This window comes from Blautia glucerasea, assembly GCF_013304385.1.
In the GTDB taxonomy this organism is placed as follows: domain Bacteria; phylum Bacillota; class Clostridia; order Lachnospirales; family Lachnospiraceae; genus Blautia_A; species Blautia_A ammoniilytica.
Genome location: NZ_JAAITU010000034.1, coordinates 1 through 49159, shown reverse-complemented (window position 1 = coordinate 49159; position 49159 = coordinate 1). Strand labels below are relative to the sequence as shown.

The window sequence follows — 49159 nt, the reverse complement described above, 5'->3', positions numbered from 1 at the left end:
GTATCCGCCGATATTCAGTCTGACGCCTAAAGCGTCTGGAAGCACGTGACTTTAGCCATGTGAGGTTCACAGATTTTGACAATGTGATCAGCATTTACATCGAAGCTCCACGTAAAAACTGTGTGGAATCCATCATGAAAAAGCTGCAGGTTTCGGAGCCGGAAGCTCATGAGCTGATCAGCAAAACAGATAAATACAGAGCAGATTATTATGAGTATTATACAAGAGGCGGCTACTGGACAAACCTGGTGAATTACGACCTTACATTAAACAGCGCAAGAGTAGGCCGTGAAAAATGTGTGGATGTGATAGAGGATTACTTAAAAATCCGATTTGATTTGTAATACCAAATACAAAGAAAAATGTCAGGCAGTTTAAAAACAGAGGAGATACTTGAGGAGAGTATTTTCTCTGTTTTTTTATCGAATATGAGGAATACTGTGTAGAAAAAACTTTTGTGGTACTGTGAAAAAGAGTATAATGGTGTAGATTGGATGGTTAGAGAATCAAGATACCATATATTCTCACAGAATCTTTATGTACGAGGGGAAAAGTGAATGAGGAAAAAAATCAATACATATGTTATGCTTGGTGCGTTCGTCGTCCTTATTGCAATGCTTTATGCAGGGATTCATTCTGCATTGAAAGCGGAAAATGAATGGCAGCAGCAGATGGAGGACTACGAAGAAGATTATAAGAAGGCGGTAGAAGCCGTTCATGCAGAAAATTATGCTACGGCAGTTGATTTATTGGAAAAAATACCTGAGGATCTTATGGAAACTGCATCTGTGGAGCCTTTGGACAGTGTTCCTAGATGTCTTGCAAATGTAAAATATGTTCGGGCATATGCAAAGTATTGTGAGAACATAGCATCTGGTGAAGATATAGATAGTCAATACTGGGTTATACACAAGCTTCCCAGTGAGACGGCTGAGTATAATGGAGACTTTGCTGAAGAAATGCAAGAGATAAAAAAGATTGTTCAGGAACGCTATGAGGCTGAAAAGCGGCGCAAAGAAAAAGAAGAGGAAGAACGGTACAAAGAAGAAATCCGAAAGGATCAGCCATTCCGGGGGATGGAACAGAGGTATATATCTATCACTAAGTGGGGACCTTATGATCGGAGGACGGAGGAAAATTACAGAGAGAATGGAGAAGTGAAGAAGCAGGTTACCTATACCTGGAGGAATATTGGCGGAAGTGTATACTCGGCAGTGTGCAGGGATGGTGAGGTGGTGGATCTGATACGGTATGTAAGCAGTTCCTCAAACAGCTATAGAGGAAAATCAAGAGGATATTCATCCTCCGGAAGATCTTCGTCTGGCAAGAGTGGGAATTCCTCACGAAAAGATGAGTATGACGTATATGATTATGATGATCCTGAGGACTTTTACTACGATCATGAAGATGAATTCGACAGCTTTGAGGATGCGGAAGATTACTGGGATGAAGCTCAATAAATAGAAGAATGGGTATGGTTATTTTGAAATTTGCAGAATAGCCGTATCCATTTTTTTTATTATACAAAATATTCCGGTCTATTTTTTTATATATAAAATATCTTAATCTATTTTTTCCTTGACAATATAAAAAAATATGATATACTTTGATAATCAAAATATTTTGAAATAAAAACAAATTAGGCTAAGAGATAAAACAGCAGGTTGATGCTTAGTAAGGCAGAAAAAGCAACACAACCAAGCAGTAAAACAATTCAATTGCAAAATAATGAAACAGTAAAACAGGAATAATCATTATGACAGGAAGAATAACAGGAACAGGCTCCTGGGTTCCGGAACACATATTGGATAATAATGCATTGTCCAATATGGTGGATACAAGCGATCAGTGGATCCGTGAGCGGACAGGAGTGGAAAGACGACATATTGTATGGCAGGAGACAACTGCCAGGATGGCTGCAAAGGCAGCACAAAGAGCACTGGAGCAGGCCCAAGTGGATCCGGAAGAAGTTGATCTGATCCTTGTGGCAACCATTTCAGGTAATGAGATCCTTCCCTGTACAGCTTGCAGAGTGCAGGAGATGCTGGGGGCAGTTCGAGCCACCTGCTTTGACCTGAACAGTGCATGTACAGGATTTCTTTTTGCACTGAACACAGCACAGGCATATCTGAATAGCGGCATCTACCGGAATGCGCTTGTGATCGGGGCAGAAAGCCTTTCCAATCTTACCAATTGGAAGGATCGGGGAACCTGTATTTTATTTGGAGATGGTGCAGGGGCAGTTTTCCTGGAGGCAGATGAGAAGAGCAGATATGCACAGGTCACTCATTCAGAAGGGGAGAAGGGCAGAGCCCTCACCTGCAGCAGCAGAAACCAAAAGCAGTATGTGGAACATCCGGATGCACAGGAAACCTACATGGAGATGGATGGCAGAGAGGTATTTAAGTTTGCTGTGTCTTGTGTGCCACAGGTGATCCGGGAGCTTTTGGAAAAGGAAAAGCTTTCTGGGGAAGAGATAAGATTTTATATTTTGCATCAGGCTAATATAAGAATTATTCAGTCTGTGGCAAAAAGACTTGGAGAAGCTGAAGAAAAATTTCCTGTAAATATTCAGGAATATGGCAATACTTCCGGGGCAAGCGTCCCTATTCTTTTGGATGAACTGAATCGGAAAGGATGTTTCAAGGCAGGAGATAAGCTGGTCTTGGCGGCTTTTGGAGCCGGACTGTCTTATGGAGCAAGCCTGCTGGAGTGGAAATAAAAATTAACGAGGAGAAAAGAACATGTTAGAAAGAATTAAAGAAATCGTAGCAGAATCACTGGGAACAGAGGCAGGAACATTAACAGAGAGCACGTCCTTTAAAGAGGATCTGGGAGCTGATTCACTGGATCTTTTTGAAATGGTTATGGCTCTGGAAGAGGAATTTAATGTGGAGATTCCTACAGAAGACCTGGAAGGAATCCAGACAATCGGAGATGTGGAAGCTTATATCCAGAACCGGGAAAAGTAAGAGGCAATATTGAAAAAAGTAAACAGTATTGTGAAAGCAAAGGACAGTGTTATGAAAACAAAAGTTACAGATTTACTTGATATACAATACCCCATTATACAGGGGGGAATGGCCTGGGTGGCCGAGCATCATCTGGCAGCCGCTGTATCAGAGGCAGGAGGCTTCGGTATTATTGGAGCAGCCAATGCACCGGCACAGTGGGTGCGGGAGCAGATCCGGCTGGCAAAAGAGAAAACAGATAAACCATTCGGGGTAAATGTAATGCTGATGAGCCCTTATGCAGATGAGGTTGCGCAGGTGATCGCAGAAGAGGGTGTAAAAGCAGTTACCACAGGTGCCGGAAATCCGGAAAAATATATGGAGATGTGGAAAAAAGCAGGGATCCGCGTGATCCCGGTAGTTGCCTCTGTGGCACTGGCAAAACGTATGGAGCGGTGTGGGGCAGATGCAGTGGTAGCCGAAGGATGTGAGTCCGGAGGCCATGTGGGAGAGACAACCACCATGGCACTGGTGCCCCAGGTAGCAGATGGAGTACAGATTCCGGTGATCGCAGCAGGCGGTATCGGCGACGGCCGTGGGATCGCAGCAGCATTTATGCTGGGAGCACAGGCAGTACAGATGGGAACCTGTTTTGTAGCAACAACCGAATGCCAGGTGCATCAGAATTATAAAGATATGATCCTGAAAGCAAAAGATATAGATACAAGAGTGACCGGACGTACTACAGGGCATCCGGTGCGGGCACTGAGAAATCAGATGACCAGAGAATATCTGAAAAAAGAGGCTGAGGGCGCACCTTTCGAGGAACTGGAGCAGCTCACACTGGGAGGCTTGCGAAGAGCAGTAACAGAGGGAGATGTGAAAAACGGAAGTGTTATGTCCGGACAGATCGCAGGACTTATAAAAGAAGAAATGAGCTGCAAGGATCTGATCCAAAAGCTGATGAAGGAGACGGAAACTCTTTTGAAAGGAACTGCAGTTTATGAGTAGGATCGCATTTATATTTCCTGGCCAGGGAGCTCAGAAAACAGGAATGGGAAAAGATTTTTATGAAAAATATCCGGCTTCTGCCAGGGTATTTGAACAGGTGTCCTACTGGCTGGATCTGGACATGCCACAGCTTTGCTTTGAAGAAAATGATAAACTGGATCTTACCGAATATACACAGGCAGCACTTTTAACAGCCTGTCTTGCCATGGAAAAAGCAGCAGAAGAATATGGCCTGATCCCGGAGGTAACGGCGGGCTTAAGCCTGGGGGAATATTGCGCCATTGAAGCAGCTGGCGGAATCAGCCTGAAGGATGCAGCTGTAACTGTACGTAAGAGGGGAATCCTTATGGAACAGGCAGTTCCTGCAGGAAAGGGAAGCATGGCGGCAGTGCTTGGTCTGACCGGACTGGAGATCGAAAAAGTGATAGAAAAGATAGGTGGAGTGGAGATTGCCAATTATAACTGTCCCGGACAAATTGTGATCACTGGGGAAAAGGCAGCAGTGGAAATGGCGGCAGCGCAGTTGAAAACTGCAGGAGCAAGGAGAGTCCTTCCTTTAAAAGTCAGCGGCCCTTTTCACTCATCTATGATGGAAGCGGCAGGCAGGAAACTGGAAAAGGTACTTGAGACTACAGAAATCCAATCTCTAAAGATCCCTTATGTGACAAATGTTACGGCAAAGTATGTAACAGACCCTGCACAGATCCGTCCGCTGCTGGCCAGACAGATTTCCTCTTCCGTCCGCTGGCAGCAAAGTGTGGAGCAGATGATCAGTGCCGGGATCGATACCTTTGTGGAGATCGGACCAGGCAGGACGCTTACCGGTTTTATAAAAAAGATAGATAAAAATGTAAGGACCTTTAATATACAGACAGTAGAAGATCTGGAAAAAACAGCAGCAGAGGTATGACAATAACAGAAATCTGACAGGAGGACAAAAAATGACCGGAAAAAGAGTTGCCCTTGTAACCGGTGCATCCAGGGGAATCGGGCGTGCCATTGCCTTACGGTTGGCAGCAGAAGGATGCTATGTGGTTATCAATTATAATGGTTCAAAGGAAAAAGCAGAAGAAGTGCAGCAGGAGATCCTGCAGGCAGGAGGCCAGGCCCATATTTATCAGTGTAATGTAGCTGATTTTCAGGCTTGTGGTGAAATGTTTAAAGATACGATCAGTAAAATGGGACATCTTGATATTCTGGTCAATAATGCAGGAATCACAAAGGATGGCCTTTTGATGGGAATGAGTGAAGAAGATTTTTCAAAGGTAGTGGATACCAATCTAAAAGGAACATTCTATTGTATCCGCCATGCTGCCAGAACCATGATCAAACAGAAAAAAGGCAGGATCATCAATTTAAGTTCTATTGTGGGTATTTCAGGAAATGCAGGCCAGGCAAATTATGCTGCATCTAAGGCAGGGGTGATCGGACTGACAAAATCAGCTGCAAAGGAGCTGGCATCCAGGGGAATTACTGTAAATGCAATCGCTCCCGGATTTATCTGCACAGACATGACCCAGGTTCTGCCGGAGCAGGTGAAGGAAAAAATCTGGGCGCAGATTCCTATGGGCGGATTTGGCGATCCCCAGGATGTGGCAGCAGCAGCGGCTTTTTTTGCATCAGAGGAAGCCGGTTATATTACCGGACAGGTGCTGATGGTTGACGGCGGAATGGCAATGTAGGAAAAGTGAGGACAAACATATATGAAACGTAGAGTAGTGGTCACAGGACTTGGCGCAGTAACACCTCTTGGAAATGATGCAGAATCCTTCTGGGAAGGTATCAAAGCCGGAAAAGTGGGGATCCAGAGCATTACAAGATTTGATACAACAGATTATAAAGTGAAGGTGGCTGCAGAGGTAAAGGGGTTTGAACCTGAAAAATATATGGATTTTAAGGCTGCAAAAAGAATGGAATTATTTTCAAAATACGGAGTAGCAGCTGCAAAAGAAGCACTGGCGGATTCCGGGATCTGCATGGAACAGGAGGATCCATACCGGGTAGGTGTGATCGTAGGATCCGGTGTGGGAAGCCTGCAGGCAATGACAGCCTCGCAGCAAAGGCTTTCCCAAAGAGGACCTTCTAAGGTGGATCCGCTTTTTGTTCCCAAAATGATCAGCAACATGGCTGCCGGAAATATTTCCATTGCCATCGGGGCAAAAGGTAAGTGTACCAATGTGGTCACTGCCTGTGCATCAGGAAGCCACTGCATTGGGGATGCTTTTCGGGCGATCCAGTATGGGGATGCAGAGGTGATCCTGGCAGGTGGCACAGAGGGATGTATCTGTCCTTTGGGAGTTGCCGGATTTACCAGTCTGACTGCATTAAGCACATCTTCAGATCCTTTGCGGGCTTCCATTCCATTTGATAAAGAACGTGCTGGCTTTGTAATGGGAGAAGGAGCAGGGATCGTAGTTTTGGAAGAACTGGAGCATGCCAAGAAAAGAGGTGCCCACATTCTGGCAGAGGTTGTGGGATATGGTGCTACCGCAGATGCTTTCCATATCACTTCTCCAGCGGAAGACGGAGCAGGCGCTGCAAGGGCGATGGAGGAAGCTATGCATGAGGCTGGGATCGAACCGGAAGAGGTGGATTATATCAATGCACACGGCACAGGCACCCATTACAATGATCTGTTTGAAACAAGAGCCATTAAAGCTGCGTTTAAAGAGGCTGCATATAAAGTAAAGATCAATTCTACCAAGTCAATGACAGGGCATCTTTTAGGTGCTGCCGGCGGTGTGGAATTTATTGTATGTGTAAAATCAATTCTGGATGGTTTTATCCACCAGACAGTTGGAACAAAAGAAACAGAAGAGGAACTGGATTTGGATTATTGTATTGATGCACCGGTTCAGACTCAGGTTCGGTATGCTATGAGCAACTCTCTTGGATTCGGAGGCCACAATGCTTCTCTTCTGGTAAAACGCTATGAGGAGGAATGATCATGGAATTTGAACAGATACTGCAGCTTATCGACAAAATAGACGCAGCAGGAGTATCATCCTTTGAATATGAAAACAATGGACAAAAAATGTCCGTTAAATGGGATAGAGATAAAAAAGAAACCGTATATAGTGCTGCTCCTGTACCGGAAAAGGCAGCTGTTTTGGAGAAGGAAGCAGAAACCGGAAATCTGGTAACATCACCTTTGGTTGGTACATTTTATGCGGCTCCTTCCCAGGATAGCCAGCCTTTTGTGAAAAAAGGGGATACAGTGAAAAAAGGCCAGGTGCTTGCCATTGTTGAGGCAATGAAGCTGATGAATGAGATTGAAAGTGAATTTGAAGGAATTGTGGCAGAAGTTTTGGTTGAAAACGGACAGGCGGTAGAATATGGTACCCCTCTGTTCAGAATCGAGGAAGCATGAATTATTTAGATACAAAGCAGATCCAGCAGATCATTCCACACAGACATCCCTTTCTTCTGGTGGATTATATTGAAGATTATGAACCAGGGGAATTTGCGGTAGGATATAAATGCGTAACCTACAGAGAGGACTTTTTTAAAGGCCATTTTCCACAGGAACCTGTAATGCCAGGGGTGCTGATCCTGGAAGCATTGGCACAGACCGGCGCTGTTGCCATCCTGTCAAAGCCGGAAAACCAGGGGAAAATCGCCTATTTCGGAGGCCTTGATAAGTGTCGCTTTAAGACGAAGGTGCGTCCCGGAGACAAGCTGCGTCTGGAAACCAGGATCGTGAAGCAGAAAGGCCCGCTTGGAGTGGGAGAAGCAGTTGCAACCGTAGACGGGAAGATTGCTGTTAAAGCACAGCTTACATTTATGGTGGGGTAAAATATGATACGAAAATTGCTGGTGGCAAACCGGGGAGAGATTGCAGTAAGGATCATCCGCGCCTGCAGAGAATTGGGGATTGAGAGCGTAGCGGTTTATTCAGAGGCGGACAAGGATAGTCTTCATGCTCAGCTTGCTGATCAGGCAGTCTGCATAGGACCTGGTCCTTCAACGGAAAGCTATCTGAATATGGAAAGCATTATCAGTGCTACAATGACAACCGGTGCAGATGCCATACATCCAGGCTTTGGGTTTTTATCTGAAAATGCCCGTTTCGCACAAATATGTGAAAAGTGCGGCATTATCTTTGTGGGGCCTCCCTCTTCTGTGATCCGCAGTCTTGGAAACAAGCAGGAAGCCAGAAACACCATGGAAGCAGCCGGTGTTCCAGTGATCCCTGGGACGAAGGGAGCAGTTCTGGATATTGACGCAGGAAAAAAGGAAGCTGACAGGATTGGTTATCCGGTGATCATCAAGGCTGCCCTTGGCGGTGGCGGCAAGGGTATGCGCACAGCCTTTTCACCGGAAGAGTTTGAAAAAGCTTTCCTGACTGCAAAGAAAGAAGCGCAGATGGCCTTTGGGGACGGAACCATGTACATAGAGCATTTTGTGGAAAAGCCAAGACATATAGAATTTCAGATCCTTGCAGACCAGCAGGGAAATGTGATCCATCTTGGGGAAAGGGACTGTTCCATACAGCGGAATCATCAAAAGATGATCGAGGAATCGCCCTCTGCAGCTGTATCGGACAAGCTTCGCAGGAAGATGGGAAAAGCAGCTGTGAAGGCTGCAAAGGCAGCACATTATGTGAATGCAGGAACCATAGAATTCCTTCTGGAAAAGGATGAGAACTTTTATTTTATGGAAATGAATACCAGGATACAGGTAGAGCATCCGGTAACAGAGTGGGTCACTGGCATGGATCTGGTAAAGGAACAAATCCGTATCGCTTCCGGTCTGCCGCTTCAGGTCAGCCAGAAGGATGTACATGTACAGGGGCATGCTATTGAATGCAGGATCAATGCGGAAAACCCGGAGAAGAATTTCAGGCCTTCTCCCGGCACCATTTCAGATCTTCATTTTCCTGGCGGCCAGGGAATCCGTGTGGATACAGGTATTTATCCAGGATATACAGTACCGCCTTATTATGATTCCATGCTTGCAAAGCTGATCGTTCATGGAAGAACAAGAGAAGAGGCTATTGCCAAAATGAAAAGCGCATTGGGAGAAGTGGTGATCCAGGGAGTGGATACAAACATTGACTATCAGTTTGAAATCCTCAGTCATCCGGATTTCCAGAGCGGTAATTTTAATGTTGGATTTTTAAGTACCCATGAAATCGGGGGAGTGAAAGTAAATGAAATTTAACTGTACATTTAAACGGACAGTTGGTCGTAGCAGCCTGACAGCAGAAACAGTAAAGCCGGAGGTTCCGGAAGGACTTCTGAAAAAATGTAATGTATGTAAGTCGGCGGTGTTTGTGGAAGAGGTAAAGGACAACGATTATATATGCCCTCATTGCGGCAATTATTTTCGTGTTCATGCCTGGAGAAGAGTCCAGCAGATCGCAGATCCAGGGACTTTTGAAGAATGGGATGCAGGTCTGCCCCAGGAGAATCCGCTTCATTACAAGGGATATAAAGAGAAAATTGAAGGTCTTCAGGAAAAAACAGGACTGGATGAAGCCATCCTTACCGGTAAGGCAGAAATTGACGGAAATCCCACAGTGCTTGGAGTCTGCGACAGCAGGTTTATGATGGCAAGTATGGGAAGTGTAGTAGGGGAAAAGATCACCCGGGCAGTGGAGAGGGCTACCAGGGAACGGCTCCCCGTAGTGATTTTTGCCTGCTCTGGCGGAGCACGTATGCAGGAAGGCATTGTGTCCCTGATGCAGATGGCAAAAACATCAGCAGCACTGAAACGGCACAGTGATGCAGGCCTTCTTTATATCAGTGTGCTTACAAATCCTACTACTGGTGGTGTTACGGCAAGCTTTGCCATGGAGGGAGATATTATTCTGGCAGAGCCGGGAGCGTTGATCGGCTTTGCAGGACCAAGAGTGATCCGGCAGACCATTGGACAGAAATTGCCCAAGGGATTTCAAAAGGCTGAATTTCTCCTGGAGCATGGTTTCTTAGATGGGATCGTTGATCGAAAACAGATGAAAGCTACACTTTCCCGTCTGTTGTCCATGCATCAGCATCAGGATACAAAAAGCACATATCAGGAAAAAAAAGTTCTGAAAGAAGAAAAGCTTCAGGATAAAAGTGCCTGGGAGCGTGTGCAGCTTGCAAGGGATAAGGAACGTCCAACAGGGAAAGATTATCTTGCACTGCTATTTGACGAATTTACGGAACTGCATGGAGACAGGCGATATGGAGATGATCCTGCCGTGATCGGAGGAATAGGGAACTTTCATGGAAAACCTGTGACAGTGATCATTCAGGAAAAAGGGCAGGGAACAAAGGACAGTATTGCCAGAAACTTTGGAATGGTTTCGCCGGAAGGATATCGTAAATCCCTGCGTTTGATGAAGCAGGCAGAGAAGTTCAAAAGACCTGTGATCTGTTTTGTGGATACTCCGGGAGCCTTCTGCGGGATGGAGGCTGAAGAACGGGGGCAAGGGCAGGCGATTGCAGAAAACATCTATGAATTATCTGCTCTTAAGGTACCTGTTCTGTCCATTGTGATCGGAGAAGGGGGAAGCGGCGGAGCCTTGGCTCTTGCTGTGGCTGATCAGGTATGGATGTTGGAAAATTCCATCTATTCTGTCCTTTCCCCGGAAGGCTTTGCTTCAATTTTGTGGAAGGATGCAGGAAAAGCCAGGGAAGCAGCCCAGGTGATGCGGCTTACTGCCGGGGATCTGAAAAAGCTTGGTATTGTGGAGCATGTTTTTTCTGAAAAGGAGCCTCTTACACGAGCCAATATGGCAGATATGGGAGAGAAAATGGACCAGGCGATTGGTACATTCCTTACATTGTACGAGAAAATGGATACAGAGGAGCTTTTGGAAAAGCGGTATAACAGATTTCGTAAAATGTAGAAGAAATCCGGAAAGCAGACGGAAATCGGAAAGCAGACAGAAACTCAAACTTCAAATGCTGCGGAAATTTAAATCCAAACGTCATGGAAACACATGGTGCAAAAATCCCCGGTTTATGCTATACTGTGTACACTTGAACAACAACGGACAGCAACGGACAAGCAGGAGCACAAGCTGCTCCCTGTATACAAATTAATTGGAATAGCCCATAAGGCGGGGGGAAGGACCATATTGAATGATAAGGAAGTAATCAACGATGTGCTGGTAAATCTTTTTAATGAGATCATGGAACTGGAAGAACAGGCCATTATCACAGATGAGTATAAAGATATTACCAATAATGATATGCATATTATCGCTGCCATTGGTCTTGGAGAAAAAAAGATGTCCGATATAGCGGCAGAACTGAATATTACGGTAGGCTCCCTGACCATTGCCATGAATGCACTGGTTAAGAAAGGGTATGCACAGAGAGAACGCAGTGAGAAGGACAGAAGAGTTGTTTTTATCCATCTTACGGTTAAAGGGCGTAAAGCCTTTCATCATCACGCAGAGTATCACAGGCAGATGACAGATGCAGTGGTGAGTGCTTTATCGGACAATGAAGTAGGTGTTCTGGCGAAGGCACTGGAGAAGCTGTCTGTTTTCTTCAGGCAGTACCAGAAATAACCGAAGGCAGGACAGACAGATGATATCCATAGAACTGGAGAATTTTAACATAAGGCAGATCATGGAATCCGGACAATGTTTCAGGATGGATGAAACAGATACAGACTGTTTTACTGTGATCGCAGGTAAGAAATACGTAGAAGTAAGGCAAAAAGGGCAGGTAGTGGATTTCGACTGTTCTCAGGAGGATTTCCTTTTCTTCTGGATCCCATACTTTGACCTTGATGCAGATTACAGCAGATATATACAGTCAGTGAATCCCAGGGACAGATATTTATGTGCAGCCGCACAGCATGGACAGGGAATCCGTATACTTCGTCAGGATCTGTGGGAAATGCTGATCACATTTCTTATTTCGCAGCAGAATAATATACGCAGGATCCGCAGGTGCATTGAGAATATCTGTACACGGTACGGAGAAAGAATCATTTTGCCGGATGGCAGGGAATATTATGGCTTTCCAAAGCCACAGGCTTTGGCTACTGCATCTGAAGAAGATCTGCGGGCATGCAATCTGGGTTACCGTGCCAAATATATTCATCAGGCCGCACTTGATGTGGCAGACGGGCAGATCAATCTATCAGAGATTCAATCAATGTCTTACAAAAAAGCACGGGAAGCTTTGATGGAAATTTATGGCGTAGGTGGGAAAGTGGCAGATTGCATCTGTTTGTTTGCCTTGCACCAGCTGGATGCGTTTCCGGTGGATACCCATATACGCCAGGTACTGGATCAGCACTACAAAAGAGGCTTCCCTAACCGCCGCTATAAAGGGATGCGTGGTGTGATGCAGCAGTATATTTTTTATTATGAACTTACAGGGCTCCCCTCCGGCGATAAATAAGCTCCCTGATGCTTTGCAATATCACTGGATTTTCTTTTGTAGTACAAAATCAGGTAACGGAATCAATCACCAGTTCATCTTCTGAGTTAGAGGATGAACTTTTTTTGCCTTCGATCACTACTTTGTTAGGCAGACATACAATGGTTCCGCCGTTTTTGTCAATTGCATGCTGTTTCATACACAAATGGTCCGGGCAGTCAGCCCAGATCATTTTTATTTCCCCGTCTTTTATTTCACACCGATTGGTATCTCCTATGGAGATCACCTGATCTTTGGATAAAGAATAGGTGCCATATTCTTTGCCTGCAACCGTAATGCGTACTGTGGAAAGATCACCCTTGTCCATAAGGTGGGTACCAGCCCATAAAAGTACCGCAGCTGCAAGGATTCCCAGGATAAATAGAATTTCTTTTTTCTTCAAAGTTTCACCTGCCTGTATGTAAAAGATGCCAGCCCAAAGCCGCCAGCCCAAAGCCGCCAGCCAAAAGCTGCCAGCCCAAAAACACCAGTCAAAAGCCTCTGGTGCATATGCGTGTAAGCAGCTATTGGCTTTGTCGTTTCATAATTTCGCTTAATCGAAAATATCATAGCATAAGAAAATATGCATGTCAAAAAAGTGGGACGGTGTATGTGAATGCTTATCGAGCTGCTATTCATTTCGCTGATAGTAATAAAAATCCACAATAATCACAGAAAAGCAAAAAAAATAATTGTATAATCCTGCCAGATAATGTACTATATTGGATATAGAATTGTGCAATGGATACAAATACATACTAGCGAACGACGCAAAGTAAGGAGGAAACCAATGTTAGATCAATCTTATTACAACAAGGCGGATGAGATTATCGCACACTATGGTCGGAAAGCAGCATCGCTGATCCCCATCATGCAGGACATCCAGGCAGAATACCGGTACCTGCCAGGGGAACTGCTCACCTATGTGGCGAAAGAGATCGGGGTAAAAGAAGCCAAAGCATACAGCGTGGCTACCTTTTATGAAAACTTTTCATTTGAGCCAAAAGGGAAATACGTGATCAAGGTCTGTGACGGAACAGCCTGTCACGTAAGAAAATCACAGCCTGTGAAAGAGGCACTGATGAAAGAACTGGGTCTGACAAATAAAAAGCATACCACAGACGATATGCTTTTCACAGTTGAGACAGTTTCCTGTCTGGGAGCCTGCGGACTTGCGCCTACCCTGACTGTAAACGATGAAGTACATCCGAAGATGACGGAAGAAAAAGCCATAGAACTTTTGAACCGGCTGAGAGGAGAAAGCGTATGAGTATAAGAAATGGAGAAGAACTGTTAAACAAACAGAAAGAAGTAAATGAAAAGATCCGCTCCTATACCTGTCGTGTACTTGTATGTTCAGGTACAGGCTGTATTGCCTCCGGCGCACAGAAGATCTATGAGGAGATGAAGGTGCTGTGCCGGGATGTGGACGGAGTAAAGGTGGAAATGCAAAAAGATATCCCTCATACAGGCGTGATCAAGACTGGCTGTCAGGGATTATGCGAGCTGGGGCCTTTGATGAGGATAGAGCCTTACGGATATCAGTATGTACATGTGCAGCCGCAGGACTGTAAAGAGATCGTAGAGCGTACAGTTCTGGAAGGAAAGCCAGTAGAGCGTCTGTTTTACAGAGAGAAGGACACTGTCTGTCCCCACCCGGAGGACATTCCTTTCCTAAACCTTCAGACAAGGGTGGTACTGGAAAATTGTGGAAAGATCGATGCAGAATCTATTGACGAATATATTGCAGTTGGCGGATACCAGGCACTGGCAAAGGCACTGGAATCCATGACTCCTGATGATGTGATACAGGAGGTGACAAAGTCAGGCCTCAGGGGCCGTGGCGGCGCCGGATTCCCGGCAGGGAAGAAATGGTCCCAGGTGGCAAGACAGGCCGAAAAGATCCGCTATGTTGTATGTAATGGTGATGAAGGCGATCCTGGTGCATTTATGGACGGGTCTGTTATGGAAGGCGATCCATATAAGATGATCGAAGGTATGACCATTGCTGCTTATGCAGTTGGCGCAGAAGAAGGCTATATCTATGTACGTGCAGAATATCCTCTCTCTGTAAAGAGACTGCGTATGGCTATTGAACAGGCAGAGAATTACGGATTCCTGGGAGATAACATCCTGGGAACAGGAATTAATTTCCATTTACATATTAACAGAGGTGCAGGTGCCTTTGTATGTGGTGAGGGATCTGCACTTACAGCATCTATTGAAGGCAACCGGGGTATGCCTCGTGTAAAGCCTCCACGTACAGTGGAGAAAGGACTGTGGGGCAAGCCTACGGTACTGAACAATGTGGAAACCTATGCCAATGTGCCCAAGATCATTCTTCAGGGGGCTGACTGGTTCCGGACCATCGGTACAGAAGGAAGCCCGGGTACCAAAACCTTCTCCCTTACAGGAGCTATTGAGAATACAGGCTTGATCGAGGTGCCTATGGGCACTACGTTGCGCCATATTATTTATGATATTGGCGGCGGACTGAAAAAGGGAGCAGCCTTTAAAGGCGTACAGATCGGAGGACCTTCCGGTGGATGTCTGATCATGGATCAGCTGGATGTGCCCCTGGATTTTGACTCGGTAAAGAAGCTGGATGCGATCATGGGATCCGGCGGACTGGTTGTTATGGATGAAAACACCTGTATGGTAGAGGTTGCACGTTTCTTCATGAATTTTACCCAGAGGGAAAGCTGTGGTAAATGCGTACCTTGCCGTGAGGGAACCAAGCGTATGCTGGAGATCCTGGAAAGGATCGTAGATGGCAAAGGCGAAATGTCAGATCTGGATCAGCTGGAAGAACTGGCAAATATGGTTCAGAGTATGGCACTTTGCGGCCTTGGCAAAAGCGCACCGCTTCCTATAATCAGTACTCTGCACCGCTTCAGGGATGAATACGAGGAGCATATCAGGGATAAGAAGTGCCGTGCAAAGGTATGTACTGCACTGCGTCAGTTCCATATCAATCAGGAATTCTGTATCGGCTGCGGCAAGTGTGCAAGAAACTGTCCGGCAGGTGCAATTTCAGGACTGATCAAGCATCCTCATCATATAGACAATACTCTTTGCATCAAGTGCGGCGCATGTAAAGATAACTGTAATTTTGATGCGATTTATGTGGAAGCATAGGAAGGGGGTATATTATGGGATATATGATGATTGACGGTAGAAAAATAGAGTTTACCGATGAAAAAAATGTGCTGTCCGTGATCAGGAAAGCAGGAATAAATATTCCAACATTGTGCTACCATTCTGAGGTGTCCACATTTGGAGCCTGCCGTTTGTGTATGGTAGAGGATGAAAGGGGCAAGATGTTTGCATCCTGTTCTGAAGAACCAAGGGATGGGATGACCATTTACACCAATTCAGGACGAATTAAGAAATACAGGAAGCTGATCGTGGAGCTGCTTCTGGCGGCTCATTGCCGCGACTGTACTACCTGTGTGAAAAGCGGAGAGTGTATTCTCCAGGAGCTGGCACACCGTCTTGGGGTGAATACCATCCGTTTTGAAAATACCAGGGAGCCCTATGAGCTGGATACAAGTTCTCCTTCTCTTGTAAGGGATCCTAACAAATGTATCCTTTGCGGAGACTGTGTACGTGCCTGTGAAGAGCTTCAGGGGATTGGTGCGCTGGGCTTTGCATTCCGTGGTACGGACGCTATGGTCATGCCTGCATTTAACAAAAAGATTGCCCAGACTGATTGCGTGAACTGTGGACAGTGCCGTATTTATTGTCCTACAGGTGCGATTTCCATCAAGACCCATACAGATCTGGTATGGGATGCACTGGCTGATCCAAATGTACGGGTGGTGGCACAGATCGCACCGGCAGTACGTGTTGCAGTAGGGGATCATTACGGGCTGTCAAAGGGCAGAAGTGTTATGGGCAAGATCGTAAATGCCCTGCACAGAATGGGATTTGACGAAGTATACGATACCTCTTTCAGTGCAGATCTTACCATTATGGAGGAGAGTGCAGAATTTCTTGACCGGATCAAAAAAGGAGAAAAACTTCCGCTGCTCACATCCTGCTGCCCGGCATGGGTGAAATTTATTACAGATCAGTACAAGGATTACATCCCTAATCTTTCTACCTGCAGATCTCCACAGGGGATGCTTTCCGCTGTGATCAAGGAATATTTCCGGCAGCCGGAACATCAGGATGGAAAGAAGACGGTTATGGTTTCCATTATGCCATGTACAGCCAAGAAGGCAGAAGCGATCCGGCCCAACAGCTTTACCCACGGAGAACAGGACACAGACATTGTGATCACCACTACAGAGCTGATCCGTATGATCGATAATTTCGGTATCGACTTTGCTCCGCTGGATCCGGAAGCCTGCGATATGCCATTTGGCTTTGGCTCAGGCGGCGGCGTGATCTTTGGCGTAACAGGCGGTGTTACAGAGGCAGTTCTCCGTCGTCTCACAAAAGATCACCGCAAAGAATCTATGCATGAGATCGCAGAATGTGGTGTGCGCGGTGATGAAGGCATCAAAGAGTTTTCCGTTATGTATGAAGGAATGGAAATAAAGATCTGTGTTGCCAATGGACTTGCAAATGCACGGAAAGTGATGGATCAGGTGAAAAATGGAGAGAAAGAATACCATCTGATCGAGGTTATGGCCTGCAGACGGGGATGTATCATGGGCGGTGGCCAGCCTACAAGAGCCGGTGCTAGGACCAAGGCATTAAGGGCAAAAGGGCTTTATAATGCAGACAATACCATGATCATCAAAAAGTCAGATGAGAACCCGCTGGTAGTAGAGCTGTACAACGGACTTCTGAAGGGAAAAGAACACGAATTGCTTCACAACAAATCTTATGAATGATATTGTAACTGTAAAAGTACTGGACAGTTACACGACTTTTAAGTATGACCTGAGACTAAGGAGGGGCAAAAGACATGAAGAAAAAAATGATATCCGTATTGCTGACAGCAGGGCTCTTGGCAGGAACGCTGGCTGGAAGCTGCATTACAGTTTCCGCAGAGGAAAAAGCATCTGACAAGATTGCTATAGGCGCCTTAAAAGGACCAACTGCCATGGGCATGGCACAGCTGCTGGATGATGACAGCTATGATTTTACCATAGCAGCATCCCCAGACGAGATCGTACCGCAGATCGTGCAGGGAAATGTAGATATAGCAGCTGTTCCATCCAATCTGGCGGCAGTGCTGTATCAGAAGACACAGAAGAATGTAAGCGTACTGGCTGTGAATACACTGGGCGTTCTCTACCTGGTGGAAAATGGAGAATCCATACAGTCTGTGGAAGACCTGAAAGGAAAAACCATTTACGCCAGTGGAAAAGGCGCTACACCGGAGTATGCCCTGGAATATGTATTAAGTGCAAATGGGATCGATCCTGAAAAGGATGTGACCATTGAATATAAGTCAGAACATGCGGAAGTAGTTGCAGCTCTGGCAAATGACCAGACAGCAGCAGGGCTTTTGCCCCAGCCCTTTGTTACAACTGCATTGATGAAAAATGACAGCCTTCGGGTGGCTTTGGATCTGAATCAGCTGTGGCAGGATGGAGTTTCTGATGACAGCCAGCTGGTAACAGGAGTGGTTGTTGTAAGAAATGATTATCTTAAGGAGCATGAGGCTGATGTGGATGCTTTTATGGATGCATATCAAGCGTCCGTAGAATTTGTAAACAGCGATCCGGATCAGGCTGCAAAGATCATTGGCGCCCATGACATTATTGCTGAAGAAGTGGCCAAAAAGGCCATCCCTGACTGCAGTATCGTATTTGTAGAGGGAGAAGAGATGCAGACCATGCTGTCCGGATATCTGAGCACACTGGAACAGCAGAACCCAGAGATGGTTGGAGGACAGCTTCCGGATGATGATTTCTACTACGCACGATGAGACCCAAAATAACAGGCTCAGGTGGAAAAGCTATACAATAAGAATACTGGCAGCTGCCTTCTGGATCCTGGTATGGCAGCTGGCCAGTATGTGGCTGAAACAGGAGATCCTTCTGGCAGCTCCTGTTTCTGTTGTAAAAAAATTGTGGCAGCTTTTGCCGCAGGCAGATTTCTGGAAAACTGTAGAATTCAGCTTTGTGCGGATTGTTTCCGGATTTCTTCTGGGGCTTTTTGCAGGAACCATATTGGCTGCCGTAGCCTGTGGATGTAAAGTGCTGGAGATCCTGCTGGCGCCTGTTGTAACGGTTATGAAGTCGGTCCCTGTTGCTTCATTTATTATTTTGTGCCTGATCTGGCTTCCATCCAGGAATCTTTCTGTATTTATAACGTTTCTTATGGTGTTTCCAGCAGTTTATACAAATGTATGCCAGGGCATCCGGGAAACCGACCGGGAGCTTTTGGAAATGGCCCAGGTATTTCAGGTCAGCTTTGGAAGAAAGGTGCGGTATATTTACATTTCACAGGCTGCCCCTTATTTTCTGGCTGCCTGCCGTCTGGCATTGGGGCTTTGCTGGAAAGCCGGAGTCGCTGCAGAGGTGATCGGGATCCCAGGCGGATCGATAGGGGAGAAGCTGTATCATGCAAAAATATATTTAAATACACCGGATCTTTTTGCATGGACCATTGTGATCATCGGAATCAGCGTTTTGTTTGAAAAATTGTTTCTGACCGGAATAGGCACACTTGTGGAAAGGATGGGAAAATAAAAATGGATCTGATCATCCAGGATTTATGCAAAGCTTATTATGGGCAGGCAGTATTGCAGGATTTTTCCTATTGCTTTCCAGAAGGGAAAACCACCTGTATTATGGGCAGATCAGGATGCGGGAAAACAACACTTCTGAATCTGATCCTGGGATTGGAACTCCCGGATACAGGAACCATACAGGGGAACAAAGAACCTATGGCAGCTGTTTTTCAGGAGGACAGACTTTGCCGGAATCTTACCGTACAGGCGAATATCCGTCTGGTAAATAAAAGGCTTTCGGAGGAAAGACTCCGGGAACTCCTTGCTGCTTTAGATCTGGAAGAGGCCTGGGACAAAAAAGCGGGCGAATTAAGCGGCGGTATGTGCCGCAGGACTGCCATCGCAAGAGCACTGGCAGCAGACCGGAACTGTATTCTTATGGATGAGCCTCTTTCCGGACTGGATCCGGATACCAGGATCAAAGTTTTGGACACCATAAAAAAATACACCAAGGGAAAGACCCTGCTTTTGGTAACACATGAAAAACAGGATGCTTTTTCCCTTGGTGCAGATAAAATATTGGAAATGTAGTAATGTTTCAGCAATTAGCATCTTGCAGGATATTCTCACATTTCTTGCATACTGTAGAATCTTTTGGTACCTTTTTACAGATTCCTTTCACAGATATCAAATAGACAGCATCTGTCACAGTGAGGCTGTGTCCTTGCTGTGCAGATTTCTCTTCCGTGCCACACAAGACGGTGACACAGATCACTGCCCTCTTCTGGCGGAATGATCTTCCATAATTCCATCTCTACTTTTTTCGGGTCTTTGATCCCGTTTACAAGTCCGATCCTGTTGGAAAGACGGATACAGTGGGTATCTGTTACAATGGCAGGCTTACCGAATACATCCCCCATGATCAGATTGGCACTTTTGCGGCCTACGCCGGGTAAAGACAGAAGAGCGTTAAAATCTTCAGGAACCTTGTCATTATATTTTTCATGAAGCATTTTCATACAGGCGCTGATATCCTTTGCCTTGCTTTTGCCAAGACCGCAAGGCTTCACGATAGCCTCGATCTCTTCCGGAGCTGCCTGAGCCAGGGCTGCCACACTTGGATATCTGGTAAAAAGATCTTGTACTACTACATTTACCCTTGCATCTGTACACTGGGCTGCCAGGCGGACGCTTACAAGAAGCTTCCAGGCCTGATCATAATCCAGGGTACAGTCTGCATCCGGATATGCGGTTTTTAATCGTTTGATGACTTCAAGAGCCAGTTCTTTTTTTGTCATAAGTACCTCTTTATTATTGGTCATTGATAATAGGATGTTGGGGGCAAAAGCATTTCTAGTACAGGCTGCGCCTGCTGATATGTTGAAATGCAAAGTAAAAAATGATCCCTTTCACTATGCTTGTAGCGGTAAGTGCCCACCAGATCCCGTCAAGTCCAAGGGAAGTGGCGGAAAGAACCATGGCAAGCGGGATACGCATACCAGTAAAAATAATACTGATAATACTGCAAAGCTTTGTTTTTCCAAGGCCTGACAGTGCACCTATGGTCATCAGCTCCACACTCATAAAGGCTTCCCCAAATCCGATGATGGTCAGGTAACTAACGGAAATCAGCACTACATCCTTTTCATGGAAAAACAGGGAGGAAATAGGGCCGGGGATCAATATAAAGGCTGCAGTGATCAAAAGCCCCCAGGCAACCAGCAGCCGAAAGGAAATGCTGTATCCTTTCCGGATACGGTCCGTCTTTCTTGCACCATAATTCTGTCCCATGAAAGCATTTAGAGCAGCACCGAAGCCGTCGGCAGTATTCCAGGACAGGGATTCGATCTGTCCGCCTACACGCTGGACTGCAATAGCACCTGCACCAAAGCCGGAAACCATACGTGTCAGGATCATGGAGATCAGGCAGTAAATGCTGCCTTGCAGTGCGGTGGGAATCCCAATGCGGAAAACATCTTTATAATAGCTGGAAGCAGATCTGCGTAAAGGATTGGAATGACGCAGGATATTGGTTTCACTGTGATCCTTAACAAGGCTGACAACAAGTACTGCCAGCACCAGAAACTGGGAAGTGACAGTGGCAGCTGCAGCACCAACAACCTCCAGTCTTGGAAAAGGTCCCACTCCAAGGATTAGAACAGGATCCAGAACCATATTCAGCACAAGCCCCAGGAAGTTAGCCTTCAGGGGAGTTTTGGAATCTCCCTGGGCTGTATAAAGTCCGGTCAGAGTCTGAGTCAGGTAAGGAAGCAGGATCAGTCCACAGGTGATCAGCATGTAGACCCTGGCACTGGCATAAGCTTCCGGATCTGTCAGATTAAAAAAGTGAAGCAGAGGATCTGTAAAAAGCAGGCAGAGTGCAGTAAAAAAAAGACCAAACAGGATGGTCAGCTGCAGAGCTACATCTGCATAGCGGATAGAGGCCTCCCGGTCTTTACGGCCAAGGGCCTGTGCCATATTTACCTGTCCGCCCATACGCGACAGGGAACAAAGTCCCTGGGAAAGCCATACGTACATGCCGCCTACGCCTACTCCTGCAACTGCCTTGGAACCAAGCATTCCGATCCAGGCCATATCAGTAATATTGTAGGCTGTAGCCAGAAAAGAAGATGCCATAATAGGCAGTGCCAGCTCCGTAAGGGTAGAAAGAATCGGGCCGGAGGTAAGATTTAATTGTTTGTTCTTCATATTTCATTATCCATTCGTTTTAATATCATTATTACATACCATTTTATACGGTATAAAAGGATTTTGCAAGGGAAGAGTTTTGTGGTAGAATCAAAGAAAAAAATAGGAAACAACAGGAGGTGAGAGGATGGCAGAAAACGGAACACTTCATGCCCCAAAGGTGGATGAAACCCTGAAAGAACTGGGCCGACATGGCTCATTTGAACTTCCCGTAGAAACCTACACCGACAACTGTGTGATCTTCCATTCCCTTTACAACCACTGGCACAAAGAAATGGAGATCATCTGCATCGAAAAAGGCTGTGGCCTGGCAAAGCTGAACAGAGAAACCATTCGCCTGAAACAAGGAGATATCCTGATGGTCAATAGCGGAGTCATTCACGGCATACGATCAGACCTTCGAAATTATCTGTATTACAAAAGTATTGTATTTGACCTGAATTTTCTGTCCAGTCCGGCAGGGGATCTGTGCCAGGAGCGGCTGATCTCCCTTCTTGCTGAGAATCAGGCAGAGTTTACCCATTTGATATCGCCAGGAGATCGTGGCTATGAACACATTTTCCGCCTGTTTTATCAGATTCATGATTGCCACAGAGAGAAAAAGCCCTTCTATTATGTACAGCTGAAAAGCTTATTTTACGAATTTTTTTACCAGATGCTGATAGGAAATTACATTGTTCCTGCAGATACAGAACAGAACAGGAATCTTGCATCCATAAAAATGGTTTTGGATTATATTAATGAACACTATCAGGAACAGCTGACTGTGAAAGAGTTAACAGAGATGTCCAATTACAGTGAGTATTATTTCATGAAGCTTTTTAAGCAATACACGGGCAAGACGGTAGCATCATACCTGAATGATTTCCGCCTGGAAAAGGCGAAAGTCCTGCTTTTGCATTCAGATCGTTCCATTACGGAAATCGCTTTGGATGTGGGCTTTAATAATACAAGCTACTTTATTAAAAAGTTCCAGCAGGCCAATCTGGTTTCACCGCATAAATATCGCAAAAATATGTCATAACATAACAGTTTTGTTGTATTTTTGTGTCTTTCATCCGTGCTAAGATTGTATCATCAAAAAGAGCAAAGAACGAAGAAGCAAAACGGCGCGTATGAAAAGGTCTGAATATACAGACCAATGGATGAAAGGAGAAACAATGGAAGCTTTAAAGACAATGATCAATGACATGTTCCACAAAGACTGTTCTTCCTGTACAAATGAAGAGATTTATACAGCTCTTCTTACTTACACAAAGGAAGCACTGGAAGAAAAAGGTTATCACAACGGAAAAAAGAAAATTTATTATATTTCTGCAGAGTTCCTGATCGGAAAGCTGCTTTCTAACAATCTGATTAACCTTGGCATTTATGATCAGGTTGCAGATTACTTAAAAGAGAACGGCAAATCCCTTGCTGAGATCGAAGAGGTTGAGCCGGAACCATCTCTTGGAAATGGCGGACTTGGACGTCTGGCAGCATGTTTCCTGGATTCTATTGCAACACTGGGACTGCCGGGAGAAGGAATCGGTCTGAATTATCACCTGGGTCTGTTTAAACAGGTATTCAAAGACAGACTTCAGAATGAGACACCGAACCCATGGATCACCAACAATACATGGCTTACACCTACAGATGTAACATATACTGTACCGTTCCACGGATTTGAGCTTGAGTCTAAAATGTATGATATTGCAGTTGCAGGCTATCAGAATAAAGCAATCCATCTTCATTTATTTGATATTGATATTGCAGATGAGAGCATGGTTCATGATGGTATTGCATTCAATAAAAAAGACGTACTTCATAACCTGACTCTGTTCCTGTATCCGGATGACAGTGATGATGACGGAAGAAAGCTTCGTATCTATCAGCAGTACTTTATGGTAAGCAATGCTGCACAGCTGATCCTGGACGAGGCAGTGGCCAAAGGATGCAACCTTCATGACCTGGCTGATTACGCAGTTGTACAGATCAACGATACACATCCAAGTATGATCATTCCTGAGTTCATCCGTCTGCTGACTGCAAAAGGCATTGACTTTGAGGAAGCAAGCGATATCGTTGCAAAGGTTTGTGCTTATACCAATCATACGATCCTTGCAGAGGCACTTGAGAAATGGCCAATGAGCTATCTGGAAGAGGTTGTTCCTCATCTTGTTCCTATTATCAAACAGCTGGACGAGAAGGTTAAGAGAAAATATCCTCAGGAATCCGTTGCGATCATTGACAGCAACAACCTGGTGCATATGGCACATATGGATATCCACTATGGCTATTCCATCAATGGTGTGGCAACACTTCACACAGAGATCCTTAAGAACAGCGAGTTGAAGCAGTTCTATGATATCTATCCTGAGAAATTCAATAATAAGACAAATGGTATCACATTCCGTCGCTGGCTGATGTATTGCAACCATCCTCTGACAGAACTGATCACATCCCTGATCGGAGACGGATTTAAGAAAAATGCATTTGAACTGGAAAAACTTCTTGCATATAAGGATGATCAGGAAGTATTGAATAAGATCCTGTCTATCAAGACCGATGCAAAGAAGGTGTGCAAAGATTTCATCCTTTCCAACACAGGTGTTGAGATCGATGAGAACAGTATCTTTGATATCCAGATCAAACGTCTTCACGAGTACAAACGTCAGCAGCTGAATGCTCTGTACATTATTTATAAATACCTGGAGATCAAAGGCGGCAAGAAGCCGGAGAAGCCTGTAACCTTCATCTTTGGTGCAAAGGCAGCTCCTGCATATGTGATCGCAAAGGACATCATCCATCTTCTTCTTACACTTCAGGATCTGATCAAAAATGATCCGGATGTAGCTCCATACATGAAGGTTGTAATGGTAGAGAACTACAATGTAAGCGCAGCTGAGAAACTGATCCCTGCATGTGATATTTCAGAGCAGATTTCTCTGGCATCTAAAGAGGCTTCCGGTACAGGTAACATGAAGTTCATGCTGAACGGTGCGGTAACTCTTGGTACTATGGATGGTGCAAACGTAGAGATCAGTGATCTGGTTGGCGAGGATAACATCTATATCTTCGGACAGTCCAGCGAGCAGGTTATCCAGCACTATGAGAAGGCAGATTACAATTCAAAAGCTATCTATGAAGGCAATGCAGATATTAAGAAATATGTGGATTTCATTGTCAGCGATCAGGTGCTTGCACTTGGACATGAAGAGAACTTAAGAAGACTTCACAATGAGCTTGTGAACAAAGACTGGTTTATGACTCTTCTTGACCTGGAAGACTATATCAAGGTTAAGAACCAGGCTCTGGCAGATTATACAGACAGAGAGAAATGGGCTAAGAAGATGCTTGTGAATATTTCAAAGGCTGGGTTCTTCTCATCTGACAGAACCATTGAGCAGTACAATGAGGATATCTGGCATCTCACAAAATAAATTTCAGGTAAGATAAATTACAGGTAAGATAAGTAATTTGCAGGCAATATAGATTAATTGCAGGCAGGATAAGTAAATTGCAGGCAGGACCTGTACAGAAATAAAAAAGACAGAACTGTATCGTGTAGGACGGCAGTTCTGTTTTTTATGTAATAGGAAATTACTCCGTAATGTTCCTATTACATAAAAACGCTCCGCGAGGATGCGACCAGATGCATGAGGAATATGTCTGCTGAAGCAGACTGCATCTGGCGCGCAAAGCGTAACAAGTCCCTCAAGATTGAGGGATTCAGGGAGTTTGAAGCGGACTTGCCCGCTTTGTTATGTATGCTCCCGAATACATTTGAACCTGTTTATCTTGGGATATTGCCTGTGGACAGCAATTGAACAGTTATATTTTGGCCTTATTTTTTCTTGCGTAAAGAACAGGAATAGTCTATACTGTAACACAACAGGCAGTGTGGGACGGATGAGATCCATATTGCTATCGATAATGTAATATGAAGAGAAAGAGGACAGATTATGAACCTTACAACAGTTAAAGAAATTTACAGAAACAGAGATAAATATCTGGATCAGGAGATCACAGTAGGCGGCTGGGTACGCAGCGTGCGTGATTCCAAAACATTCGGATTTATTGTTCTCCATGATGGTACCTATTTTGAAACACTGCAGGTAGTTTACCATGACAATATGGAGAATTTTGCACAGATCAGCAAGCTGAACGTAGGCGCAGCTATTATTGTAAAAGGTAATCTGGTAGCTACTCCCCAGGCAAAGCAGCCTTTTGAGATCCAGGCTTCTGAGATCACACTGGAAGGAGCATCTGCACCGGATTATCCTCTTCAGAAGAAACGCCATAGCCTTGAGTATTTAAGAACCATGACCCATCTGCGTCCACGTACCAATACCTTCCAGGCTGTATTTCGTGTACGTTCCCTTTGCGCATATGCGATCCATAAGTTTTTCCAGGAGAGAGGTTTTGTGTATGTGCATACACCACTGATCACAGGAAGTGACTGTGAGGGTGCAGGAGAGATGTTCCAGGTCACTACACTTGACCTTGTAAATACACCTGTAGATGATCAGGGGAAGATCGATTACAGCAAAGACTTCTTCGGAAAAGAGACCAACCTTACTGTCAGCGGACAGCTGAACTGTGAGACTTTTGCACAGGCATTCCGCAATGTATATACCTTTGGACCTACCTTCCGTGCAGAGAATTCCAATACCACCCGCCATGCAGCAGAGTTCTGGATGATCGAGCCGGAGTGTGCATTTGCTGATCTTCAGGATGATATGGATCTGGCAGAGGCTATGCTGAAGTATGTGATCAATTTTGTGTTGGAGAATGCACCGGAGGAGATGAACTTCTTCAATTCTTTTGTTGATAAGGGGCTTCTGGACAGACTGAACCATGTGGTTAATTCTGAGTTTGGCCGTGTGACCTATACAGAGGCTGTAGAGCTTCTTGAGAAGAACAATGACAAATTCGATTACAAGGTATCCTGGGGATGTGACCTTCAGACAGAGCATGAGCGCTATCTGACAGAGCAGATCTTTAAGAAACCTATCTTTGTTACGGATTATCCAAAGGAGATCAAAGCCTTCTATATGAAGCAGAACCAGGATGGCAAGACAGTGGCAGCCATGGACTGTCTGGTACCGGGCATTGGCGAGATCATCGGAGGAAGCCAGAGAGAAGAGGATTATGACAAGCTGAAAGCCCGTATGGACGAGCTTGGCATGAAAGAATGTGACTATGACTTCTATCTGGACCTTCGTAAATATGGCACTACCCGTCATGCAGGCTTTGGCCTTGGTTTTGAAAGATGCGTGATGTATCTGACAGGAATGGGCAATATCCGTGACGTGATCCCATTCCCAAGAACTGTAAATAACTGTGACCTGTAAGATAAAGGCCCTGTCATAACTGCAGGGTGCACTTGCTGCATGCTTTGATCTTTGCAGTTATGTTTGATCTTTACAGATGTATTTTACCCTTACAGGTATAGCTTATCTATATAAGGAGCAGATCAGAATGAGATTTATTCATCTTGCAGATGTACATCTGGGAGCAGTACCTGACAGGGGATGCCCCTGGAGTGAAAAGCGGGAAGAAGAGATCTGGGAAACTTTCCGCCGGGTTATTACGGGTATCCGTGAAAATCCGGTGGATTTGTTATTTATAGCCGGAGATCTTTTTCACAGGCAGCCATTGCTGCGTGAACTAAAAGAAGTGAATCATCTGTTTTCCACCATCCCGGAGACACAGGTGTATCTGATGGCAGGAAATCACGATTATCTGAAGAAGGATTCTTTTTACAGAGATTTTCCATGGGCAGATAATGTGGTATTTTTTAAAGATGAAAAGCTTACCTGCGTAAAAGACAAAAAATTGGATGTATATGTGTATGGTTTAAGCTATGAACACCAGGAGATCAGGACTCCTCTTTATGATGGAATCCGCCCAAAGGAAGGAGAGGGACTTCATATCCTTCTGGCTCATGGTGGGGATGCAGATCATATACCGGTGAATATAAACAGCTTATCTGCCGCTGGATTTGATTATGTGGCAATGGGGCATATTCATAGGCCGCAGATCCTTTTAAGGGACAGAGCAGCTTATGCAGGAGCTTTGGAGCCTATTGACAGAGGTGACCTGGGAGAACACGGATATATAGAGGGCAGGCTGGAGAATGGCAGGCTGCGCGTTTCCTTTGTACCTTTTGCATCCAGATCCTATCAGCAGCTTCTTCTCACTGTATCTCAGGAGTCGACCCAGATTTCTCTGGAAGAAGAGCTGAAGGATGAGATTTACAGAAGAGGCGGTCTGAATATTTATCGGGTGATCATCCAGGGAGAACGTCCGGCAGAGCTGCTGTTTATTCCGGAAAAGCTGAAACAATTCGGCAATGTTACAGAGGTCCTGGATGAATCCCGGCCTATGTATGATCTGGAAGCCTTGCAAAGACAGTACAGCGGTACCCTGATCGGGGATTATATTACGTATTTTCTGGAAAAAGACAGAAGCATTGTGGAAGATAAGGCTTTGTATTACGGTCTTCAGGCACTTCTACAGACAAGTGCAGTGTGATTAACTGGTGTTAGCAGAGAGGACAGGAATTGAATGATCTTCAAACGACTGACGATTAAGAATTTTGGAAAGATCCATGACAAGACTCTGGAGTTTTCCCAGGGGATCAACATACTTTACGGAGAAAATGAAAGTGGGAAAAGCACGGTCCATACCTTTGTAAGAAGTATGCTGTACGGGATCACAAGGCAGCGGGGACGGGCCTCCAGAAATGATATTTATACCAGGTACGAGCCGTGGGAGAATCCGGCACAGTACGGTGGGAGTCTGTGGTTTTCAATCGGAGGCGAAGATTATCGGCTCACTCGTAATTTTTATAAAGAGAACCAGAATGGGGAGCTGCTTAATCTTCGTACCGGAGAGCTGACTGGTGTGGAGGATGGCCAAATGGAGCAGCTGCTGGGCGGTGTAAGCCAGGCTGTATATGACAATACAGTGTCTGTGGCGCAGCTGAAAAGCGTTACAGGTAAGGACCTGGCATCTGAGGTACAGAATTATATGGCCAGCTACCAGGGGACCGGGGACAGCTCTGTAGATCTGGGAAGAACGATGCAGATGCTGAAGATGTCCAGAAAAGGCTATCAGGTACAAAAGGACAAAAAAAGAAAAGAAGCAGAAAAAGAGCAGGAAAAGCTGAATGCTAAAATGGAATATCTGAATCGGGAACTGGAAGAATTGAAGGAGAGACAATCCCAGGTATCCAGGAAAGAAGAAAAGCTACAGATCCGGTCTGGGGAGGAAAGAGGTCTTGACATGATTGAAGGGAAGATCCAGGCTCTTCGTAAACGGCGTCTGGCTCTTACTGCAGCAGCCTTATTGGCTGTAATTCTGGGCATTGTAGGACTTTTCAGCAGGTTTTCTGCTGCTGATCAGATCACCAGGCTGGGATGGGATTTTTGTATTCTGCTTGGGATAGGGATGATCCTGTATTATCTTGGGCGACGGCGTATGCTGGATCGTGATCTGGCCAGCCAGAACAGATTGCGTACCAGGTGGCTCCAGCAGCAGGAGAAGCTGAAGTGGAATAAAGAATCCCTGCAGGAATCCTTTGAAGAAAAAAGGGTGGATTTTGAAAATCTGCAGGAAGAATACAAGGATTATGAATCGGAGATCTGGATGCCGGTCAGTGAGGACATAGAGATCCAGGCGCTGAATCTTGCAATGGATACCATTGAGCAGATATCAGGCAATATACACCGGCAGGTAGGGTACCGGCTGCGGCAGCGTACTTCCCAGATCTTGTGTGAGATCACAGATGGCAGGTATCAGGAAGTACTGATCGACCCGGATCTTCAGATCAGCGTGAATACCAGTGAGCGGATAATACCTGCCCAGAGATTAAGTAGAGGTACTATAGAACAGCTGTATTTTGCCCTTCGCATGGCAGCTTCTGAATTGCTTTGCGGTGGGGAAACCTTTCCTGTGATCCTGGATGATGTATTCGGGATGTATGATGAAGCCAGGCTGGCAGCAGTGCTTCACTGGCTTGAAAAAGAGCAAAAACAGGTGATCATCAGCACCTGCAATAAAAGAGAGGCTCAGATACTGGAAAGAGAAGGAATCCCGTATCGTTTGCAAAGCCTTTCAGAGGAATAAAATGGAATAAATAATCATTAAAAAAGATCTCCCGCATCCAGGAAGGATGCTGTGGAGATCTTTTTGGCTGATGGATTTATATTACACTTACGAAAGCTGCAGATAATCCCGTACCAGGCCTTATTTGTACTGTGCCATGTAGTTGTCCACGCAGCGCTTGATTCTGTCTACTGGGTTCAGAAGGTGGCTTACAGAAAGATCATGGTTCAGTGTATCAATGATCAATGCAATATATTTGCTCATGTCACAGGTGATATAATATGGCTTCTCAAGAAGCTTTGCAGGCTGATATACCAGGTTTGTAGTGAGAAGCTTGTCAAATACACCTGCCTGGTGGGCTTCATCAAATTTGTCAAGGCCATCTGTAAATAATCCGAAGGTAGAACAGATGTAGATCTTGCCAGCTCCTCTTTCTTTGAGAAGGGATGCAATCTTAAGCACTGTATCACCTGAGGAGATCATATCATCGATCAGGATCATATCCTTGCCTTCCAGCTTAGGACCAAGGAATTCATAAGCAGCTACCGGATGACGTCCATCTACAAATTTGGAATAATCCAGACGCTTGTAGTACATACCCATATCAACACCCAGGATATTGGCAAGGTAAATGGCGCGGCTCATGCTGCCTTCGTCAGGGCTGATAATGGCAAAGTGATCATTATCAAGGTGAAGTCCTTCTTCGTTGTGAAGAAGAGCCTTAATGAACTGATAAGAAGGCTGCACTGTTTCAAAGCCGTGAAGCGGTGTGGCATTCTGGATACGTGCATCATGAGCATCAAAAGTGATGATATTCTCTACCCCCATACTGATCAGCTCGTGAAGTGCGCTGGCGCAGTCAAGGGACTCTCTGCCTATACGCTTGCTCTGACGGCCTTCATAAAGATAAGGCATGATCACATTCACTCTTCGTGCCTTGCCGCCGATGGCGCCGATCACACGCTTCAGATCCTGGAAATGATCGTCTGGGGACATCAGGTTGGTGTAATTGCCGATAGGGTAGCTCATGCTGTAATTACATACATCTACTAAAATATAAACATCATCACCACGGACAGATTCCGAGATCACGCATTTGCCTTCACCAGAACCAAATCTGGGTGTCTGTACCTGGATCGTATAGGAATCTCTCTGGTATCCTTCAAAAGAAAATGAATCTATCTCCGGGTGTGTACGCTCATTACGCCACTTAACAAGCCATTCGTCTACTTTCTCGCCTAAGGGGCGACAGCTGTCTGTGGGGATCAGTCCAAGCCTTCCAACCGGAACGGTTGATAATTCCTTTGTGGATCTTTGTGCCATGTTCTATTTTCCTCCTAAATAGTTTTTCTTCATCCGGATGTCTTCTCCTGTAAGCTTCAGGATAATATAGTTATTGCAAATACGGGAAAAGGTCCGTTCAGAGTAAACATTCTGTATTTCACCCAACTCCAGATTGGTGGAGATGATGGTGGATCTGTGTCTCATAATACGCTCATTGACGCACAAAAACAACTGGGAAGACACAAAACTGTTGGTAAGCTCTGTTCCCAGGTCATCAATGATCAGCAGATCGCAGTCGTACACCAGATCGTTGTCTTTGCCTGTGCTGTCACCGGAAAAGGTATTCCGTGCCAGCATATCAAACAGGTCAAATGCAGAAAAATATAAAACGCTGTGGGAGCTTTCAAGAAGATCATGGGCGATACAGTGGGAAAGAAAAGTCTTCCCAACGCCTGTGTTGCCATAGATCAGCAGGCTGCGGGGATCCTGGTCAAAGGATGAAACGAAATCCCTGGCAGTCTGGTATGCACGCTGTGCGGCTTCCAGTGCGGACAATCCAGTGGACGCATCTATTGTAGCAGAATAATAGTCAAAAGAAAAGTGGTCAAAGTTTTCTTTTTTGAGAATTTCATTTAAATTGGACTGAGTATACAAAAGCTGTATCTCCGCCCTGTGGAAACAGGAGCATTTCTTGCTGCCGATATAGCCGGTATCCTGACAATGAGAACAGGTATAGTGCATCTCGAGATAGTCGGAAGGGTAGCCATTCAGGGCAAGCAAAGCTTCACGCTCCTGGGCAAGCAGGGATATGGCAGCCTTCAGATCCTCCAGACTGCGATCCAGACCGTTGATCATGGAGCGGGCTTTGGCTGCGCTTAAGGAAGCTACTTCGCTGTCAATCTCACGAAGCCTGGGAATCCGGTCATAAGCTTCCTGCCTGTGCGCCTCCAGCAGACGGCGGTTCTCAGCCTGCTTGCGGCTGTATTCTCTCATAATGGTATCATATTGAAAATTCTGTAAAGGCATAAACGATCAATCTCCTCTGTTAGTGAGGCTGTTGGAAGTAGGGATTCTGGCGCTCCAGAAGCTGCTTCTCAAGTTCTTTGAAATCATAATTCCGTTGTTGGAAGTTATTGAAGCGATTAGGGGACTTAGGTGTCTGGGAACGGCCCCGGCTGTTGTCCTGGCTGCGCTTCTGGTGCTGGACATCCAGGGCATGTACTGCCTCTGGGGTAAGGGCACCCTTTTTGAACCATCCGGTAAGGATCTTGTGTGCGTACTGGAAGCTGGGCTGTCCGGTCTGCATAATGGTGCGGCTGCAGGCTTCCTGGATCATGTCCATGGAAAATCCGTAATCCTTCAGCCATGTATCCATCATAACGATCTCTGAATCCACAGGGTTGCGATTGGCGATCCCCATAGCTTTCAGGATGGTGAAATAGTCTCTACCATAGCGGGAGGTGGAATCCTTGGCCATCTCCACGGTAGTGATCCCTTCCTTAGACCAGGCCATGGCAACTGTCTCAATGTAACGCATGCTCTTATGGCCGCGGCCTACACAATACTGGATCAGGAAATCAATAAGATCCACGGACATCTTCAGTTCATCGTAGAAGAAAAGAATCTTACGGGTATCGGTGGGGGTAAGAGTCTTGCCAAGGTATTGCTCACATATGTAGATCAGCTGTGCTACATCCTCGTTCTCCTTAAGCTCCTTGATTCGGGCTGGGGTGAGAGCAGAGGCAGATCTGGACGGTGCAGTATCCGGCTGTGGCGTGGAAACAGTGGCTGCAGATACCGTCTGCGAAATAGGAGCAGCGGCTGCCAGTGCAGACTGTGGAACAGAGACTGTGGCTGCAGATACCGTCTGCGAAATAGGAGCAGTGGCTGCCAGTGCAGACTGTGGAACAGAGACGGTAGCTGTCAGCTCCATCTGTGTATCCGGGGAAGGCTCTGTCAGGGTAATACCTGTCAGCTCTCCGGAAGGATCAGTCTCAAGGATCAAAAGTCCTTCATTACTCCAGTACTTCAGGGCACGGCTGATATCCCCCTCTGTACAGTTCAGACGATCTGCCAGAAGAGGCAGACAAACAGAAGCGGAAGGATCGGCAAGAAGCCGCAGCAGGTAAATATAAACTTTTACAAATTCGCCGCCGGCTCCCGGCATATACTGATCAATAAATATATTGGAAAGTACCGTCACCTGTGAGGATGAAAGAGCCCGGAGATGGATGGTGTTCATGGACTGTTACACTCCTTTTCTGAAAGTGGATTTATTATAACACAACTTTTTTTAAAAGAGAATACCGGGGTTAAACACCAGTAATCATCCACATTTAAATGTGGATAATGTGGATAGTGTGGAAAGAAGGTTGCCAATAAGATTATGGGAAACCGGAAAAGGTTAGAAAATGTTGGAACAAGGCATTTTATAGGAGAAACTGTTGTCGAATTATGTCAAGCAGATTATACACATAAGAATCCACACCCTTATGAGAGAAAAAATGTGCATAATTCTGTGGATAATGTGGATAAGCACGGAAAAACAGCAGAAATACTGAGGTTTTTAATTGTGGATAACTTTTTCTTTATGTGGAAAACAGGGGACGAAATGTGTATAAATAAAAAAAGAACATTTATATAGTTTTCTGTAAATTCTCTCTGGATCAGAGGAAAAACAAAAAATATATAAATGTTCTGAAAGACATAATTATTTACCAAGTAGCTGTTCGCCGATACGTACTACATCTCCGGCTCCCATGGTGATCAGCAGATCGCCAGAAGCACAGTGGGAAAGAATGTAATTCTCGATTTCGTCAAAAGATGGGAAGTATTCACATGGAGTTCCAAGTGCCTGGATCCTTTCCTGAAGATCAGCAGAAGAGATGCCGATGGTGTTGGTCTCTCTTGCTGCGTAAATATCAGCCAGGATCACATGATCAGCCAGGGTCAAAGCCTGTGCAAACTCAGGAAGCAGTGCTTTAGTACGGGTATATGTATGTGGCTGGAATACACACCAGATTTTCTTGTGAGGATAATTAGTTGCTGCTGTAAGGGTGGCACGGATCTCTGTAGGATGATGAGCATAATCATCTACAATGTGGATCCCGCCCACTTCTCCCTTAAATTGGAAACGGCGGTCTGTACCGGTGAAGCTTCCCAGTCCTTTGACAATGGTATCATCAGGGATCTGGAGCAGCTGAGCCAGTACAATAGCTGCCAGTGCATTGGATACATTGTGGATCCCCGGAACCTTCAGGTAAAAGCTGCCTGCCTTTTTACCATTTCTTAAAACGGTAAAGGAGGCATGTCCATATTTGTCATAGGTAATATCAGTGGCCTGGTAATCAGCCGTATTCTGAATGCCATAGGTGATCACATTACATGGAAGGTCTTTGATGATGTCTTCATAATGAGGTGTGTCTCCATTGATGATCAAGGTGCCATCTGCAGGGAGAAGCTGTGCAAAGCGTCGGAAAGAATGACGGATGTCCTCAATATCTTTGAAAAAGTCCAGATGATCGGCATCCATATTCAGGATCACGCTGATTTTTGGAAAAAAGCTGAGAAAGCTGTTGGTATATTCGCAGGCCTCGGTTACAAAGGTCTCAGACTGTCCCACACGGATATTGCCTCCGATGGAAGGAAGAATACCGCCTACGCTGATGGTAGGGTCGCAGGCTCCTTCCAGAAGGATCTGGGAAATCATGGAAGTGGTTGTGGTCTTGCCATGAGTCCCGGAAATAGCGATGGGTGTCTGGTAATTGCGCATGATCTGCCCCAAAAGCTGGGCGCGGGTAAGCATAGGGATCCCCTTTGCCTTAGCTGCTGCAAATTCAGGATTATCCGGGTGGATAGCTGCTGTATATACCACAATCTCTACATCATCCTGGATGTTGGAGGCACGCTGTCCGTAAAAGATACGTGCTCCCTTTTGGGAAAGGGCATCGGTAAGAGGGCTTTCTTTGGCATCAGAGCCGGAAACAATGAAATCTTCCTGAAGCAGGATCTGAGCCAATCCACTCATACTGATACCGCCAATCCCGATAAAGTGGATATGAAGCGGTTTGTGGAAGTCTATCTGATACATAATAAAAATCTCCTTAATGAAAAATATAAATTTGCTATAGTATACCTCTTTTAAGAAAAAATGAAAAGTATTTCTTTGAATAACAGGTTTTTAAAAAAAAATCAGGTGTTTTTTTAAGATGCAATCCATGAAAATGTAAAATAAGGTCGAAATATATAAAAAATAGACAAAATACACAAAAAACAGAGGAAAAAAGGAAAAAAATAGTATACAATAGATATAAAAAATAAAATAATTGGACAAAAAAATTGTAAAATATGTTCACGAAATGGATAAAGTATGATATAATAAGAAAACCATAAACTTACAGCAAGAGGTGATTACATGATTAAGAAAGAAATGATTGCCATGCTCCTGGCCGGAGGTCAAGGAAGCAGACTTGGAGTTCTGACGGAGAAAGTTGCCAAACCGGCCGTGTCTTTCGGCGGGAAGTACCGTATCATAGATTTCCCATTGAGCAACTGTATTAATTCCGGGATTGATACAGTTGGCGTGCTGACCCAGTATCAGCCGCTGCGTCTTAATACACATATTGGGATTGGCATTCCCTGGGATCTGGATCGTAATGAAGGCGGTGTGACTGTACTTCCTCCTTACGAGCGGAGCAGCAGCAGCGAGTGGTACACAGGTACAGCCAATGCGATCTTTCAGAATATGGATTATATGGAGCAGTACAATCCTGACTATGTTCTGATCCTTTCCGGAGATCACATTTACAAGATGGATTATGAGGTGATGTTGGATTTCCATAAGGCTAATAAGGCTGATGTTACCATTGCATGTATGCCGGTACCTATGGAAGAGGCAAGCAGATTCGGGATCATGGTCACTGATGAGACAAGCCGTATTACAGAGTTTGAGGAGAAGCCAGAGCATCCAAGCAGCAATCTGGCATCTATGGGTATTTACATATTCAGCTGGCAGGCCCTTAAGGAAGCTCTTTATACACTTAAGGATCAGCAGAGCTGTGATTTTGGAAAGCATATCCTTCCCTATTGTAAAGAAAAGGGAGAGCGGCTTTTCGCATATGAATATAATGGCTACTGGAAGGATGTGGGTACGCTGGGATCCTATTGGGAAGCCAATATGGAGCTGATCGATATTATTCCGGAGTTTAATCTTTACGAAGAATTCTGGAAGATTTATACCAAAGGGGATATTATCCCGCCGGCATATATTTCCGAGGACGCTGTTCTTGACCGGTGTCTGATCGGTGAGGGAGCTGAGATCTATGGAGAAGTCCATAATTCAGTGATCGGTCCCAATGTAGTGATTGGCAAGGGTTCTGTGATCCGTAACTCTATTATCATGAGGAATACCGTGATCGGAGAAGGGGTAGTGATGGATAAGTCCATTGTTGCCGAGGATGTTACCATTGGAGACCATGTGACCCTTGGCTGCGGCGAAGAGGCTGAGAATGTATTGAAGCCGGCGGTATATGCATTTGGCATTGCTACCATAGGAGAGCGTAGTGTGATCCCGCCTGATGTAAAGATCGGGAAGAACACAGCTGTTTCCGGTATTACTACAGCAGAGGATTATCCGGGAGGCATCCTGGAAAGTGGACAGGTGATCGCAGCAAAGGATGGTGACAAGGCATGAGAGCAATCGGTATTATTTTAGCTGGCGGCAATAACAACCGCATGAGGGAATTATCTGATAAGAGGGCGATCGCAGCAATGCCCATTGCAGGCAGCTATCGCAGCATAGATTTTGCACTTAGTAATATGGCCAATTCCCATATACAGAAGGTAGCTATACTGACACAGTACAATGCACGTTCCCTGAATGAGCACTTAAGCTCTTCCAAATGGTGGGATTTTGGCAGGAAACAAGGAGGACTTTACGTATTTACACCCACGATCACCAAGGACAACAGCTTCTGGTACCAGGGTACAGCAGATGCTATCTACCAGAATCTTACCTTCCTGAAGAACAGCCATGAGCCATATGTGGTGATCGCATCCGGCGATGGTATTTACAAGCTGGATTACAACAAGGTCCTGGAATACCATATTGCAAAGAGAGCGGATATCACGGTTGTATGTACTACATGTCCGGATCCGTCAGAGGTGGAGCGTTTTGGTGTGCTCCGTATGAATGAAGACTGCAGGATCGAAGAATTTGAAGAGAAGCCAATGGTATCTTCTTATAATACGGTTTCTACCGGTATTTATGTGATCCGCAGAAGGCAGCTGATCGAACTGATCGAGAAGGCTGCACAGGAAGGCAGGAATGATTTTGTACAGGATATCCTGATCCGCTACAAGAATCTGAAAAGGATCTACGGATATAAGATCGATACATACTGGAGCAATATTTCCACTGTGGAGTCTTATTACAAGACCAACATGGATTTCCTAAGGCCTGAGATCCGTAATTATTTCTTTAAGCAGGAGCCGTCTGTTAAGACAAAGATCGATGATCTGCCGCCTGCCAAATATAATCCGGGAGCCAGCGTGAAGAACAGTCTGATAGCCAGCGGATGTATCATCAACGGTGTTGTGGAAAATTCCGTTCTGTTTAAAGATGTATTCGTAGGGAACAATTGTGTGATCAAGAATTCAGTGATCTTGAATGATGTGTATCTGGGGGATAATACGCACATTGAGAACTGCATTGTTGAGAGCAGGGATACCATTCGGGCAAATTCTTACTATTGCGGAGAAGGCGAAGTTAAGATCGTTGTAGAAAAAAATGAGAGATATGTGCTGTAAATCCTGAAAGAATCTTATATCCATGGGATATAAATGTGTAACTGTCTGACAGGCCATATGCTTTATCATAGCTGTGGGAGGCTGGACGGTTATGCAACAGTCAGAGTACAGATCATATATATTGTATGGGAAAACGAAAGGGGCAGCAAAAATGAACATTACAGATGTACGCGTGAGAAAAGTAGCAAAAGAGGGCAAGATGAAAGCAGTTGTATCGATTACCATTGATGATGAATTCGTAGTTCATGATATCAAGGTGATCGAAGGTGAGAAGGGGCTGTTTATCGCAATGCCAAGTCGGAAAGCTACAGACGGAGAATACAGGGACATTGCACATCCTATTAATTCTGCAACCCGCGACCGTATCCAGAAAATCATCCTGGACAAGTATGATGAAGTAATGGCTGCAGAGCCAGAGGAGGCTATGGAAGCCTAAGGAGATCTGATTACTTTATTCTGTAATATGAAATGATTTCATAACAGATAACTGGTGAATTACAGGCCGGATGCCATATATCATAAAGGTATATGGCATCCGTTTTTTTTGCTCTGGCAGCAGCATACTGGAAATATTACACAATTGTTACAGAAATAAAATAAAACTATTGATTTTGTGATAAAATATGTTATACTGATGCTACGATTGATTACGAGGTGTTAGTATATGAGAAATAAAAAGCTTATTCCGGTGCTTCTTGCAGGGATCCTTACTTTGACAACAGGCACAGGTGTTTATGCAGCAGATATTGACGAACAGATTGCAGACATGCAGTCCCAGAAGGCGCAGGCACAGGCCGGACTTGCCCAGGCACAGGGAAATATCAGCAGCCTTGAGAGCAAGCGTCAGGAACTGGAAAGCTATCTGGCACAGCTGAACAGCCAGTATGAAGAATTAACAGACAGCGTTTCACAGCTGAGCATCCAGGCTGCCCAGAAGGAAGATGAGCTTCAGAATATGAAGCTGGAGCTGGCCAAGGCACAGCAGCAGTCTCAGCAGCAGTACGAAGCTATGAAGAAACGTATCGTATATATGTATGAGAATGGTGGGACTACCATGCTGGAGCTTTTATTATCTTCCAGTGATCTTACCCAGTTCATGAACCGTGCAGAGAATATTTCCCAGTTGTCCAAGTATGACCGAGATATGTTGAAGAAATATGAGGATCTTCAGGCAAGCATCCAGGAGCAGGAAGAGAACCTTGAGAAGGAAGCAGCTTCTGTGAATCAGCTTCTTGCAGAAAGCGCATCTAAGAAGCAGGAGGTTCAGGCTTTAGTATCCAGCACCAATGACAGCATTGCTTCTTATATCAGCCAGATCAGTGCCAGCCAGGCAGAGGCAGCTGCTCTTTCCGCACAGATTTCCAGTGCTGAGAACAGTATTTATAGTCTGACGCAGCAGGCAACAGCCCAGCAGAGCCAGTCTCAGGAAGAGGATACATATACGGAGAACTCTTCTACAGGATCCGGTGATTCTTACGATGACTACAGTGATGAGAGCGAGAGTGTAGAGTCCTCCGGCGGCGATTCTTATCAGGAATCTTCCTCTTATGAAGGAGAGTCACAGGGCAGTGATTCAGAAAGTTCTTCCAGCCAGGAAAGTTCTTCCTCCCAGGAAAGCTCCGGTTCCGGACAGGGAACCTATCTTGGTAACTTTACATTGACTGCATATTGCAACTGTGCACAGTGTTGCGGCACAGCAGGCAATCTGACTGCCAGCGGTACAGTTCCTTCAGCAGGGCGTACAGTGGCGATGGCAGGTGTGCCTTTTGGAACACAGCTTCTGATCAATGGCAATGTGTATACAGTGGAGGATCTGGGAACCCCTTATGGACATGTGGACATTTTCTTTGGAAGCCATTCTGAAGCATTAAGCTTTGGCCTGCAGCATGCAGATGTGTATCAATTAAATTAAGGGATGTTCACTGTAAACCTAAAAGCAATCTGATTGTAAACTGAATACGAACACAATTGTAAACCCTGTATAAAAATTTGGTTGACATTCCTCTTGGTGTGTGATAGATTTTCAATGTACAAAATTTGTAACTGCTCAGCAGATAGCATCCCGTAAGGGCTTTGAACAGTTACCAAAATCTATTCATTCATCAGGAGGATTTTTTTATGAGCTCAGTTGCAGCTACCAAAACAAAAACTTACGATCTGGCTTATATTGCTATTTTTGCGGTAGTAATGGCAGTATGTTCCTGGATTTCCATACCAATGACTGTACCATTTACCCTGCAGACCTTTGGCGTATTTATGGCAGTTGGGGTTCTGGGAGGCAAAAGAGGAACCCTTGCTGTTCTTGTATACATTTTACTAGGCGTAGTAGGTGTACCGGTATTTGCAGGATTTTCAGGCGGTATCGGGGTCCTGTTAAACACTACCGGCGGTTATATCGTTGGATTCCTTTTTTCAGCACTGGTAATGTGGGGCATTGAAAAAGTATTGGGAAAAAAACCTGTTGTACAGATCATTTCCATGGTGATCGGACTGCTGGTATGCTATGCACTGGGAACCATCTGGTTTATGGTGGTATATGCGCGGACAACCGGTGCCGTCGGACTGGGAACCGTTCTTAGCTGGTGTGTGATTCCGTTTATTGTTCCGGATCTGGTTAAGATCGCATTGGCATTTGTTCTTTCCAGAAAGGTTCGGAAATATGTGCCAATGCAGTAGTAAGGAAAAGCCTGTGGCATTACGTCCCCATCATGGGATGTGTCTTGCCTATTTTGTGGGAAAAGGCTACAGTGATGGCTTTACCATACATATGGAAGAAATGCTTGAGAAATTTCTTGCAGGTGCCAGCGTACAGCTGACCCTGCAGGAGGATGAGATCTGCAGTGCATGTCCAAATAATCTGGTACAAGGCTGCGAAGCAGGCAGGAAAGTGCAAAGATTTGACCGCAGCGTGCTTGCTTACTGCGGATTTGAAGAAGGACAGCAGCTTCCTTTCAGGGAGTTTGTGGAAAAAGTGCAGGATAAAATCCTTGCACCTGGAAAAAGAACAGAGATATGCGGGGACTGTCAATGGGGCAGTATCTGCGATCAGGTGAAAAGCCGGTGGGAATGATTTCCTGCCGGTTTTTTATGTTCTGTAATAGTAGACTTGATTCTTTATTCGTTATAATGTTTTCGTTATTTTGTTGGATTTGATGCTATAAAAATTGATTATAATCACGATATTTGGCATTTACAGTTTCGGAATGGTGAATCTTAATTGACAATAATTTCTCAGAATAGTAAAATCAACATATAAAACTGAGGAAGAAAGGGCAGTATCAGACCTGTTTCATGGGGGAAACAGGCGAGGGATGATATTAAAAAGGAGCATAAGTGTATGAAAAATAACCATTGGAGATCTTTTAAAAAAGGGATGTCCTGGTTTTTGACGTTTGCAATCGCAATAGGAAGCCAGGGCACTGGGTTGTCTGCAGCTACGCTGGATTATGGGCAAGATTACCAGGTGTCTGTAAACAGTGACGTGGAGGATACCACCCAGGTGGAAGACATTTCTGCATCAGGCAGCAATGCAGATACCTTCAATGCCGGGCAGATTCCTGCATCAGACAGCGAGGGAGATACCACCCAGGTGGAAGATATTTCTATACCGGACAGAGAGGAAGATCCGGCCCAGGTGGAAGATATTTCTACATCAGGCAGCGAGGGAGATATTTCTCGGGTGGAAGATAGTTCTGCACAGGACAGTGAAGGGAATACGTCTCAGATCGAAGACGTTTTTACTGATGGAGATGGTGTGCTTGTTGATAATCATGAAGAGACAGCAGATACCACTTTTCTGGATGCTCCTGCAGATGTAAAGGAAGGCACCATTCAGTATCAGATCGAGGAAGCAAGGAAGGCAGGATCTACAACACTTACCATAAGCCTTGACGACAGCTTTCCGGCTACAGTAGAAGAGAATCTTCTGATCCCTCGGGGGATGGATATTGTAATGGATCTGAATGGCCACACCCTGACGGTAGATAAGTCTGCCGCAGAGGCTGGCAAGGATACCAATAATATTACAGTATATGGGCAGCTTACCCTGAAGAACGGCAGCTTATCCGGCAGTGCATCTTCTCTTGGCAATGAGAATACAAGAGGTGTATTTGTATGCTATGGCGGCCGTCTGATCCTAGGAGAAGGGTCACAGATCACCGGATATTCGGCATCAGGCCGAGGCGGTGGTGTGTATGTAAGTGATGGCGCCGGCTTATCTATGAATGGCGGCAGGATCTATGACAACTGTTCCGGTATCAGCGGTGGCGGTGTATGGGTCTATCGCACAAGTAATCTTTCCTATAAAAATGGTGCCATTACCGGGAATAAGGCTGCACTAAATGGAGGCGGTGTGTACATCCAGAAGGATGACAGTGAGACCATCACCTGGGGCAGTGGTATTGCCATCACAGAGAATCATGCGGACCACAACGGGGGCGGTCTTTACATCCACAGTGTATCGGATGTGGGAAATGAATTGATCTTTGACGGCCTGACTATTTCCCAAAATACAGCCGGTGTCAGCGGCGGTGGTGTTCAGATTCAGGAGCCGGTCCATTTCACTATGGTATCCGGAGAGGTATCTTATAATCAGGCAGTGACCCATGGCGGTGGTCTGTACCTGAACAGTACGGATAAGAAATCAGCCCAGGCCAGTCTTACCGGAGGTACCATTCAGGGAAATACACTGACAGATGATGTTTTTAATTATTATGAATCGGAAACTCACCTGGGCGGCGGTATGTGGATCAGCAATTATGCAAATGTAGTTCTTTCAGGAGTACAGATCCTGGACAATGAAACCGTTGGTGCCGGTGGCGGTATTGCCATGGGAAATTATTGTCAGGTGCAGATCCGGGAGGGAACCCTGGTTCATGGCAATAAATCCTGGTATCATGGCGGCGGTATTTATGGTGTCTACGCAAATGTTGAGATGACCGGTGGTGAGATTTCTGATAATCAGGCAACAGGTGGATCATCGCCTTATGGCGGCGGCTTTTTCTTAAATGCAGGCAAGCTGATCGCCAGTGGCGGCAGCATCAGCAGGAATTATGCCGGTTCATATGGCGGAGGCGGCTTTATCTCAACGGCGATCCTTTCCGGAGATGTGAAGGTTGCTGATAATAAGACAAGTGGAAATGGCGGCGGTATCAATGGAAATGTTACCATGTCTGACCAGGCCAGGATCCAGGGGAATACAGCCGGTTACGGTGGCGGAGTACAAGGCTCTCTTGTTATGAACGGAGGATTCGTCTGTGGAAATACAGCCAGTGGAGGCAGTGGAGGCGGCGGCATTGCCGGAACAGTAACCTTAAATGAAGGAGAGATCTCCGGTAATTACTCAGCCGGAGCAGGCGGTGGTGTACGAGGCACTCTGTACATGAATGGTGGAGTGATCAAAGATAATACTACCAGCAACGGTGGAGGTGCTTTATGTGGCAGCGGTATTCTCTCCGGTGGAGAGATCACCAACAACCAGGCATCCAGTACAGGAGGATGTGCATATCTTCTTGAAAATGGCAGAAATCTGACCATTACAGGAAACGTACAGATCCATAATAATCGTGCTGTCCATGGAGGCGCAGTCAGCCTGGTAGGAGGTACTGTCCAGATCAGTGGCGGTGTGATCAGTGAGAATCAGGCAAATCGACTTGGCGGCGGTGTTTATGTATGGACATCCAATGCTTTAAATCCGGAGCTTATAATCGAGAAGGAAGCGGTGATTTCTGATAATCAGGCACCAGGTACCGGTACTGTTCCTGGCGGACAGGATCTGTATGTGGCAGCCACCCTGACTGTGAATAATGGCAGCAATCCTGTTTATTATACCCCTGTGGTCAGCCTGCCCTCAGCCGATCAGATGACTTCTGCCATTGGTACGCCTGGAATCGCCTGGTACGATGAGGCTGACGGTACAAAGAATACAACAGGCCTTCAGCTGGATACAACTAATCGGACAAAGATTTATCAGTATACCTTCCTTTATTCTGATCCGGAAGTAAAGACAGTAGCCCGTCTGGATGATTCCCAGGAGTATGCAACGGTTCAGGCTGCTGTAGATGCAGTTACAGAGGCGGCAGGAGATGGACAGCTTCACAGGATCACCCTTTTAAAAGATGTTCAGGAGTCTGTACAGATTCCTAAGGGAACCAGTATCTGCTTTGACCTGAACGGAAATACCATTCAGGGAAGCGGGAAGACGAATACTCCTGTGTTTACAGTAAAGGGAGAAATGACCCTGGAGGACAGCAGTGAAGACCAGACAGGATGGATTACCGGTGGAACACCAGCTACGGATGGCAGAGGCGGCTGCTTTTATCTGGAAAACGGCAGTCTGATCATGAATGGGGGCACCATTGGCCCAAGTGCCAGCGGCGGTGGCATTTATGTAAAGTACAAGGACAGTTCCTTTGTGATGCATGGAGGCAGGATTACGAAGAACAAAGCTTCTGCCATCTCTGTTTGGCAAGGATCATTTCGGATGACCGGAGGAGAGATCACCGGGAATAGTGCTGACCATGGAGGCGGTATCTATGCCTGGGGCAGTGCCAACATCAATATTGAAGGAGGAAAGATCACCGGGAATACAGCCGCTTGCGGCGGAGGTATCCGTATACGGGATCATGCAGTCTGTCATATCTCCGGCGGCGAAATATCCGGCAATACAACCTCCAATGCCAGTTCAAGCTGGGGCGGTGGCGGAATTGGTGCCTCATGGGCCAGCTTATATGTAACAGGAGGAGCCATCACAGACAATACTACAAGCGGTATCGGCGGCGGTATCCGCGCAGAGGACAGAAGCATTGTCTCGGTAACTGGTGGGACCATATATGGCAACCAATGGTCCTTTGGAAAAAGTGATGTGTATGCAGTGAAGGGGGTGAATCTTACCCTGTTGTCTGCTTCCTCTATGAAGCCGGAAGCTTATAATTGCTGGTATGATTGTGAAAACGATCAGGTATATAAAGAAGAGATCGGAGTTGCCAGCCTGGAACAGCCTTGCAATCTTTATGCATGGTACAAGGAGGAGCTGATTTCAAGTGATGCAGCCCAGATCCTGGATGAAAGCGGCCAGGAGCAGAATTTCCCATCTGTTCAGGAGGCTGTTCAAGCAGCAGCAGATGGACAAAGGATTTATCTTCTTAAGGATTGTGATGAAAGTGTCCAGATCGGAAAGGACAAGGATGTGATCCTGGACTTAAATGGATATACATTATACTCTTCACAGGAAAATGTACTGGATATAAGAGGAAAGCTGGAAGTAGACAGTACCACAGGTCATCCTGACACCAATCCGGATCCGGACCAGGGCGGCAGGATCCAGCCGGCAAAAGGTGTTACCGGCAACAGAGGCGTCTTTGTAAGAGAAGGAGGAGCCTTTACCTTAAAGGGCGGCGTGATCACAGGCTTTTCCGGTGTAAATTATGGCGGCGGCATTTATGCAGATCAGGATGCTTCCGTTACCATCAGCGGTGGAGAGATCACAGGAAACCAGGCTGTTTATGGCGGCGGTATAGCATTGTACAGTATCCGTTCCAACACCCCATCTTCCTTTATTATGACTGATGGAAAGATCTGGAATAATCAGTCTGAAAAGGATGGCGGCGGAGTGTATATGGGAAGGCCCTTTAACCTTGCCAACCAGATCCGGATATCAGGCGGTGAGATCTGTGAGAATACAGCAGGTGGCCACGGCGGTGGCGTAAGCGCTGACTTTACCCAAGGATCAAATACAGCCGCCCAGATCCGGATTTCCGGAGGAAAGATCCATCATAATACAGCGGCTACCGATGGAGCCGGTGTTTATATACAAAATTGCAAAACGGTTGTGATCGGACCAGCTCTGGAGGTTTCCTATAATAAAGGAGTCGGGTCTGGAGGCGGGATCTATGCTGTCCGGGTAACAGAATTAACAGTAGAGAATATTGATGCCCATCATAACCAGGCAAAAAACGGTGGCGGTCTGTCCTTAAGCGCAGGAGAGCTGCTGGTAAAGGACTGCCAGGTCCATCATAACAGTACAAGACCATATGGCATCTACAGCTACTATGGAGGTGCAAGTTTTATCAGCACCAAAAAGCTGGAAATCCAAAAAGGAGAATTCTATTCTAATGGGTCCTACAATGGTGGCGGCATGGGTGTTAGTACAGAAGCCGGTGGTCAGGCTGTGATCGGGAAGGAGGTATGGATCCATGATAACAAGGCAAGTGCTGGCGGAGGCTTGTGGATCGGTACTGTAGGAACGCTTACTGTAAATGGACTGGTGGAAAATAACAGCGCCTCCAACGGCGGTGGGATCAGAGTTCACAGTAACGCTTCTGAAATTCATTTTGCGGATGTGGTTGTAAGGAATAACAAAGTCACTGGCAGTGGCGGAGGCATTTATTTGAGCGGTGGGGTAACCAAGGTTTATCTGGAGAATCCAGCCAGGATCCTGGGAAATACAGCCAGCAGTGGTGGAGGTATTGGTACCCAGCTGTCACAGATGATCCTGTCTGGTGGTGTGATCGCAGACAATAAGGCCTCCAATTTAGGCGGAGGTGTCTACCTGGAAGGCTCCAGACTCTGGTCTACACGAACTGCAAAGATCACTGGAGATGTACAGATTATCAATAACCAGGCATTGAACGGCGGCGGTGTTGGATGTTCTGAAAACACAGTTGCTACCATGGACGGAGGTCAGATCTGTAATAACAAGGCAACCTATGGTGGCGGTGTATGGGTCTCCCTAGTGATGGGAGGGTTTACACTAAAGATGCCAGAAGAGGCCGGAAGCACAGCCAAGCTGTATGGGAACCAGGCTGGTTACGGCAGGGATGTTTGCGGAAATTATGATAAATCCTATAAGAATTCTAAAGTCCAGCTGTTTGCAGCAGCTGATATGTTTGGGGCTGATGAGGATAAAGATGGCATCTGTTGGTACAATGAAACAAAGAAGACATCCATAACAGATCCTATTAATTATGATCCGATAACAACGCCCTGTTATCTTACCCTTCAGTATACTTCAAAGGTGCCTGTGGCAAAGATAAAGAATAAAGCTGGTACTTATGATGCATATACCTCCCTTCAGCAGGCGGTAAATGCTGTAAAGGAAGGAAAGTACCAGGCTGAGGCGCCTGAGATTTTCCTGATCAAGGATATTAATGAAAGCATTCAGGTTCCAGGCGGCGTAAGTGCAGTGCTGAATCTGAACGGGCATAAGCTGCAGGGTACAGATACTGCTATCACCTGTTCCGGTGATCTTAGGATCCTGGATGAGAAGACAGAAGGACTGGATCCGGGAGAAGAGACAGGAACCATTTCAGGAAGCACAGACAAAATTGGCGGTGGTATTCTGGTATTGTCCGGCGGCTGTGTGACTATGGAGAGCGGACAGATCAGCATGTGCTCAGCACCTACAAGACAAAACGATCGTGGCGGTGCAGGCGTAGCTGTCAGCGGCGGTACTTTTATCCTGGATAAAACAGCTTCTATCAATGAATGTGTTGCTGCCTTTGGAGCTGCGGTTTTTGTAGGGACAGGAAGCAGTCTTTTTGAAATGAGAGGCGGAACCATCTGCAACAATGCAGCAAAAGTTATATACAATTCCGGAAGCGGTATTATTTACAGTACAGGCGGTACTGTGCGGATCAGCGGAGGAAAGATCGCAGACAATGTTGTAGGCGACTATGGAACTATTTACCTGACCAGTGGAAAATGCGTTTTGGAAGGCGGAGAGATCACCGGAAATCAGGCAAGATACGGCGGCGGATTTTATATAGGAGGTGCTGCCAGTGTTTGGATGAGTAATACTCAGATTTCCGACAACCAGGCTACAGTCAATGGTGGTGCCATTTATAATGAAGGCCAGCTGCATATTTTAGATGGCACCAAGATCGCCGGAAACCAGGCAGTGTATGGCGGCGCTATTTATCAGACCAGGGGAACCATTAAGATGGCAGGCGGCTCCGTCACCGGTAATCAGGCGGAGAAGGGCGGCGGCCTTGCACAGAATCCCCAGGTAGGAAATGCAGGCAGCTTTGTCCTGTCAGGAGGACTGTTGTGTGAAAACAAATCCACAGTTGACGGAACCGGAAATGATATTTTTTCCCTTTATGAGGGAACCGGAAACTACGAAAATGTAAGTGTAAACCAGAAGCCCTCTGTCACACTGATCCAGGCAGCAGCCATGACAGAGGATAACGGCAATGCTACAAAGTATAATGCCTGGAGAAATGATACCTACCAGGGAAATCAGCTGGAAGGCACAGATGTAACCAATGGTTACTATATTACCGGCGGTGTAGATCAGAGCAATAATCTGAAGCTGACGGCTGTTACATATAAGGAAGCAGAAGTAAAGGGACCGGATAGTACAGTACAGGTCAAGTCCATTGGGATAAAGACCACCAAGAATGAAGACGGTACATCGGACGGCGGCGGTGTTTTTGACACGGAATGTGCAGGAAATGAAAAGACTGCCCAGCAGCTTCTGGATGAAAGGGACAGCCAGACCTATGAATCCCAGGAGGAAATCACAGAGGGCGAAACCCAGGAGCAGATGGCCCAGCGTCATCACTATCTGTATAACGGTGATATTCTAAAGATGATCTGCCATGACGGCAGGTGGTATGAGAGGGATCAGGCAGTTTTATGGAGCCCGGGAAATGACAGCTCCTATACCAATGGGATCGTGAGAAGTTTTGATACTGTAAAATATAATCTTCGTTTTACTTTGGAGGATACCGGGAAAGACGAAGAGGATGAAGGCAATCAGGATGGTACTCCATCTGTAACAAATGACACCTTACAGCTGTGGGTGGAAATGAAGCTTCCGGTGGACAGCAGCCTTGCTTCATTCTCTGAAATGAATATGAAATACTATCATATTTATGAGCAGAAGCAGGCGGATGGAAGCTATGCCCAGTATTTAAGAGGTTACTGGGAGTTGGAAGAAAATAAAGGGGGAACGGTTTACCGTACCCTGGCCATCAGTGTGAAGGGCATGAACAACGGAGACCTGCTTAAGCCTTCCTTTACCGCATGGGTAGGTGGAAATGAGGAGGATGAACAGAATCCAAAATCCTGCAGCTCCAAAACACTGACCGTATCAGCGGCACCAAGATACAACATACTCCTTAAGCGAAACTCCCAGCTTGCTTATACCAGCTACTTTGATATGGAAAGCGGTGAGGAGACAACAGAGGAAGAAGTAAAGAAGATCCAGGATGCAGGCGGGGATACTTCCCACATCGTCTATGGCACCATGCTTGGATACGGCATTACCCTGCAGATGTACAATAATAAGACCAACAAGG

At 45.7% G+C, this 49159-nt stretch carries 40 protein-coding genes; 33 read left to right on the top strand and 7 right to left on the bottom strand.

Features of this window, described 5'->3' with window-relative positions; genetic code table 11:
• Positions 1-59 precede the first annotated feature (59 nt).
• The 14 genes from G5B11_RS13015 (at position 60) to G5B11_RS12950 (ending at position 12313) form a co-directional block, all read left to right on the top strand.
• Complete coding sequence (locus tag G5B11_RS13015; RefSeq protein WP_262583450.1) at positions 60-344, top strand: AAA family ATPase; 285 nt, start codon at positions 60-62, stop codon at positions 342-344.
• Between the two features lie 213 nt (positions 345-557).
• A complete protein-coding gene (locus G5B11_RS13010; protein WP_173728566.1) occupies positions 558-1460 on the top strand; it encodes a hypothetical protein in 903 nt (300 codons plus the stop codon).
• A 296-nt stretch (positions 1461-1756) separates the two neighbouring features.
• Positions 1757-2722, top strand: coding sequence for a beta-ketoacyl-ACP synthase III (locus tag G5B11_RS13005; RefSeq protein WP_173728565.1), 966 nt, complete (start codon positions 1757-1759; stop codon positions 2720-2722).
• 22 nt (positions 2723-2744) lie between these two features.
• Positions 2745-2972 carry an acyl carrier protein gene (gene acpP / locus G5B11_RS13000; protein ID WP_158421887.1) on the top strand — a complete coding sequence of 76 codons (228 nt, stop codon included), beginning with the start codon at positions 2745-2747 and terminating at the stop codon, positions 2970-2972.
• Positions 2973-2981: 9 nt separating this feature from the next.
• On the top strand, positions 2982-3962 hold the full coding sequence (gene fabK / locus G5B11_RS12995) for an enoyl-[acyl-carrier-protein] reductase FabK (protein WP_262582830.1): 981 nt from the start codon (positions 2982-2984) through the stop codon (positions 3960-3962).
• Positions 3955-4872 carry an ACP S-malonyltransferase gene (fabD, locus tag G5B11_RS12990; protein ID WP_173728564.1) on the top strand — a complete coding sequence of 306 codons (918 nt, stop codon included), beginning with the start codon at positions 3955-3957 and terminating at the stop codon, positions 4870-4872. Before fabK ends, fabD begins: the two co-directional genes overlap by 8 nt.
• A gap of 31 nt (positions 4873-4903) precedes the next feature.
• Entirely contained in the window at positions 4904-5644 is a 741-nt protein-coding gene (gene fabG / locus G5B11_RS12985; protein WP_173728562.1) for a 3-oxoacyl-[acyl-carrier-protein] reductase, read from the top strand.
• Positions 5645-5665: 21 nt separating this feature from the next.
• Entirely contained in the window at positions 5666-6907 is a 1242-nt protein-coding gene (gene fabF / locus G5B11_RS12980) for a beta-ketoacyl-ACP synthase II (RefSeq protein ID WP_173728561.1), read from the top strand.
• Positions 6908-6909: 2 nt separating this feature from the next.
• Positions 6910-7332 carry an acetyl-CoA carboxylase biotin carboxyl carrier protein gene (gene accB / locus G5B11_RS12975; RefSeq protein ID WP_173728559.1) on the top strand — a complete coding sequence of 141 codons (423 nt, stop codon included), beginning with the start codon at positions 6910-6912 and terminating at the stop codon, positions 7330-7332.
• The gene (fabZ, locus tag G5B11_RS12970) at positions 7329-7757 is read left to right on the top strand and encodes a 3-hydroxyacyl-ACP dehydratase FabZ (RefSeq protein ID WP_158421892.1); all 429 of its coding nucleotides are present in this window, start codon (positions 7329-7331) and stop codon (positions 7755-7757) included. Before accB ends, fabZ begins: the two co-directional genes overlap by 4 nt.
• 3 nt (positions 7758-7760) lie before the next feature.
• A complete protein-coding gene (locus tag G5B11_RS12965; RefSeq protein ID WP_173728556.1) occupies positions 7761-9125 on the top strand; it encodes an acetyl-CoA carboxylase biotin carboxylase subunit in 1365 nt (454 codons plus the stop codon).
• Entirely contained in the window at positions 9115-10800 is a 1686-nt protein-coding gene (locus tag G5B11_RS12960) for an acetyl-CoA carboxylase carboxyltransferase subunit alpha (protein ID WP_173728554.1), read from the top strand. Before G5B11_RS12965 ends, G5B11_RS12960 begins: the two co-directional genes overlap by 11 nt.
• A 231-nt stretch (positions 10801-11031) precedes the next feature.
• Entirely contained in the window at positions 11032-11469 is a 438-nt protein-coding gene (locus G5B11_RS12955; RefSeq protein WP_244093013.1) for a MarR family winged helix-turn-helix transcriptional regulator, read from the top strand.
• A gap of 19 nt (positions 11470-11488) precedes the next feature.
• Entirely contained in the window at positions 11489-12313 is an 825-nt protein-coding gene (locus G5B11_RS12950; protein ID WP_173728550.1) for a DNA-3-methyladenine glycosylase family protein, read from the top strand.
• A 49-nt stretch (positions 12314-12362) separates the two neighbouring features.
• On the opposite strand, the gene G5B11_RS12945 is transcribed toward G5B11_RS12950, so the two are convergent.
• Positions 12363-12734 (bottom strand): NusG domain II-containing protein, encoded by a 372-nt coding sequence (locus G5B11_RS12945; RefSeq protein WP_173728548.1) that lies wholly within the window; start codon positions 12732-12734, stop codon positions 12363-12365.
• Between the two features lie 387 nt (positions 12735-13121).
• Between G5B11_RS12945 and G5B11_RS12940 the strand changes: the two genes are divergently transcribed.
• The 6 genes from G5B11_RS12940 (at position 13122) to G5B11_RS12915 (ending at position 19556) form a co-directional block, all read left to right on the top strand.
• Positions 13122-13601 (top strand): complex I 24 kDa subunit family protein, encoded by a 480-nt coding sequence (locus G5B11_RS12940; RefSeq protein WP_158421898.1) that lies wholly within the window; start codon positions 13122-13124, stop codon positions 13599-13601.
• Positions 13598-15469 (top strand): NADH-quinone oxidoreductase subunit NuoF, encoded by a 1872-nt coding sequence (locus tag G5B11_RS12935; RefSeq protein ID WP_158421899.1) that lies wholly within the window; start codon positions 13598-13600, stop codon positions 15467-15469. Before G5B11_RS12940 ends, G5B11_RS12935 begins: the two co-directional genes overlap by 4 nt.
• A gap of 14 nt (positions 15470-15483) precedes the next feature.
• Positions 15484-17175, top strand: coding sequence for a [FeFe] hydrogenase, group A (locus tag G5B11_RS12930; RefSeq protein WP_173728546.1), 1692 nt, complete (start codon positions 15484-15486; stop codon positions 17173-17175).
• 74 nt (positions 17176-17249) lie between these two features.
• Positions 17250-18218, top strand: a complete 969-nt coding sequence (locus G5B11_RS12925) for an ABC transporter substrate-binding protein (protein ID WP_173728544.1) — start codon at positions 17250-17252, stop codon at positions 18216-18218.
• Positions 18193-18984: an ABC transporter permease gene (locus G5B11_RS12920; RefSeq protein ID WP_173728542.1), complete on the top strand. Its 792-nt coding sequence runs from the start codon at positions 18193-18195 to the stop codon at positions 18982-18984. Before G5B11_RS12925 ends, G5B11_RS12920 begins: the two co-directional genes overlap by 26 nt.
• A 2-nt stretch (positions 18985-18986) precedes the next feature.
• A complete protein-coding gene (locus G5B11_RS12915) occupies positions 18987-19556 on the top strand; it encodes an ATP-binding cassette domain-containing protein (protein ID WP_173728540.1) in 570 nt (189 codons plus the stop codon).
• 74 nt (positions 19557-19630) lie between these two features.
• Here the strand turns inward: G5B11_RS12915 and G5B11_RS12910 are convergent, their stop codons facing one another.
• Both G5B11_RS12910 and G5B11_RS12905 read right to left on the bottom strand, forming a co-directional pair.
• Positions 19631-20263, bottom strand: coding sequence for an endonuclease III domain-containing protein (locus G5B11_RS12910; RefSeq protein ID WP_173728538.1), 633 nt, complete (start codon positions 20261-20263; stop codon positions 19631-19633).
• A 55-nt stretch (positions 20264-20318) separates the two neighbouring features.
• Positions 20319-21674: an MATE family efflux transporter gene (locus G5B11_RS12905; protein ID WP_173728535.1), complete on the bottom strand. Its 1356-nt coding sequence runs from the start codon at positions 21672-21674 to the stop codon at positions 20319-20321.
• A 127-nt stretch (positions 21675-21801) separates the two neighbouring features.
• Between G5B11_RS12905 and G5B11_RS12900 the strand changes: the two genes are divergently transcribed.
• From G5B11_RS12900 to G5B11_RS12880, 5 genes are all read left to right on the top strand, one after another.
• The gene (locus tag G5B11_RS12900) at positions 21802-22698 is read left to right on the top strand and encodes an AraC family transcriptional regulator (protein WP_158421906.1); all 897 of its coding nucleotides are present in this window, start codon (positions 21802-21804) and stop codon (positions 22696-22698) included.
• A gap of 136 nt (positions 22699-22834) precedes the next feature.
• Positions 22835-25096, top strand: a complete 2262-nt coding sequence (locus G5B11_RS12895; RefSeq protein ID WP_173728533.1) for a glycogen/starch/alpha-glucan phosphorylase — start codon at positions 22835-22837, stop codon at positions 25094-25096.
• A gap of 522 nt (positions 25097-25618) precedes the next feature.
• On the top strand, positions 25619-27010 hold the full coding sequence (asnS, locus tag G5B11_RS12890) for an asparagine--tRNA ligase (protein WP_173728531.1): 1392 nt from the start codon (positions 25619-25621) through the stop codon (positions 27008-27010).
• A gap of 127 nt (positions 27011-27137) precedes the next feature.
• A complete protein-coding gene (locus G5B11_RS12885; RefSeq protein ID WP_158421908.1) occupies positions 27138-28193 on the top strand; it encodes a metallophosphoesterase family protein in 1056 nt (351 codons plus the stop codon).
• 33 nt (positions 28194-28226) lie between these two features.
• A complete protein-coding gene (locus G5B11_RS12880) occupies positions 28227-29789 on the top strand; it encodes an ATP-binding protein (protein WP_173728529.1) in 1563 nt (520 codons plus the stop codon).
• A 120-nt stretch (positions 29790-29909) separates the two neighbouring features.
• Here G5B11_RS12880 and G5B11_RS12875 read toward each other — a convergent pair whose 3' ends face one another.
• Genes G5B11_RS12875 through G5B11_RS12865 form a run of 3 tightly spaced genes read right to left on the bottom strand, consistent with a single transcriptional unit; the run spans position 29910 to position 33294 of the window.
• Complete coding sequence (locus G5B11_RS12875) at positions 29910-31091, bottom strand: ribose-phosphate pyrophosphokinase (protein ID WP_173728527.1); 1182 nt, start codon at positions 31089-31091, stop codon at positions 29910-29912.
• Positions 31092-31094: 3 nt separating this feature from the next.
• The gene (locus G5B11_RS12870; protein ID WP_173728525.1) at positions 31095-32078 is read right to left on the bottom strand and encodes an ATP-binding protein; all 984 of its coding nucleotides are present in this window, start codon (positions 32076-32078) and stop codon (positions 31095-31097) included.
• Positions 32079-32097: 19 nt separating this feature from the next.
• Entirely contained in the window at positions 32098-33294 is a 1197-nt protein-coding gene (locus G5B11_RS12865; protein WP_173728523.1) for a DnaD domain protein, read from the bottom strand.
• Positions 33295-33438: 144 nt separating this feature from the next.
• Between G5B11_RS12865 and G5B11_RS12860 the strand changes: the two genes are divergently transcribed.
• Positions 33439-33696, top strand: coding sequence for a hypothetical protein (locus G5B11_RS12860; RefSeq protein WP_173728521.1), 258 nt, complete (start codon positions 33439-33441; stop codon positions 33694-33696).
• Positions 33697-33762: 66 nt separating this feature from the next.
• Here G5B11_RS12860 and murC read toward each other — a convergent pair whose 3' ends face one another.
• Positions 33763-35142 carry a UDP-N-acetylmuramate--L-alanine ligase gene (gene murC, locus G5B11_RS12855; protein WP_173728519.1) on the bottom strand — a complete coding sequence of 460 codons (1380 nt, stop codon included), beginning with the start codon at positions 35140-35142 and terminating at the stop codon, positions 33763-33765.
• A 324-nt stretch (positions 35143-35466) separates the two neighbouring features.
• On the opposite strand from murC, the gene G5B11_RS12850 reads away from it, so the two are divergent.
• The 7 genes from G5B11_RS12850 to G5B11_RS12820 form a co-directional block, all read left to right on the top strand.
• Positions 35467-36744: a glucose-1-phosphate adenylyltransferase gene (locus G5B11_RS12850; protein WP_173728517.1), complete on the top strand. Its 1278-nt coding sequence runs from the start codon at positions 35467-35469 to the stop codon at positions 36742-36744.
• Positions 36741-37859 carry a glucose-1-phosphate adenylyltransferase subunit GlgD gene (gene glgD, locus G5B11_RS12845; RefSeq protein ID WP_158421916.1) on the top strand — a complete coding sequence of 373 codons (1119 nt, stop codon included), beginning with the start codon at positions 36741-36743 and terminating at the stop codon, positions 37857-37859. The genes G5B11_RS12850 and glgD overlap by 4 nt, the downstream gene beginning before the upstream one ends.
• A 151-nt stretch (positions 37860-38010) precedes the next feature.
• Positions 38011-38295: a septation regulator SpoVG gene (gene spoVG, locus G5B11_RS12840; protein WP_173728568.1), complete on the top strand. Its 285-nt coding sequence runs from the start codon at positions 38011-38013 to the stop codon at positions 38293-38295.
• 228 nt (positions 38296-38523) lie between these two features.
• On the top strand, positions 38524-39771 hold the full coding sequence (locus G5B11_RS12835; RefSeq protein ID WP_173728515.1) for a PcsB-like coiled-coil domain-containing protein: 1248 nt from the start codon (positions 38524-38526) through the stop codon (positions 39769-39771).
• 206 nt (positions 39772-39977) lie between these two features.
• The gene (locus tag G5B11_RS12830; RefSeq protein WP_173728513.1) at positions 39978-40535 is read left to right on the top strand and encodes a biotin transporter BioY; all 558 of its coding nucleotides are present in this window, start codon (positions 39978-39980) and stop codon (positions 40533-40535) included.
• A gap of 13 nt (positions 40536-40548) precedes the next feature.
• The gene (locus G5B11_RS12825) at positions 40549-40929 is read left to right on the top strand and encodes a DUF1284 domain-containing protein (RefSeq protein WP_330603137.1); all 381 of its coding nucleotides are present in this window, start codon (positions 40549-40551) and stop codon (positions 40927-40929) included.
• 267 nt (positions 40930-41196) lie between these two features.
• The coding region (locus G5B11_RS12820) for a right-handed parallel beta-helix repeat-containing protein (protein ID WP_173728509.1) at positions 41197-49159 on the top strand (7963 nt) is incomplete at its 3' end.

What these genes read in the sequence shown, in the direction of transcription:
- fabG (WP_173728562.1), top strand. Translation starts at nt 4,904, where the DNA reads ATGACCGGAAAAAGAGTTGCCCTTGTAACCGGTGCATCCAGGGGAATC.
- G5B11_RS12870 (WP_173728525.1), bottom strand. Translation starts at nt 32,078, where the DNA reads ATGCCTTTACAGAATTTTCAATATGATACCATTATGAGAGAATACAGC.
- G5B11_RS12905 (WP_173728535.1), bottom strand. Translation starts at nt 21,674, where the DNA reads ATGAAGAACAAACAATTAAATCTTACCTCCGGCCCGATTCTTTCTACC.
- G5B11_RS12925 (WP_173728544.1), top strand. Translation starts at nt 17,250, where the DNA reads ATGAAGAAAAAAATGATATCCGTATTGCTGACAGCAGGGCTCTTGGCA.
- G5B11_RS12880 (WP_173728529.1), top strand. Translation starts at nt 28,227, where the DNA reads ATGATCTTCAAACGACTGACGATTAAGAATTTTGGAAAGATCCATGAC.
- fabZ (WP_158421892.1), top strand. Translation starts at nt 7,329, where the DNA reads ATGAATTATTTAGATACAAAGCAGATCCAGCAGATCATTCCACACAGA.
- G5B11_RS12910 (WP_173728538.1), bottom strand. Translation starts at nt 20,263, where the DNA reads ATGACAAAAAAAGAACTGGCTCTTGAAGTCATCAAACGATTAAAAACC.
- G5B11_RS12915 (WP_173728540.1), top strand. Translation starts at nt 18,987, where the DNA reads ATGGATCTGATCATCCAGGATTTATGCAAAGCTTATTATGGGCAGGCA.
- G5B11_RS12940 (WP_158421898.1), top strand. Translation starts at nt 13,122, where the DNA reads ATGTTAGATCAATCTTATTACAACAAGGCGGATGAGATTATCGCACAC.
- glgD (WP_158421916.1), top strand. Translation starts at nt 36,741, where the DNA reads ATGAGAGCAATCGGTATTATTTTAGCTGGCGGCAATAACAACCGCATG.
- G5B11_RS12900 (WP_158421906.1), top strand. Translation starts at nt 21,802, where the DNA reads ATGGCAGAAAACGGAACACTTCATGCCCCAAAGGTGGATGAAACCCTG.
- murC (WP_173728519.1), bottom strand. Translation starts at nt 35,142, where the DNA reads ATGTATCAGATAGACTTCCACAAACCGCTTCATATCCACTTTATCGGG.
- G5B11_RS12860 (WP_173728521.1), top strand. Translation starts at nt 33,439, where the DNA reads ATGGGAAACCGGAAAAGGTTAGAAAATGTTGGAACAAGGCATTTTATA.
- spoVG (WP_173728568.1), top strand. Translation starts at nt 38,011, where the DNA reads ATGAACATTACAGATGTACGCGTGAGAAAAGTAGCAAAAGAGGGCAAG.
- G5B11_RS12885 (WP_158421908.1), top strand. Translation starts at nt 27,138, where the DNA reads ATGAGATTTATTCATCTTGCAGATGTACATCTGGGAGCAGTACCTGAC.
- G5B11_RS12865 (WP_173728523.1), bottom strand. Translation starts at nt 33,294, where the DNA reads ATGAACACCATCCATCTCCGGGCTCTTTCATCCTCACAGGTGACGGTA.
- asnS (WP_173728531.1), top strand. Translation starts at nt 25,619, where the DNA reads ATGAACCTTACAACAGTTAAAGAAATTTACAGAAACAGAGATAAATAT.
- G5B11_RS12920 (WP_173728542.1), top strand. Translation starts at nt 18,193, where the DNA reads ATGATGATTTCTACTACGCACGATGAGACCCAAAATAACAGGCTCAGG.
- G5B11_RS13005 (WP_173728565.1), top strand. Translation starts at nt 1,757, where the DNA reads ATGACAGGAAGAATAACAGGAACAGGCTCCTGGGTTCCGGAACACATA.
- G5B11_RS12960 (WP_173728554.1), top strand. Translation starts at nt 9,115, where the DNA reads ATGAAATTTAACTGTACATTTAAACGGACAGTTGGTCGTAGCAGCCTG.
- G5B11_RS12930 (WP_173728546.1), top strand. Translation starts at nt 15,484, where the DNA reads ATGGGATATATGATGATTGACGGTAGAAAAATAGAGTTTACCGATGAA.
- fabF (WP_173728561.1), top strand. Translation starts at nt 5,666, where the DNA reads ATGAAACGTAGAGTAGTGGTCACAGGACTTGGCGCAGTAACACCTCTT.
- G5B11_RS12875 (WP_173728527.1), bottom strand. Translation starts at nt 31,091, where the DNA reads ATGGCACAAAGATCCACAAAGGAATTATCAACCGTTCCGGTTGGAAGG.
- G5B11_RS12835 (WP_173728515.1), top strand. Translation starts at nt 38,524, where the DNA reads ATGAGAAATAAAAAGCTTATTCCGGTGCTTCTTGCAGGGATCCTTACT.
- G5B11_RS12935 (WP_158421899.1), top strand. Translation starts at nt 13,598, where the DNA reads ATGAGTATAAGAAATGGAGAAGAACTGTTAAACAAACAGAAAGAAGTA.
- G5B11_RS12830 (WP_173728513.1), top strand. Translation starts at nt 39,978, where the DNA reads ATGAGCTCAGTTGCAGCTACCAAAACAAAAACTTACGATCTGGCTTAT.
- G5B11_RS12950 (WP_173728550.1), top strand. Translation starts at nt 11,489, where the DNA reads ATGATATCCATAGAACTGGAGAATTTTAACATAAGGCAGATCATGGAA.
- acpP (WP_158421887.1), top strand. Translation starts at nt 2,745, where the DNA reads ATGTTAGAAAGAATTAAAGAAATCGTAGCAGAATCACTGGGAACAGAG.
- G5B11_RS12965 (WP_173728556.1), top strand. Translation starts at nt 7,761, where the DNA reads ATGATACGAAAATTGCTGGTGGCAAACCGGGGAGAGATTGCAGTAAGG.
- accB (WP_173728559.1), top strand. Translation starts at nt 6,910, where the DNA reads ATGGAATTTGAACAGATACTGCAGCTTATCGACAAAATAGACGCAGCA.
- G5B11_RS12895 (WP_173728533.1), top strand. Translation starts at nt 22,835, where the DNA reads ATGGAAGCTTTAAAGACAATGATCAATGACATGTTCCACAAAGACTGT.
- fabD (WP_173728564.1), top strand. Translation starts at nt 3,955, where the DNA reads ATGAGTAGGATCGCATTTATATTTCCTGGCCAGGGAGCTCAGAAAACA.
- G5B11_RS13010 (WP_173728566.1), top strand. Translation starts at nt 558, where the DNA reads ATGAGGAAAAAAATCAATACATATGTTATGCTTGGTGCGTTCGTCGTC.
- G5B11_RS12850 (WP_173728517.1), top strand. Translation starts at nt 35,467, where the DNA reads ATGATTAAGAAAGAAATGATTGCCATGCTCCTGGCCGGAGGTCAAGGA.